Source organism: Neisseria sp. SLRRB23, assembly GCF_050896295.1.
Classification (GTDB): Bacteria; Pseudomonadota; Gammaproteobacteria; order Burkholderiales; family Neisseriaceae; genus Neisseria.
In genome coordinates this window covers 1-42137 of the sequence record NZ_JBPBFH010000021.1, presented here as the reverse complement: position 1 = coordinate 42137, position 42137 = coordinate 1, and the positions used below count along the sequence as shown (strand labels likewise).

Below are 42137 nucleotides of genomic sequence, written 5' to 3'. Positions count from 1 at the left end.
GTTGCCTCGCCTTAGCTCAAAGAGAACGATTCTCTAAGGTGCTGAAGCACCAAGTGAATCGGTTCCGTACTATTTGTACTGTCTGCGGCTTCGTCGCCTTGTCCTGATTTAAATTTAATCCACTATAATTATATAATTTCAATGCAAAATGATATTTTTTGAACAAGCGTGCCGCAAAGCCGGAAAAAATGTTCAAGCCGCATCGGCGGCAGACGGGATAAAAAATGACGTTTGACGAATGGTTGGGCTTGTCAAAACTGCCTAAAAATGAAGCAAGAATGCTGCTGCAATATGTTTCGGAATATACGCGCGTGCAGTTGTTGACGCGGGGCGGGGACGAAATGCCCGACAGCGTCCGTCAGCATGCGGACAGGCTGGCGCAACGCCGTCTGAACGGCGAGCCGGTTGCCTATATTTTAGGTGTGCGCGAATTTTATGGCAGACGCTTTACAGTCAATCCGAGCGTGTTGATTCCGCGCCCCGAAACCGAGCATCTGGTCGAAGCCGTATTGGCACACCTGCCCGAAAACGGGCGCGTGTGGGATTTGGGGACGGGCAGCGGCGCGGTTGCCGTAACCGTCGCACTCGAACGCCCGGATGCCTTCGTCCGCGCATCCGACATCAGTCTGAGCGCACTCGAAACCGCCAGGAAGAACGCGGTAGATTTGGGTGCGGCGGTCGAGTTTGCACACGGTTCCTGGTTCGACACCGATATGCCGTCTGAAAGGCAATGGGATGTCATCGTTTCCAACCCGCCTTATATCGAAAACGGCGACATTCATCTTTCTCAAGGGGATTTGCGGTTTGAGCCGAAAAACGCGCTGACCGATTTTTCAGACGGCATGAGCTGCATCAGGGCATTGGCGGAGGGTGCACCCAAGTATCTGGCAGACGGAGGGTTTCTGCTGTTGGAACACGGATTCAATCAGGGCGGTGCGGTGCGCGGCGTGTTGGCTGCCCATGGTTTTACGGAAGTGAAAACCTTGACCGACCTGGCCGGTTTGGACAGGGTTACGCTGGGGAAGTATATGAAGCATTTGAAATAATTGTTTGCAAAATTGGCGGATTTTCCGTTATTGGGTTATGATGTGTTTTGATATGTAAATTTTATTTTAATTTTTGGAGAAAAAAATAAGGAGGAACGAAGATGAATGCAGTCGTAATCGCCGTAATCGTCATGTTGGTGCTGTCGCTGTCGCGCGTGCATGTGGTATTGAGTTTGACGGTCGGTGCATTTGTCGGCGGCGTGGTGGCAGGTATGCCGCTGCAAAATATAACTGATGCGGCCGGACAGGTCAGTCAGGCGGGGATTATCCCCGTATTTAACAAAGGCTTGGAAGGCGGTGCGAAAATTGCGCTCTCTTATGCCATGCTCGGTGCGTTTGCCATGGCAATCACTCATTCGGGACTGCCCCAACAGCTTGCGGGTGCGATTATCCGCAAATTGAACCGGAGCAGTATGCCCGACAGCGTACGTTCGGGAGAAGGCGCGGTCAAATGGCTGCTGCTTTCTATTATTTTGGTGATGGGCATCATGAGCCAGAACGTCGTGCCTATCCATATTGCCTTTATTCCGATGATTGTTCCCCCGCTGCTTTTGGTGTTCAACCGCCTGAAGGTCGACCGCCGACTGGTTGCGTGCGTCATCACTTTCGGGCTGGTTACGACCTATATGTTCCTGCCTTACGGTTTCGGCGCGATTTTCTTAAATGAAATTCTGTTGGGCAACATCCATTCCGCCGCGCCGGAACTCGACGTTAAAAACATCAACGTGATGGCGGCAATGGCGATTCCTGCATTGGGTATGGTAACCGGACTCCTGCTGGCGTTTGTGCATTATCGCAAGCCCCGCCTGTATCAAAGCAATGATACCGATGCGGCAGGCAATGCCGATGCGGCAAACCAACCTCAGGCTTCTTCATACCGCAGCCTGGTTGCGGCCATCGCCATTGCCGTATGTTTTGCCATCCAGCTGATGTACGAAGATTCGCTGGTGTTGGGGGCGATGCTCGGTTTCGCCGTATTTATGATGTTGGGCGTAATCAACCGCAACAAGGCCAGCGACGTCTTTGGGGAAGGCATCAAGATGATGGCCATGGTCGGTTTTATCATGATTGCGGCACAGGGTTTTGCCGCCGTTATGAGTGCAACCGGACACATCCAGCCGCTGGTCGAAAGCAGCATGGCGATGTTCGGCGGCAACAAAGGCATGGCGGCATTGGCCATGCTGCTGGTGGGGCTTTTGGTAACCATGGGTATCGGTTCGTCCTTTTCCACTTTGCCCATTATTGCCGCGATTTATGTACCGTTGTGCATCAGTCTGGGCTTTTCGCCGCTTGCCACAGTCTCTATTGTCGGTACGGCGGGTGCGTTGGGCGATGCCGGTTCGCCCGCGTCCGATTCTACGCTGGGCCCGACCATGGGCTTGAACGTTGACGGACAACACGATCATATGCGGGATTCCGTCATCCCGACCTTTATCCACTACAACATCCCGCTGATGATTGCCGGTTGGATTGCCGCGATGGTGCTGTAAATGGATGGGCTTGAAGGGCTGGAGTGCCGTATTGTCGAATTGGAAATCCAATCCGCGCTTCAGGAAGACGTAATCGTCGGCCTGAACGCGATGGTGGCGGAATTGCGGCAGACGTTGGATTTGCAGCAGGCTCAGTTGAGGCTGTTGTACGGCAAGCTGCAAGACAAAAATTCCGACGCGCAAGAGCCGTATTCCCTGCGGGACGAAATCCCGCCGCATTATTGATGCGCCGTCGGCATCCGGATTCCCCCTAAAAGCTGTGTTTGAATATTCCGCCGATGCAAACTTAAGATATATAGTGGATTAACAAAAATCAGGACAAGGCGACGAAGCCGCAGACAGTACAAATAGTACGGAACCGATTCACTTGGTGCTTGAGCACCTTAGAGAATCGTTCTCTTTGAGCTAAGGCGAGGCAACGCTGTACTGGTTTTTGTTAATCCACTATAACTTTAATCAGTCGGACAAAATGCTTTTTATCCGATGGGAGCGTTTCCACCCGAACGGAAATAAGCGGCCTTCCCCCTACAAACAGACGAAATCAACTGGGTATTCAAACACAGCCTAAAAAAAGCCGTCCGAACCTAAAAGGAACAGACGGCCAAACACATTACGGGGAAAATATCTTACTCAATGAATCTGCGAATCAGATATTGCTAAAACAATTGCAATTATAAGGTAAGTTTATTTTTTTTTTTTTTTTTTTTTGCAAAGAAATGTAAATTTTCAGGTTGTGTTTTTGCAATCTGTGGATTTCGCCCGCCCGTCAGGGAAAAGGCGATTATTTTTTTGCTTAGGCAAACAATTATCCTGTTGAGTATATTGAAGATAAGTATGCTTATCGACACTATGTCAAAACACCGCCGATTTTTAAAACCGTTCCGCCGAATCCGTTTTTATGCCGTCTGAAACGGCGGCAGGGTTTACCGTGCCGCGCCACAAACCGGGCATTCAGGGTTGCGCGGCAGGTCGAAATATTGCCAGCCCCCTTCCAAAGCACGGTAAACCGCCAGCCTGCCGTGCGACGGTTCGCCTGTATCCAGCAGGATTTTCAGTGCCTCCGCTGCCTGCGTGCAGCCGATGATGCCGACCAGCGGCGAGAATACGCCGAAAAGGGAACAGATGCCGTCTGAAGCCGATCCGCCGTCGAACAGGCAGGCGTAACACGGCGAGTCGGGCAAGTCGGGACGGTACACGGCAAGCTGCCCTTCAAAGCGCACCGCTGCTCCTGAAACCAGCGGTGTTTTCGTTTGTACGCAGGCACGGTTGACGGCTTGTCGCGTGGCGTAGTTGTCGCAGCAGTCTAAAACGATATCGGTGGTTTGAACCAAATCGGTCAGGCGGCGGCCGTCGAGTTTTTCGTTGACGGTGCGGACATCGACGGTATGGTTGATATGGCGCAGACGGTCTGCCAAGGCTTCGGTTTTGAGTTTGCCGACGTCGCCCTCGTTAAATGCGACCTGACGTTGCAGGTTGTGCAGTTCGACCGTGTCGAAATCGGCTATGGTCAGCGTGCCGACACCCGAAGCGGCAAGGTAGGGCAGTGCGGCGGCACCCAAACCGCCGCATCCGACGACCAAAATATGCGCGTCGGAAAGCTTTTGCTGCCCTTCGATGCCGATTTCGTCCAGAAGGATGTGGCGGCTGTACCGCAGCAGGAATGCATCGTCGTTGTCGTGTTCGGTCGTGGTCATGATGATGTTCGGAAAAAAACAGTTGCGGGTGATTGTAACGCTGCCGTTGGGCGGCGTTCAACCTCAGACGGCATTTTGGGAAACGGGCGGTTAAAGTGTGAACGTTTTGGCACGGATGCGGCATTTGAGGTACATTTACAATATTTACGGCAAACGAGAGAGGAAAATCATGCAACTGCATATCCTGAACAATCCGAAGGATGCGGCATTGGCGGCAGACGCGGAATTTTTAAAACAGTCGTTGTTCAACCTTCTTCACGAGGAAGCCTCGCCGTTGGTGGTGGAAACGGTCAAGCTGCTGTCCACGTCGGACGATAGCGCGGCACTGATTGAGAAGATTTTGCCGCAACTGGACGAACAGCAAACCCACGACCTGACGCTTGCCTGCGGACTGTTCGCACAAATTTTGAACATTGCCGAAGATGTGCATCACGAACGCCGCCGTCAGGTTTATGAAGATGCGGGCAGCAGTGGTGCGGAAGGCAGCCTGGCGGAAACGGTACGCAAGCTCAGAGCCGGAAAAATCAACGGCAAAACGGTGCAGCAGCAGCTCGACAATACGGCCGTTACCGCCGTCTTGACCGCGCATCCGACCGAAGTGCAACGCCAAACCGTTTTGAGCTTCAACCGCCGTATCCGCGCCCTGTTGCCCCGTCGGGAACGCTGCGCCAACGCCGATGCGTTGACCGCGCTGCGCCGTGAAATCGACACTATCCTGCTGGGCTTGTGGCAGACCAGCGAAACGCGCCACCACAAACTCAGCGTCAACGACGAAATCAACAACGGTGTGTCCATCTTCCCGATGAGCTTTTTCGAAGCCCTGCCCAAGCTCTACCGCAATATGGAACGCGACTTTCAGACGGCATATCCCGATGTGGACGTTCCCGATATCCTGAAAATCGGCGGCTGGATTGGCGGCGACCGCGACGGCAACCCGTTCGTCTCTGCCGAAACCCTACGCTTTGCCTTCCGCCGTCATGCCGATGCCGTGTTCCGTTTTTACCGCAGCGAACTCGACAAACTTTACCGCGAGTTGCCGCTCTCCATCCGTCGCGTCAAAGTCAACGGCGATGTGATGGCGTTATCCGACGAATCTCCCGATGAAGAAATCGCCCGTACCGAAGAACCCTACCGCCGCGCCATTGCCTACATCATGGCGCGCGCCTTGGGCAAAGCACGCGCGCTTGGTTTGGGCATGGGCTGCAAATTCGGCTTTCTCGAGCCTTATGCTTCGGCACAAGAATTTCTCGATGATTTGAAAAAATTGCAACGTTCCCTTATCGACAACGGCAGCCGCCTGCTTGCCGAAGGCCGTTTGGCAGACCTCATCCGTTCCGTGTCCGTGTTCGGCTTCCACATGATGCCGCTCGACCTGCGCCAACACGCAGGCAAACACGCCGATGTGGTTGCCGAGCTTTTCCAACACGCAGGCTTGGAAGACTACAACAGCCTGAACGAAGAGCAAAAACAAGCCGTCCTGTTGCGCGAGTTGAGTCATCAACGTCCGCTGTACAGCCCGTTCATTACATACAGCGACCATACCAGCCACGAACTGGCAATTTTCAACGAAGCGCGCAAAATCAAAGACGAATTCGGCGAAGATGCCGTTACGCAAAGCATTATTTCCAACTGCGAACAACCCAGCGACTTGCTCGCCGTGGCATTGCTGCTGAAAGAAAGCGGCCTGTTGGCGGTGGAAAACGGCAAACCGCACAGCCGCATCAATATTGTGCCTCTGTTTGAAACCATCGAAGCGTTGGAAAACGCCTGTCCGGTCATGGAAACCATGTTCCGCCTCGACTGGTACGATGCCCTGCTCGAAAGCCGCGGCAATATCCAAGAAATCATGCTGGGCTATTCCGACTCCAACAAGGACGGCGGCTACGTTACCAGCTCATGGTGCCTCTATCAGGCGGAATTGGGCTTGGTCGAACTCTTCAAAAAATACGATGTCCGCATGCGCTTGTTCCACGGACGCGGCGGCAGCGTAGGTCGCGGCGGCGGCCCGTCTTACCAAGCCATTCTCGCCCAACCGGCAGGCAGCGTGGCCGGACAAATCCGCATCACCGAGCAAGGCGAAGTCATCACCGCCAAATACGCCGACCCCAGCAATGCTGTGCGCAACTTGGAAACCTTGGTTGCCGCCACTTTGGAAGCCAGTATCCTGCCGGATAAAAAAGACCCTGATGCCAAACTGATGCAGGATTTGTCGGACGTATCGTTCAAATACTACCGCGAACTGATTACCCACCCCGACTTCATCGACTACTTCCTGCAAACCAGCCCGATTCAGGAAATTGCCACCCTCAACCTCGGCAGCCGTCCCGCCAGCCGTAAAACCTTGGCGCGGATTCAGGACTTGCGCGCAATTCCGTGGGTATTCTCATGGATGCAAAACCGCCTCATGCTGCCGGCTTGGTACGGTTTCGGCAGCGCAGTGGAAACTTTGTGCGAAGGCAAACCCGAAACCCTCGCCGCCCTGCGTGAACACGCTCAAAACAACCCGTTCTTCCAAGCCATGCTCTCCAATATGGAACAAGTGATGGCGAAAACCGACATCACCTTGGCGGAAAACTACGCCGGCTTGAGCGAATCACCCGAAAAAGCCGCCGTCATCTTCGGTATGATTAAGGAAGAATACCAACGCAGCCGCAAAGCCCTGCTCGACCTGCTGCAAACCGAAGAGCTCCTGCGCGACAACCGCAGCCTCGCCCGTTCGCTTGCCTTGAGGATTCCATATTTGAACGCCCTCAACGGCCTGCAAGTCGCTATGCTCAAACGCCTGCGCAAAGAGCCCGACAATCCGCACGCGCTGCTGATGGTCCACCTGACCATCAACGGCGTGGCACAAGGTTTGCGCAATACCGGCTGACGATGCCGCATCGGGGCAAAATGCCGTCTGAACGCCTTTCAGACGGCATTTCCCTGACCGCACTTGCAGAGAAACACCGATTGTTTTAAAGTGAACGGCAGTGATATGTTGAAAGACGACCAATGAAAATTACCGTTATCGGCGCAGGTTCGTGGGGTACGGCGCTCGCCCTGCATTTTTCCCAACACGGCAACCGCGTATCCCTATGGACGCGCAACGCAGATCAAGTCCGCCAAATGAAGGAAGAACGTGAAAACAAGCACGGGCTGCCCGGTTTCCCCTTTCCTAAAACGCTGGAAGTATGTATGGATTTGGCAGACGCGCTCAAAGACAGCGGGCTGGTGTTGATTGTTACTTCTGTCGCAGGTTTGAGAAGCAGCGCGGAACTGTTGAAGCAATATAATGCAGGACATCTTCCGATTCTAGCCGCCTGCAAAGGCTTCGAGCAGGATACCGGACTGCTGACCTTCCAAGTATTGAAAGAAGTATTGCCCGACAATAAAAAAATTGGCGTACTCTCCGGCCCGAGTTTTGCACAGGAACTGGCCAAACAACTGCCCTGTGCCGTCGTCCTCGCTTCCGAAAACCAAGAATGGGTCGAGGAACTTGTCCCACAACTCAACACTTCGGTCATGCGGCTTTACGGCAGTACCGACGTTATCGGCGTGGCGGTTGGCGGCGCGGTAAAAAATGTTATGGCAATCGCTACCGGATTGTCCGACGGTCTAGAGTACGGGCTTAACGCCCGCGCCGCACTGGTTACACGCGGGCTGGCCGAAATCACCCGCCTTGCCTCCGCAATGGGCGCACAGCCCAAAACCATGATGGGGCTGGCCGGTATCGGCGATCTCATCTTGACCTGTACCGGCGCACTNTCACGCAACCGCCGAGTCGGATTGGGTTTGGCAGAAGGCAAGGAACTGCATCAGGTGCTTGTCGAAATCGGGCACGTTTCAGAAGGGGTCAGCACCATAGAAGAAGTCTTCAATACTGCCTGCAAATACCAAATCGATATGCCGATTACCCAAACCTTGCTGCAACTCATCCGCAAAGAAATGACCCCTCAGCAGGTCGTCGAAAGGCTGATGGAACGCAGCGCGCGTTTCGAATAAACAACAAACAGATGCCGTCTGAAGCCTTCAGACGGCATACGGACAGGTAAGGTTATGAAACAAAATATCGAAAAACTCGAAAGCAGCGTTTATACGATGGTACAAAAATTCGAAACCCTCATCAGCGAAAACCGCGGCCTCAAAGAAACCGTCGCCGAACTCAAACGGGCGCACGAGCGACAGGAATACGAACACAAAACCGCCGTTGACGAACTCAGCGAAGCCCTGCTCATTCAAGTCAGCAAACTCAAGGAAGACTTGCAAAACAAGATTGACAGCCTGATGGAAGAAAATTCACGATATCGCACCCTACTCGAACAGAGCAGGGCAAGAATCGAAGCACTGATTGCACAGCTTCCACAAAATCAGGAAACGCAGTGATAAGGAGTAGAGGATGAATACCGAACAAGTCCACATCGAAGTCATGCACGCCCAATTGACCGTCAACACGCCGGCAGAAGAAAAAGACACACTTTTACAGGCAGTCGAAATGCTCAACAGAAAAGCCGAGGCAATCAGAGAAGGCGGACGAGTTGCCGACAGCGAGAAAATCGTCATTATGGCCGCACTCAATGTCGTTCATGACCTGTTGAAAATTTCCCTTAACGGCGATTTGGCAATCGGCGATTTTGCGCGTAAAATAACCGACATGGACAACGCCTGCCAAAAAGCACTATCCCGCTTGGGGCAGGAATAACAGTTTTTCCCTGCGGTGTCAGCGAAGGCATATATTCCTTTGAACCAATAAGTTCGCTTAAGGTTGTCGGGAGCTGTAGTGGGCGCGAGCGTCCTTTTGCGGACGCACCCGAAACTACCCGAGGCAGCCGCCTTGTCAGCAAGGTTCAAGCGGATTCGGCCGAAACGGCTCTCGCGGGGATTCCCATATAAGGCCGCATCGCAAGATGCGGCCTTTCCTTTGGAATAAAACGCCTAGAGAAATGCAAACTGTCCGCAACCGATGGTGCAATGAGAAAACCTCGTCGTAACGCAGTAATGCGATTGACAAAATGCGCCGTCATCTTTAAAATTTACAACTTTCTATATCTATCTGGATTTCCACTATGAAAACCTTTTCAGCGAAACCCCACGAGGTGAAGCGCGAATGGTTCGTCATCGATGCTCAAGACAAAGTCTTGGGTCGCGTTGCAGCCGAAGTCGCTAGCCGTTTGCGTGGCAAACACAAACCTGAATACACCCCCCACGTCGATACCGGCGATTACATCATTGTTATCAATGCGGACAAACTGCGTGTAACCGGTGCTAAATTCGAAGATAAAAAATACTTCCGCCACTCCGGTTTCCCAGGCGGTATCTACGAACGCACCTTCCGCGAAATGCAAGAGCAATTCCCGGGCCGCGCTTTGGAACAAGCCGTAAAAGGCATGTTGCCCAAAGGTCCCTTGGGTTACGCTATGATTAAAAAACTGAAAGTGTACGCTGGTGCAGAACATGCCCATGCCGCACAACAACCCAAAGTTTTGGAATTGAAATAAGGACGCGACATGAACGGTAAATACTACTACGGCACAGGCCGCCGCAAAAGTTCAGTGGCTCGTGTATTCCTGACTAAAGGTACAGGTCAAATCATCGTAAACGGCCGCCCCGTTGACGAATTCTTCGCACGCGAAACCAGCCGAATGGTTGTTCGCCAACCCTTGGTTCTGACTGAAAACACAGAATCGTTCGACATCAAAGTCAATGTTGTCGGCGGTGGTGAAACCGGTCAATCCGGTGCTATCCGCCACGGCATTACCCGTGCCCTGATCGATTTTGATGCTGCGTTGAAACCAGCCTTGTCTCAAGCCGGTTTCGTTACTCGTGATGCACGCGAAGTTGAACGTAAAAAACCGGGTCTGCGCAAAGCACGCCGTGCAAAACAATTCTCCAAACGTTAATGTTGGAAATTCAAAAAACCCTGCTTATCGCAGGGTTTTTTATTTGTAGCAGACGGTTTCCCATTGGCAATTTAAAGATTGCAAATTGGGCAAAAATCAAAAACAGTACATGAAAAAATAGAAAAACCGCCCGAGTATGGTTTGAACAAGGGAAATCAGACCGGTCCTAACTCACTTAATCCGGGCAAGTCCGCGAAGCCGCGTTCACGTATGATTTGGCAAAAGTTGTTCAGATAACTTTTATCTGTGTCTTCAGTGCGGATGGCGGCATACAGTTTGCTTTGCAATCCGTCGTCGGTAATCTGCCGGTGAACGACATAGCCTTTTTCAAGGTAGGGCATGACTGTCCAATAGGGAAGGGCGGCGATTCCCCTCCGGCTGGCAACCAGTTGGATAATGGCAATGGTCAGTTCGCTGTGTCGGCGCGGTGGGTTGATGTTTTTCGGAATCAAGATTTTTTTGGGCAAATCCAGCATTTCATCGGGAACGGGATAGGTAATCAGGGTTTCCCCGATAAAGTCTTCCGCCGTCCAAACGTTTTTGGCGGCAAGCGGATGGTCCGGTGCGCAAATGCCGACCATTTCGTAGGCAAACAGTGGTTGGAAAGAAATACCGTTTTGTTTTTCGGCTTCGGAGACAATGGCGAGGTCGGCGCGGTGTTGCAGCAGCAGTCCGATAGGGTCTGCTTGGAATCCTGATACGATATCCAATTCGATTTGGGGCCATATCGGGCGGAATTCACCCATCGCGGGCATGAGCCAGTCGAAACAGGTATGGCATTCGACGGCAATCCGCAATTCTCCTGCCTCTCCTTCTATAATATGCGCCAAATCACGTTCTGCATCGGTAACTTGCGGCAACAGGTCGTGAGCGAGGCGTAACAGCCTTTCTCCAACCGGGGTAAAGCGCAAAGGTGTGGATTTTCGTTCGAACAACGGTGCGCCGTAGTGGTTTTCAAGCATACGGATTTGGTGGGAAAGTGCAGATTGGGTAAGGAAAACCCGTTTGGCGGCAAGGGAGACGCTGCCGGTTTCTTCAAGTGCCAGCAGGGTCTTGAGGTGGCGCAGTTCGATGATGGAATCCATGAGGTTTCAGACGGCATATTGAACAGGCGCATATTAAAATAATTCATATGCGGGTGCAAATCGGAAAAATGTGAATTCCAGACATTTTGCGATTAGAATGCTCGCTTGTTTAAAGCGATTAGGAAAAAAGATGGTATTGCGCAGGGATTTTCTGACTTGGTGTAATGAAACATTGCAGACAGCATTGTTTAAAGATTATGCCCCCAACGGTTTGCAGATTGAAGGGAAAGAGTATATCGGTAAGATTGCCACATCGGTAACTGCAAGCAAAGCGGCAATTGATTTTGCTGCGGAACAGAAGGCAGATTTGCTTTTGGTTCATCACGGCATGTTTTGGAAAAACGAGTTGCCGACCATTACCGGTTGGAAAAAAGAACGGATTGCTGCGTTATTGGACAATGATATCAATATGGCGGCTTACCATTTACCGCTGGATGCGCATCCTGAATTAGGAAATAACGCCCAACTCGCTGAAAAACTCGGTTTTACAGTCGAAAGGCGTTTTGGCGAACAAAACCTGCTTAACTCAGGAAGCCTGAAACAAGTCAAGACACTTGGTGCATTGGCTGTCCATATTGAAGCAGTTTTGCAGAGGAAGCCGGTCGTTATCGGCGATTTGAACCGTGAAATCAGAAAGGTTGCATGGTGCAGCGGGGGGGCGCAGGGGTTTTTTCAGACGGCAATAGACGAAGGTGTCGATTTATATTTGACGGGGGAAATCTCTGAAGCCCAATACCATCTTGCCAATGAAACGGGTACGGCTTTTGTTTCTGCAGGGCATCATGCGACGGAACGTTACGGCGTACAGGCATTGGCGGAGGCGGCGGTAGGAGTGTTCGGATTGGAAGTGTGTCATTTTGATGAAGGCAATCCGGCTTGATTATTGAGAAATATCATAAAACTTTACCTTATTTTAAATAATGCTTTGAGTATCACTGCAAAATGGGTAAAATTGCAATGTTTAATGGCTCGGTATTCCCAAAATATTAGGACGACTGAATAATGGATAATCAAGAAATCAATAACGGCCGCCGCCGTTTCCTGACACTTGCGACCTGCGGCGCAGGCGGAGTGGCAGCATTGGGTGTGGCAACGCCGTTTGTGGCCAGTTTTTTCCCTTCGGAAAAAGCTAAGGCTGCCGGTGCTGCCGTCGAAGTGGATGTCAGCAAAATCGAAGCAGGTCAGATGTTGACTGCTGAGTGGCAAGGCAAACCGATTTGGGTGGTCAACCGTACGGATCAACAGCTTAAAGACCTGAAAAGCCTGAACGGCGAACTTACTGATCCCAATTCCGATGTGGAACAACAGCCGGAATACGCTAAAAACGAGACACGTTCGATTAAACCGAACATTCTCGTTGCCATCGGTATCTGTACCCATTTGGGCTGTTCTCCGACCTACCGTCCCGACATTGCACCTGCCGATTTGGGTGCGGGCTGGAAGGGCGGCTTTTTCTGCCCCTGCCACGGTTCGAAATTCGACATTGCAGGCAGGGTGTATAAAGGTGTTCCTGCGCCGACCAACTTGGTCGTACCGCCTTACAAATATCTGAGCGATACTACCATCTTGGTGGGTGAAGACTGAGAATAAGGAACGATAATTATGGCAAACCAAACCAATAGCAAAGCAAAAGCATTGTTAGGCTGGATGGACGCTCGTTTCCCCCTGTCTAAGATGTGGAATGAGCATTTGGCTCAATACTACGCACCAAAGAACTTCAACTTCTGGTATTACTTCGGCTCTTTAGCCTTGCTTGTCCTTGTGATTCAAATCGTCAGCGGTATTTTCCTGACTATGAACTACAAACCGGACGGCAACCTTAACGCCTACCATCTGCCTGCTGCCTTTACTGCAGTAGAGTACATCATGCGCGACGTGTCCGGCGGTTGGATTATCCGCTACATGCACTCCACCGGCGCATCTTTCTTCTTTATCGTCGTTTATCTGCACATGTTCCGTGGTTTGATTTACGGTTCGTACAAAAAACCCCGTGAATTGGTGTGGATTTTCGGTTCTTTGATTTTCTTGGCATTGATGGCGGAAGCCTTTATGGGCTACCTGTTGCCTTGGGGTCAAATGTCCTTCTGGGGTGCGCAGGTAATTATTAACCTGTTCTCCGCCATCCCTGTTATCGGTCCTGATTTGTCCACTTGGATCCGCGGCGACTTCAACGTTTCCGATGTTACCCTGAACCGCTTCTTGGCCCTGCACGTTATCGCAGTACCGCTGGTATTGCTCGGCTTGGTTGTGGCGCACATCATCGCACTGCACGAAGTGGGTTCTAACAACCCTGACGGCGTTGAAATCAAGAAAAACAAAGACGAAAACGGTATTCCACGCGATGGTATCCCATTCCATCCTTACTACACCGTTAAAGACATCTTGGGTGTTGTTGTATTCCTGATTGTCTTCTGTTCCGTGTTGTTCTTTGCACCAGAAGGCGGCGGCTACTTCTTGGAAGCGCCAAACTTCGATGCAGCAAATGCGCTGAAAACACCTCCGCATATTGCGCCGGTATGGTACTTCACTCCGTTCTACGCCATTTTGCGTGCGATTCCCTCGTTCTTGGGAACACAGGTATGGGGTGTAATCGGTATGGGTGCGGCAGTTGTACTGATTGCCCTGTTGCCTTGGCTGGATAAAGGTGAGGTTAAATCCGTCCGCTATCGTGGCCCGATCTTTAAAACCGCATTGGTTCTGTTCATCATTGCCTTTATCGGTTTGGGTATTTTGGGTGCGATGGTGGCAACCGATACGCGTACTTTGGTTGCGCGCATCCTGTCCTTCGTTTATTTTGCATTCTTCTTGGGTATGCCGTTCTATACCAAACTGGATACCAACAAACCGGTTCCCGAACGTGTAACCATGAGCACCGCCAAACAGAAAATCATGTTTTTTGTTTATGTAGGCATTACGGCGGTTTGTGCATATCTGTTTGCAACCAACATCTGATGAGGGCAGTTAAAATGAAACAAGTTATGAAAAACTGGTTTGCTGCCTTACTGTTGGCAGTACCCATGAGTGCGGCATTTGCTTCGGGCGGTCATGCACACTATGAGAAAGTCGATATCGATTTGCGCGACCAAGTAAGCTTGCAGCGCGGCGCACAAATCTTTACCAACTACTGTCTGTCATGTCACTCGGCAAGCGGTATGCGTTTCAACCGTTTGAAAGACATCGGTTTGACTGACGAAGAAATCAAGAAAAACCTGATGTTTACCACCGATAATGTCGGCGATGTGATGCATGCTGCAATGGATCCTAAAGATGCGGCAAAATGGTTTGGTGCTGCTCCGCCCGATTTGACGTTGATTGCGCGTTCCAAAGGTGCAGACTACCTTTACGCCTATATGCGCGGATTCTATAAGGATCCTACGCGTCCGAGCGGCTGGAACAATACCGTATTTGATAAAGTCGGTATGCCTCACCCGCTGTGGGAACAACAAGGTGTTCAAGCCGTTGAGTTGGATGCCAAAGGTCAGCCGGTTATGGTAAAAGACGAACACGGCGAGATGAAGCCTAAGCTGTATTGGGAATCTACCGGTCTGCACAGCCGCCGTCTGCCGAACGGCAAAGTGATCCAAAAAGAGTACGACGCATATGTACGCGATTTGGTGAACTATCTTGTGTACATGGGCGAGCCTGCACAACTGCAACGCAAACGTATAGGCTATATCGTGATGATTTTCCTATTTGCGGTTATGCTGCCTTTGGCGTATTTCCTGAAAAAAGAATATTGGAAAGACGTACACTAAGCGTTTGGAACAAAGGGGCAAATCCTTTAGGGTTTGCCCTTTTTGCATGCTTCGGCCCTTTTGGAAAATCAGCACCCGTATGCCGTCTGAACATAGCTGCAACATTTCAGACGGCATCATTCTAAAAATGTCAGACATCGGGAACTTAATCAGGGTTTGTGGCAGATTGATATTGAATTAGGAAAAGGTCTGAAACCGCAAGCAGCATGGTAAGGCGATGTCGAACAGGTTTAAAGCCAATCCGCTATATTTTTTGGAGCTATGTCGAACAAACAGGTAGAATCGGAATAAACGGCGGTTTTGTCCGGTGTGAAAATGTTTGAATATTAGGATGATTTATGGAACTGATGACTGTGTTGCTATTGCTGGCGGCTTTGCTGTCAGGCGTGTTGTTTACATGGTTGCTGATGAAGAGCCGGTTTCAAGGTGTATTAGCCGTATTGAACGCGCAATTGGCGGAAAAGGCGGCAAGATGTGATTTTGTTGAACAGGCACACGCAGAAATTGCATCGGAATTGGCCGTTTTGGATGGGAAATACGAGCATTTGCAAGACGAAAATTATGCTTTGGGCAATCGTTTTTCCGCAGCCGAAAAGCAGATTGCTTATTTGCAGGAAAAAGAAGCGGAGTCGGCACGTCTGAAGCAGTCGTATATCGAGTTGCAGGAAAAGGCGCAGGGTTTGGCGGNTGAAAACGAACGTTTGGCAACCCAGCTCGGACAGGAACGGAAGGCGTTTGCCGACCAATATGCGCTGGAACGCCAAATCCGCCAAAGAGTCGAAACCGATTTGGAAGAAAGCCGCCAAACTCTCCGCGACGTGCAAAACGACCTTTCCGATGTGGGCAACCGTTTTGCCGCAGCCGAAAAACAGATTGCCCATTTGCAGGAAAAAGAGGCAGAAGCGGAGCGGTTGAGGCAGTCGCATATCGATTTGCAGGAAAAGGCACAGGGTTTGGCGGTTGAAAACGAACGTTTGGCAACGCAAATCGAACAGGAACGCCTTGCTTCTGAAGAGAAGCTGTCCTTACTGGGCGAGGCGCGCAAAAGCTTGAGCGATCAGTTTCAAAATCTTGCCAACACGATTTTGGAAGAAAAAAGTCGCCGTTTTACCGAGCAGAACCGAGAGCAGCTCCATCAGGTTTTGAACCCGTTGAACGAACGCATCCACGGTTTCGGCGAGTTGGTCAAGCAAACCTATGATAAAGAATCGCGCGAGCGGCTGACGTTGGAAAACGAATTGAAACGGCTTCAGGGGCTGAACGCGCAGCTGCACAGCGAGGCAAAGGCCCTGACCAATGCGCTGACCGGTACGCAGAATAAGGTTCAGGGCAATTGGGGCGAGATGATTCTGGAAACGGTTTTAGAAAATTCCGGCCTCCAGAAGGGACGGGAATATACGGTTCAGGCAGTATCTGTCCGTAAGGAGGAAGACGGCAGCACGCGCCGCCTGCAGCCGGATGTCTTGGTCAACCTGCCGGACAACAAACAGATTGTGATTGATTCCAAGGTCTCGCTGACGGCTTATGTGCGCTACACGCAGGCTTCAGATGCGGATACGGCGGCACGCGAGTTGGCGGCACACGTTGCCAGCATCCGTGCGCACATGAAAGGCTTGTCGCTGAAGGATTACACCGATTTGGAAGGTGTGAACACATTGGATTTCGTCTTTATGTTTATCCCTGTCGAACCGGCCTACCTGTTGGCGTTGCAGCATGACGCGGGATTGTTCCAAGAGTGTTTCGACAAACGGATTATGCTGGTCGGCCCCAGTACGCTGCTGGCGACTTTGCGGACGGTGGCGAATATTTGGCGCAACGAGCAGCAAAATCAAAACGCACTGGCGATTGCGGACGAAGGCGGCAAGCTATATGACAAGTTTGTCGGTTTCGCCCAAACGCTCGAAAGCGTCGGTAAAAGCATCGATCAGGCGCAAAGCAGCTTTCAGACGGCATTCAAGCAACTTGCCGAGGGGCGCGGGAATCTGGTCGGCCGCGCCGAGAAACTGCGTCTGTTGGGTGTGAAGGCAAACAAGCAGCTTGCACGCGATTTGACCGAACGTGCCAATGAAACAACGGCGTTGTCGGAATCTTTGGAATATGCGGCAGAAGATGAAGCAGTCTGACTTGTGCGGAAAAATATTGTTTCAGTAGGGGCGGGAATGCCGAAAGCGCGGCGTAACTGTACCGGTTCTGATTCGGGGTTTGTTTGAAGTACTTACCAAAGCCTTGTCCGGCGAGGTACACCGGCAAGGTGGCGGTTGTCTGAGCCTTTTGTGTTTCAGACGGCATCAGTGCAGATGATGCCGTCTGAAGACCGTAGGGAAGGCGGTTAGAAAAACGGATTGTGCCGCTTTTCGTGTCCGATGGAAGTCATACGCCCGTGTCCGGCGACAACTTGCACGGTTTCGGGGAGGGCGAATAATTTGTTGCGGATATTATTGATTAAGTCGGCGTGGTTGCCGCGCGGAAAATCGGTTCTGCCTATGGTTTCGTAAAACAGCACGTCGCCCGCAATCAGTAATTCCGCTTCGGCACAATAAAAGACGATATGTCCTGGCGTATGGCCCGGAATATGCAGCACTTGAAAGGCATAGCGTCCGACCGTGAGCGTTTCGCCTTCTTCGAGCCAACGGTTCGGCGCAAAGGCGGGCGAGACGGGAAATCCGTATTGCGCGGTGGTTTGCGGCAGCGATTGGAGCAGGAATTCATCTTCGCGGTGCGGGCCGAGGATGGGGACTTTATGCGTTTTCAACATTTCGACCACGCCGCCCGCGTGATCGAGATGGCCGTGCGTCAGCCAGATTGCCGTGAGCGTGAGTTTGCGGTTTGCCAACGCTTGCAGCAGGAACGGCACGTCGCCGCCGACATCGGTCAGGACGGCTTCGCCGCTTTCGTCGTCCCAAATCAGGGTGCAGTTTTGGCGGAAGGGGGTAACGGAGAGGATTTCGTAACGTAGGGCCATGGCGTGTTCCTAAACGGTTTTTCAGACGGCATCGGGTTTGCCGTTTGTTTTATGGCGGTTTGCCGCCTGTTTTGATATTGGGGGAATCAGGTGACTAAGAAGATAATCGGCGGCATCATACCGATTTTTACGGCGGTTTTCATCCCTGCATCGGCAGGCGCGGCGGATTTGATGCTGGCGCAGGAATACAAAGGGCAGGACATTGCCGGCTGGGCGATGAGCGAGAAACTCGACGGCGTGCGCGCGTATTGGGACGGTAAACATTTAGTCAGCCGGCAAGGATATGTATTTACACCGCCCAAAGGTTTTACCGCGCAGTTTCCGCCCTATCCTTTGGACGGCGAATTGTATAGCGGACGCGGTCAGTTTGAGCAGATTTCCGCCGCCGTGCGTTCGTCTTCCGGCGATTGGCGCGGTATCCGCCTGCACGTTTTCGATGTACCCAAGGCGCAGGGCAACCTCTACCAACGTTTGGCAGTCGCAACGCAATGGCTGAAAACGCATCCGAACGCGCAGATTACCATCATCCCGCAAATCAAAGTGCGCGACCGGCAGCACGCGATGGATTTTTTGAAACAAATTGAAGCGCAGGGTGGCGAAGGCGTGATGCTGCGCCAGCCCGAATCCCGTTACAGCGGTGGCAGGAGCAGCCAATTATTGAAGCTGAAAAGCCAATACGACGATGAATGCACGGTAACGCGGCACTATGAGGGCAAAGGGCGAAACGCCGGACGGCTGGGCGCGGTCGGCTGCAAAAACCGACACGGCGAATTCCGCATCGGCAGCGGTTTCAAAGACAAAGACCGCGACAATCCGCCCAAAATCGGCACGCTGATTACCTACCGCTACCGTGGCTTTACGCAGAAAGGTACGCCGAAATTTGCCACATTTGTGCGCGTACGTACCGACCGCTGAGCAGGACGGTTCGGACGGCAGCCGATACTTTGGTTTATAATTTTCCTTTTACCGACCGATTCCGACATATGACCAATTTAGAAACCAAACGCCTTGAAACACAGGCGATGCTTGAAAACGCCGAACTTTTGTTCGACCAAGGGCAATGCCGCGCCGCGCTGCAAAAAGTAGCGGATGAGATTACGCGCGATTTGGGCGGCAAATATCCGCTGCTGCTGCCCGTGATGGGCGGGGCGGTGGTGTTTACGGGGCAGTTGTTGCCGCTGTTGCGCTTTCCCTTAGATTTTGATTATGTTCATGTTTCCCGTTACGGCGATAAGCTGGAGGGCGGCGTGTTCAACTGGGAACGTATGCCCGATGCGGAACAAATCCGAGGCAGACATGTGGTCGTGTTGGACGATATTCTAGACGAAGGGCATACGATGTCCGCCATTCAAGCCAAACTTTTGGAAATGGGTGCGGCAAGCTGCCGTTCGGCGGTGTTCGCCAACAAGCTGATCGACAAACCCAAGCCTATCCGAGCCGATTATGTCGGACTGGATGTGCCGAACCGTTATGTTTTCGGTTACGGCATGGATGCGGCAGGCTGCTGGCGCAATCTGGGCGAGATTTACGCACTGAACGGCAAATAGGCAGGCATGCCGTCTGAATGTTTTTCAGACGGCATAACGTTTATACGGCAGGTTGGCAGAAGAATTATAAACAGGACGNATATACACCATGATAGGGCTTTTAATCATCACACACGAAACCATAGGCGAAGCCTACCGCAAGCTGGCGCATCATTTTTTTCCGGGCGGGCTGCCTGAACACGTCCGCATACTCGGCGTGCAGCCGACGGAAGGCCAAGACGACATCATCAACAACGCCATTGCCGCGCTTCAGGAATTTCCCGACAACGACGGCGTGCTGATTATGACCGATATTTTCGGTGCGACCCCCTGCAATGCAGCCCGCCGCCTTGTACGTGAAAACAAATCGGCCATTCTGACCGGCCTGAATGCGCCGATGATGATTAAGGCCGTCCAATATTCGCCGACGGCGGAAGACCTTGCCGCCTTCACCGAGAGTGTCAGGGAGGCCGCCGTCAGGGGAATTTTCGCCATCATGTCCGCACCGGACGATTTGGTGTGCCGGAAAAACCATGATGCCGCCTGAAGGAGCGGTAGGACAAGAAAACATTTTAAACGGCGTCTGCTGCCGATATACATAAAACGGGAATCGAAATGCTCAAACAATCCATCGAAATCATCAACAAACTCGGACTTCACGCCCGCGCGTCCAGCAAATTCACCCAAACCGCGTCTCAGTTTCAAAGCGAAGTCTGGGTAACGAAAAACGGCAGCCGCGTCAACGGCAAAAGCATCATGGGCTTAATGATGCTCGCCGCCGCCAAAGGTACCGTCATCGAGCTGGAAACCGACGGCTTGGACGAAGCCGCCGCCATGAAGGCATTGACCGACTTAATCAACGACTACTTCGGCGAGGGCGAATAATGAGTATCGTGCTGCACGGTGTCGCCGCGGGCAAAGGCATCGCCATCGGACAAGCCCACCTGATTACGCGCGGCACGGCTGAAGTGCCGCAATACGACGTTTCAGACGAGCTCATCGACACCGAAGCCGCCCGTTTCGATGCCGCCATCAAAGCCACGCGCAAAGAGTTGGAACAGCTGCGCAGCGCGATTCCCGAAAACGCTCCGACCGAATTGGGCGCGTTTATTTCGCTGCACCTGATGCTGCTGACCGATGTAACCTTGTCGCGCGAACCCGTCGATATTTTAAAAGAACAAAAAATCAACGCCGAATGGGCATTGAAGCAACAGAGCGACAAACTTGCCGCTCAGTTTGACGGCATAGGCGATGCCTATTTGCGCGAACGCAAGCAGGATATGCTGCAAGTCGTCCAGCGCATCCACAACAACCTGGTTGGGCAGGGCAACGATTTAAATGTTGCCGATAACCTGTTTGACGAAACCGTGCTGATTGCGCACGACCTTTCGCCTGCCGATACGGTTTTGTTCAGAGAGCAGCGGATTGCCGCTTTTGTAACCGATGTCGGCGGTCCGACCAGTCATACGGCGATTTTGGGCAGGAGCTTGGACATCCCGTCCGTCGTCGGGCTGCACAACGCGCGCAAACTGATTACCGAAGGCGAAACGGTCATCGTGGACGGCATCAACGGCGTGTTGATTATTTCGCCGGATGAGTCGGTGTTGAACGAATACCGTCGCCGTGCCCGCGAATACCGCAGCCACAAACGCGAGTTGAACAAGCTCAAAAAGACCGCCGCTGCTACCGCCGACGGGGTCTGTATCGAGCTTTTGGGCAATATAGAATCAGCCGAAGATGTCAAATTACTGCACAACCTCGGCGCAGACGGCATCGGGCTGTTCCGCAGCGAGTTTCTTTACCTGAACCGCGATACGATGCCGTCTGAAGACGAGCAGTACGAAGTGTACAGCGCGATTGTCAAAAAAATGAAAGGCAAAAGCGTTACCATCCGAATCGTTGATTTAGGCGTGGATAAAAACCCCCGCTGGTTCGGTCAAAACGCCACCCCCAACGGCAGCCTCAACCCCGCACTGGGCATGACCGGCATCCGCCTGTGCCTTGCCGAACCGGTCATGTTCCGCACCCAGATGCGCGCCATCCTCCGTGCCGCCGTCCACGGCTCCGTGCGCATGATGTGGCCGATGATTACCTCCTTGTCTGAAGTGCGCCAATGCCTGATTCATTTGGATACCGCCCAGCGGCAGCTTACTGAGCGCGGTGAAGCCTTCGGCGATGTCGGTGTCGGCTGCATGATTGAAATCCCCTCGGCCGCGTTGACCGTCGGCAGCATTTTAAAACTGGTCGATTTTATTTCCATCGGTACCAACGACCTGATTCAATATATCTTGTCCGTCGACCGCAGCGACGACAGCGTCAGCCACCTCTACCAGCCCGGACATCCTTCCGTGTTGAAAATGCTGCAACACGTCATCCGTACCGCCAACCGTATGGAAAAAGACGTGTCCGTGTGCGGCGAAATGGCGGGCGACACGGCGTTTACCCGCGTTTTATTGGGTATGGGGCTGCGCCGTTTTTCGATGAATCCCAACAACATCCTGCCCGTCAAAAACATCATCCTGAACAGCAATATCGCACAGCTCGAAAACGATATTGCCAAAATCGTCCGCTGCGAGGACGAGGAAAAGGCGGAAAAGCTGATCAAACAGATGAACAGCGCGCCGGCAGGAGAGGAAGCCGAAGCCAAAGTGCGGAAATAAATATTGTTGACAATGGAAAAAGATTGCAGTCAAATAACGCCCTTAGAAAAAATATAGCTGCTTTGGTAAAAAAATGCCGTCTGAAAGGTTTTTCAGACGGCATTTTGTTTTTAAGGAAGCATCAACGGAAACGGACGATTTCCCTGTCTTCGATATGGATGCGTACCGTATCGTTTCCCGATATTTCACCGGCGTGCGGCATATCGAGGTTCAGCCACAGGATGCCGTGTTCCGGATGGAGGACGGACAGGCTGAACGATTCGGGCAAACAGGTACGGGATAATACGCGGCACTCCATGCCGTCTTGGTCGAAACGCACCGCATGTTGCGGAATATGGCGGTCATCGTCGGTATTGGGCAGCCCCATCAGTCGGGCGACCTGCACGCAGGACGGTGTTTTGACCAATGTTTCGGGCGTGCCGTATTGTAGAATTCTCCCTTCATGCATCACGGCGATTTCGTCTGCCGTCGTACAGGCTTCTTCGGGCGAATGGGTAACCAAAACGGCAGGGATGCCGCCGTTTCGGATGCGTTCGGCAGTCATACGGCGCAGCGTGCCGCGCAAATGCGTGTCCAAACTGGAAAACGATTCGTCCAGCAACAGCAGGGAAGGGCGGACAACCAAAGCGCGCGCCAGTGCCAACCGTTGCTTCTCGCCTCCGGAAAGTTTTTCAGGCTTGCGGTGCGCCTCGTTTTCCAGTCCGACTTCGGCAAGTGCCGCCATGGCAAGGCGTTCGGCGTCGGCTTTCGGCATTTTTTGCATTTTCAAACCGAATGCCGCATTTTCCAGCGCACTCATATGGGGAAACAGCGCGTAATCTTGAAACATCAGCGAAATACGGCGTTTTTCGGGCGGCATACGGGTAATGTTTTCCCCGTTCAGCCGAATTTCGCCGCCGTCCGGACGGACAATCCCCGCAATCATATTCAGCAGGGTGGATTTTCCGCAGCCCGACCGCCCCAAAACGGCAAGTATTTTGCCGCGCCCGACAGTCAGGCAGATGTTGTCGGCGACGGTTTTATTGCCGAAGCGTTTGCAGAGTCCGTTCAGTTCAAGCATGGCGCATCCTATAAACGTATGCCGTCCAGCCACTCGGACAGCGGATGGGCGGCATCAATCAGACCGTAACGGCAAAACGCGTCCAGCGTAACCAGTTGCGCGTCGTGCATCATGTTTCCCGACAACATGGCATCCAACAGACCGCCGATGTCCATCTTTTCAAAACATGCAACCTCGCCGTCCTGATTTTCAGGCAGGAAGGTTTCGGGCAGGATGGCATCGAATACATACAGGATTTCATTGTGCACACCCCGGCTGACGGGGCGCAGGCTGTGCAGCCGAGATACCGGACGGATAAACGGGAACAGCGTTTTATCCAAACCGGCTTCTTCGCTGCTTTCGCGACACACGGCTTCAGACGGCACTTCGCCGCTGGAAACACCGCCGGCGGCAGTATTGTCGAGTTTGTCGGGATCGACTGCTTTGTGCGGACTGCGCCTGCCTATCCAGAAATGCCATCGGCCGTCCGATTCGGTCAGACCGTTGAGATGGACGGCGCGGCTGAGCAGTCCGAACGGACGGAAAGCGGCGCGTTCGAGCGTGAACAAGGGGTTGCCGCCGCCGTCGGTCAGGTCGAAACACTCGTTGCGCCAGCCGTGAAGCAGCCCCGCCTTGTTCCATGTGCGGGCGAGGTGCTGCAAGCGGCCGCCCATATCTGACCAGCCGTCCGCATTCAGAAAAATGCCGTCTGAAGACTCCGAGCAGCCTGCCTCCCAGTCTTTTTTGACGCGCTCCGCCCATTCCGGCGACAGGTTGCCCAAAGGCAGGCCGTTCAGATACAGTGTTTTCCAGCAACTTTCTGCACCGTAACTTGCTTTTGCCCACTCGAACAGGGCATCAAGGTCGTGTTTGCTGACGGATTCGGTAAAACGGACGGTCGGCATGGTTGGCTTTCTTGAACATAATGTGGAAGATTGTAGCCAAGCCGCCTGAATTTGCAACCGCAAACAGACGGCGGGCTGCCGTTCCGATATTGCGGCAGGAAGGAAGATCCGGCAAAAAACGGAGGCGGCAGGAAACAGGCAAAACAAAACCCCTCGGCATTGAACCAAGGGGTTTAATATTTGGTTGCGGGAGCAGGATTCGAACCTACGACCTTCGGGTTATGAGCCCGACGAGCTACCATGCTGCTCCATCCCGCGTCAGAAGGTAGAACTATACAGAAGGTAGTATGCGGTGTCAAGCATTCTTTCCGCGAAAAATCATGAAATCTTGTCCGAGGCCGGTTTATGCCTGATTTGAAATATTATTTTCTTTACAAAAATCCAAGCCCGTGGTTTAATTTTGGTTAACATTGAAACAGGGGTGCTGCCTGATGTTTAGGCGGCTGAGAAATACCCTTTACACCCGATCGGGATAATACCTGCGTGGGGAGTTTTCACGGATTCTGTCTTTCAGACGGCATTGGTTTTCAAATGCCGTCTGAAAACGCAAAACGCTCCTGTTTCTTTATTCTAAACGAGAAAACAGGAGCATTTTTTATGACTACGCCAAAAAAAACTGCCAAAACTTCCGGCAACGAAGCGCGCGAGCTTGCCGACTTGAGCGAAGACATCGGCATCCGCTTCAAATATCCGAACTCGGAACGCGTGTATCTGCAAGGCAGCCGCGACGACATCCGCGTGCCTTTGCGCGAAATCCGTCAGGACGACACTTACACGGCGCAAGGTACGGAAGCCAATCCGCCGATTCCCGTCTATGACACCAGCGGCGTGTACGGCGACCCGGCGGCGCACATCGACCTGAAACAAGGCTTGCCGCACATCCGCACCGCATGGCTGGATGAACGCGGCGATACCGAAATCCTGCCCAAGCTTTCTAGCGAATACGGCATCGAACGTGCGCACGACCCGCAAACCGCCCATCTGCGTTTCAACCAAATCACCCGCCCGCGCCGTGCGAAAAGCGGCAGCAACGTAACCCAGCTTCACTATGCGCGCCAAGGCATCATCACGCCCGAAATGGAGTTTGTCGCCATACGCGAGCGTATGAAACTGGACGAGCTTTTCAGACGGCCTGAATACGCCAAGCTCTTGAAACAGCACGCAGGGCAAAGTTTCGGCGCGAATATCCCGACCCGTCCCGACCAAATCACGCCCGAATTCGTGCGCCAAGAAATCGCCGCCGGACGCGCGATTATCCCTGCCAACATCAACCACCCCGAACTCGAACCGATGATTATCGGCCGCAACTTCCGCGTCAAAATCAACGGCAATTTGGGCAATTCCGCCGTAACCTCCAGCCTGACCGAAGAAGTCGAAAAAATGGTGTGGTCGCTGCGTTGGGGCGCGGACACGATTATGGATTTGTCCACCGGCGCGCACATCCATGAAACGCGCGAATGGATTATCCGCAACGCGCCCGTCCCCATCGGTACCGTGCCTATCTATCAGGCTTTGGAAAAAACTGGCGGTATTGCCGAAGATTTGACTTGGGATTTGTTCCGCGACACCTTAATCGAACAGGCGGAGCAAGGCGTGGACTATTTCACCATACACGCAGGCGTGTTGCTGCGTTATGTACCGATGACCGCCAACCGCCTTACCGGCATCGTCTCGCGCGGCGGTTCCATCATGGCGAAATGGTGTTTGGCACATCATCGGGAAAACTTCCTCTACACGCATTTCGACGAAATCTGCGAAATTATGAAGGCGTATGACGTATCGTTCAGCTTGGGCGACGGCCTGCGCCCCGGCTGCATTGCCGATGCCAACGACGAATCCCAATTCGCCGAATTGCACACCTTGGGCGAATTGACCGATAAAGCGTGGAAACACGACGTACAAGTCATGATCGAAGGCCCCGGCCATGTGCCGCTGCAACGCGTCAAAGAAAATATGACCGAAGAGCTGCAACACTGCTTTGAAGCACCGTTTTATACCCTCGGCCCGCTCGTTACCGACATCGCCCCCGGCTACGACCACATCACTTCGGGCATAGGCGCGACCAATATCGGCTGGTACGGCACGGCCATGCTCTGCTACGTTACCCCGAAAGAGCATTTGGGGCTGCCCGACAAAGAAGACGTGCGCACCGGCATCATCACCTACAAACTCGCCGCCCACGCCGCCGATCTCGCCAAAGGCTGGCCGGGTGCACAGTTGCGCGACAACGCCCTGAGCAAGGCGCGTTTCGAGTTCCGCTGGCGCGACCAATTCCGCTTAAGTCTCGACCCCGAACGCGCCGAAAGCTTCCACGACGAAACCCTGCCCGCCGAAGGCGCGAAAATCGCCCACTTCTGCTCGATGTGCGGCCCCAAATTCTGCTCGATGAAAATCACGCAGGAAGTACGCGACTACGCCGACAAGCAAAAAGCCCAACAGCAAGGCATGGAGGAAAAAGCGGTCGAGTTCGTCAAAAAAGGCGCGAAGATTTACAGTTGAAACGTCAAGCAAAAAAATGCCGTCTGAAAACCGGAAAAAGGGCTTCAGACGGCATTCTTTCGCTTGTGAAAATGATTAAACAACCGATAATTAAAGTAATTTTTAAAATTTTTATAGTGGATTAAATTTAAACCAGTACGGCGTTGCCTCGCCTTGCCGTACTATTTGTACTGTCTGTGGCTTCGTCGCCTTGTCCTGATTTTTGTTAATCCACTATATATTCACATAGATGGGGATGATGGGATTTAGGGTTCTGATTTTGTTTTTGAGAGAATGAAGGAATTTGAGATTGTGGGCGATTATCGGGAAAAATAGAATCTTTCCGCCGTCATTCCCGCGCAGGCGGGAATCCAGACCGGTCGGCACGGAAACTTATATGTCATCATTCCACCCATCCCGCGCCACCCTCAACGGTTCAAATCCACACAAAAAAACACATCCCGTCATTCCCACGAAAGTGGGAATCTAAGACTCGGGGTTGGAGAAACCGTTTTATCCGATAAGTTTCCGCACCGACAAAACTAGATTCCCGCCTGCGCGGGAATGACGGCATATCGGCAGGCGCAGGATAAATGCGTAAGGTGCTGTATATGGCTACCGTGGTAGCGACACGTTTTGAACCGCTTATTCGGGATTTCTACCAACGCCTGCTGTCCAAGGGTAAGCCGTATAAGGTTGCCGTTACGGCATGTATGCGCAAACTGCTGACGATATTGAATGTCCGGATGAGTGATTATTTTGTCGAAAACGATACCGCCGAAAACGGTATCCGGACGGCTTGATTTGAGTTTTGGTATTTTTGCCCGACGGGGTGAAAAATACAGTTGCTACGGCTCGATGAATCGTCAGAAATACTCGAACCGTCATTCCCGCGCAGGCGGGAATCCAGACTGGTCGGCACGGAAACTTATCGGAAAAAAAGGTTTCTCCGGCCCCGAGTCCTGGATTCCCACCTTCGTGGGAATGACGGCGGTAGATTTGGCGGATGCGGCGGATTTGGCAGGCCTCAACCCATCCTACAACCCACTCTGCCCGCTTTTTACGAATCCGCCGCCATCCAGGAAAACGCAAAAAATGCCGTCCGAAAACCTTTCGGACGGTATTTTCGCGGGCAAATCAGTAGAAGACTTCGCGCCAGCTTAAGCGTTTCATACCGCACGTCGGACCGGGCAGGTTTCGGGTTTCGGAAGGGCGGTGTGAAATGAAACGCGGCGGACGGCACGGATGCCGTCTGAAAGCGGCGGGCCGGCCCGGCAGCGTCAACCCAAGGCGAAAAGTTCCCTGCCGTGGATTTTGAGCCACTGTTTCGCTTCGGGCGTGTAGGGGGCGAAGCGGCGGGTCAGCGCCCAGAATGCACGGCTGTGGTCGGCGTGGGTGAGGTGGCAGAGTTCGTGTATGCAGACATAGTCGGCAACGTATTCGGGTGCACCGACTAGCCGCCAGTTGAGGCGTATGCCTGTGGTTTTGCGGCACACGCCCCAGAAGGTTTTGGCAGAGGTCAGCGAGGCGGCGGCGGGGAACAGTTGTGTGGTGCGGGCGTGGTGTTCGAGGCGGGGAAGCAGGTAGCTTTGGGCCTGCCGTTTCAGAAAGGTTGCCAACAGTGCCGCCTGTTTGTCGTGCGTGTCTTCGGGGACGAGGATTTCAGACGGCATCAGCAGGATTTGCGTGTCTTGATGGGCGGTAAGGGCAAGCTGCCTGCCGTGGAACCAGATATGTTCGGGCAGCCGGTTTGCCGTATTGTGCGGCGGTGTTTTCGCCAGTGTTCGCCGCAGGACGGCTTCGTTTTCGTACAGCCANCGGTTTAGAGCGGAGACGGAGAAGCAGGGTGGGACGCTAATGCTGACGGTATGTGTGCCGATAGGGCGGATAATCAGGTTTTTCTTGGCACGGCGTTTGACTTCTATGGTCAGTTCTATGCCGTCTGAAAGGGTGTGGATCAGGGAGGTCATACGGTTTCAGACGGCATTTTGGCGGCAAACGGGCCTGCGCCGGAAATGAGCGGCTGCTGCGTTTCGATGAGGCGTTCGCATTTTTCCATCAATTCGGCTTCGCTGCCGCTTGCGTGCGGGACGGGCGGACAGATGACGACGGTGATTTCGCCCGGATATTTCAGAAAGGAGTTTTTCGGCCAAAATTCGCCGCTGTTGAGGGCGACGGGGACGATGTCCATCTCAAACATTTTCGCCATACGCGCACCGCCGAGCTTGTATTTGCCGCGCTTTCCGGGCGCAAGGCGCGTGCCTTCGGGGAAGATGGTGATCCAATAGCCTTCGTTTTTGCGCGCCAAGCCCTGCTTCATCAGCCGTTCGTTGGCCTCGCGGCGGTTGTTGCGGTCTATGCCTATGGTTTTGACCAATTTCAAGCCCCAGCCGAAAAAGGGGATTTTGAACAGCTCGCGTTTGGCAACGAACACCTGCGGCGGAAAAATCTCTTGGAGCGCGAGCGTTTCCCAGCCGCTTTGGTGTTTGGCGCAGATGACGGAGGGGCGGTCGGGGATGTGTTCCGCGCCGATGATGCGGTATTTGAGCCCGACGATGTGTTTGAGCGACCAGTTGAGGATGCCGACCCAGACCCGCGCCATCTTGTGCGCCCCGTCCCGGAAAGGCGAGGCGAGCAGCATAAAGGGAAAGAGGAAAATCAGGCTGGAACAGAGTATCAGCCAGTAAATCAGGTTGCGGATGATAAGCATGGTTTTGCCTTGTCGGAATGCCGTATGTTCAGTCGGCTTGCGGTGCGGCGTTTTCCTGCATGATGTATTGTGAGAAATCGAGCAGGGTATCGAAAACCTGTGTGTGTTCGGGCAATTCGTGTCCGTGTTGGGAGAGCGTTTTTTTGCCTTTTCCGGTCAGAACCAGCGCGGGTTTTCCGCCGACGGCATCGATTGCCTGCAAATCGCGCAGGCTGTCGCCGACCAGCCAAGTTTCCGAAGCTTGGGCGTTGAAGCGTTCGAGGATGTCTTCAATCATGCCCGGTTTGGGCTTGCGGCAGCCGCAGCCGTCGGCGCCGGTATGCGGGCAGAACCAGATGCCGTCGATTTCCCCGCCCGCCTGACGGATGAGGCGGTGCATTTTGGCATGCATTTCGGTGAGGTCTTGAACGGTAAAATATTTGCGGCCGATGCCGGATTGGTTGGTGGCGACGGCAACGGTGCAGCCTGCCTGCGTCAGGAATGCCACCGCATCCATGCTGCCTTCGATAGGTATCCACTCGTCAACGGATTTGACGAAGTCGTCGCGGTCCCGGTTGATGACGCCGTCGCGGTCGAGAATGATGAGTTTCATCACGGTTCCTTTGGGTTGGGCAGGTTCGGGGATGGCATTATACTGAAATATCGGTGGAAATGCGCCTGTGCTGCATTATAATGCACGCTTTCGATAATAATTCGCAACGGCGGCTCAGGTATGCCGTTTTAAGGAGTGGGGCGGGATGGTTGCCTATGCTTTCCTATTTTTGTTTGTAACGGCGGCGTTGGTGCTGATTATCAGGTCGCACTACCGCTGGACATATTTTTTCGCATCCGCGCTGTTTGTCTTTTTGGCGGGCGGTATGCTGATGTTGACGGCTCAGTGGCAGCGCGCCTTGAATTTCGCTTCGGTCTGGTTTGTGGTGCTGATACTGTTCCACAGGCTGAAAATCCATTATTACAAACAGCCGCTGTTGATTTCCGACTTTTTGCTGATTGCCGACTGGCGGAATTGGGAAACGCTGTTCCATTATAAGGAAGCGGTTATCGGTATGGCGGGGCTGCTGGCTTTGGCGGCATATGCGGTTTTCGGCTGGAGCGGTGCGGATACTTTGGGTGTGCCGTGGCGGTGGGCAGGCGCGGTTTTGTTTGCGGCGGCGTTCGTGTTGATGCGGCATTTTTCCAAACATCCGGGCGCGGTAAAGACGTGGCTGGACTCGCTGCCGGACGACGGGCGCGATGTGTTTTTGAATCTGCCGATGTCCTGTCGGGCGGTGTTTTTCCAAGTACCCGTGTTCGAGGGCGACGGGAAAGCGTTTGCCAGGCAGATGCCGTCTGAAACCCGGCCGTGCGGCATGTCTGATGAAAAACCCGATATTGTCGTTACCCTGATGGAATCGACGCTCGATCCGCACTGTTTCGACTTTGCCGCCGCCAAGATTCCCGATTTGAAAATGTTCGGACGGCAGGAAGATACCGTATTTTCCTCACCTTTGCGCGTGCATACTTTCGGCGGCGCAACGTGGAAGTCCGAATTTGCGTTTTTGGCGGGTGTTCCGTCCACAGATTTCGGCGCGTTGGCAAGCGGCGTGTTTTACTCGGTCGTACCGCATTTGCAGACCGGTTTTGTCCGCAACCTGCGCGAGCACGGTTATTTTTGCGTGGCGCTCTCTCCGTTTACCAAGGGCAACTACAATGCCAAGGCAGCATATGACTATTTCGGCTTTAATCTGATGTTCCAGCCGCAAGATTTGGGCTATCCCGCGCCGATGGGCAAAAACCTGTGGCACATTTCCAGTGAGGAAATGATGCAGTATGCGCGGATGATTCTCGAAAAACGCCATCCCGATTTGGAAAATGTGCGGCAGCCGATGTTCGTATATGTGCTGACCATGAAGGAACACGGGCCGTATCGGACGGATACCGACAATGTGTTTGATTTGGATGCGCCTGATTTGAATGCGAAAACCGTATCCGCACTTAATGACTACATCGGGCGCATTGTCGATTTGGACAAAGCGGTGGAAAGTTTCGACCGTTATCTGCACGAACGCGGCAAACCCTTTGTTTTCGGTTATTTCGGCGATCATCAGGTACCGTTTGAGGGCGTGTCCGTCAGGAAGAAATGGGATTATGCGCAGCCGGATTATGTAACGCAGTTTGCCGTCAGGAGCAATATTGCCGGCGGATTCGTACAGCGGCAGGATTTCCTCGACCTTGCCTTTGCAGGCGGTGTGCTGATGGAGGTGGCGGGTTTGGAAGCCAAAGACGGCTTCATGCGTGCGAATATGGCGATGCGCGGTTTGTGCGGCGGAGGGTTGGAAGACTGCCCGAACCGGGAGTTGGTCGGAAATTACCGCAACTATCTGTACGACGTTTTGAAAATTGCCCGTTAGCTTTTTGCCGCACGGCTGCAACGGTTGCGAAAATGCCGTCTGAACAGGGCTTCAGACGGCATTTTGCCTTTATCCTTTAAATACGGGGACGAGTTCCATTTGGCTCAATACCTGTGCGGCGATGTTGACGATGCCGAAAAGGAAGACCCAAACCATCAGCCACAAGCCGCCGTAAACTTTATAGGTTTTGCCTGCGCCGAATTTTTGGCGCGAACGGTAGAGCAGCATGGCGGGGATGATGCCTGTCCAGACGGTTGCCGCCAGGCCGACGTAGCCGATGGCGGTAACGAAGCCGGTGGGGAAGAGCAGGCAGGAAATTAGAGGCGGTAGGAAGGTCAGCGCGGCGGTTTTGGTGCGGCCGGACACGCTGTCGTTCCATTTGAAGATGTCGGCGATGTAGTCGAACAGACCTAAGGTTACGCCTAAAAACGAGGTGGCGATCGCCATATAGGAAAACAGGGACAATATTTTGTCCATATTGCCGGTTTGGGCGAATTTGGACAGGGTTTCAATCAGGACCGAGACTTGCCCTTCGGCGGCGATGACGGGGGCGAACTCGTTGCGCGGCAGGTTGCCTTGGATGGCAATTTGCCAGAGGACGTAAATCACCAGTGCGACCAGTGTGCCCGTCCAGATGGATTTCGCCACTTTGGGCGCGTCGCCTTTAAAGTATTTGAGCAGGCTGGAGACGTTGCCGTGGAAGCCGAAGGAAGCGAGGCAGACGGGCAGGGCGGTGGCGACATAAATCCAGTAGCTGGTGCCGACGGGGGCTTGGGTGTCGAACAGGACGGGTATTTTGGCATCGGCAATCAGGCCGCCGGTTGCCCAAATAAAGGTTAATACCATGCCGCCGATGAGGACGCTGGTGAAGCGGTCGACCAAGCGTGCGGATGCCCATACGCAAAAGGCGAGGATGCCGAAGAAGACGAGTTGTCCGACGGTGAGTGAAACATCGCCGCCTACCGCGCTGCCGAGCCCTTTGGCGGTCAGGTCGCCGCCGACGAAGATGTAGGCGTAGGTAAGCAGGTATAAAACGAAAGCGACGGCGATGCCGTTGATGATGTTCCAGCTCCGTCCGAGCAGGTCTTTGACCATGGTGTCGAAACTTGCGCCGTGCGGATAGTGGGTGTTGACTTCCAAAATCATCAGGCCGCTGGAAAGCATGGAAAACCAGGTGTACAGCAACACGGCCAGCGAGCCGGTAAACCATACGCCGGATGTGGCGGTCGGGTTGGCAAGCATGCCTGCGCCGATAACCGTACCGGCGATAATCATCGCGCCGCCGAACAGGGAAGGGGTTTTGGTTGACATTGTTTATCTTTCTTCTAGAAATGCGTGGCCGCCATTATGCCGTAAAGTGTGGGGGGCTGTAAGGTGTTTGCAGTCATGCCGTCTGAAAGTCTGTTCAGACGGCATGACGTTCCATAGTATAATCTTTTTCCTTTTGGGCAACGGTGGACGCCGCCGTGTTTTTGAATGATGGGAGGCAGGATGTCTGACAGAAAATATAATGTGGACGCAGAGGAAATCGCCAAATTCAGCCGGATTGCCGACAAATGGTGGGACAAGTCGGGCGAGTTCAAAACCTTGCACGACATCAATCCGCTGCGGCTGGATTATATCGACGGACACGCGGATTTGTGCGGCAAACGGGTTTTGGATGTGGGCTGCGGCGGCGGGATTTTGGCGGAAAGTATGGCGCGGCGCGGCGCGGCGTTTGTAAAGGGCATCGACATGGCGGAGCAGTCGTTGGAAACCGCCCGCCTGCACGCGGCTTTGAACAATGTCGCCGATATCGAATACGAATGTATCCGCGTGGAAGACCTTGCCGAGGCGGAACTGCACTCGTTCGATGTGGTAACGTGCATGGAAATGATGGAACACGTCCCCGATCCCGCCGCCATCGTGCGTGCTTGTGCCAAGCTGGTCAAACCGGACGGCATGGTGTTTTTTTCTACCATCAATAAAAACCCGAAATCGTACCTGCATCTGATTGTGGCGGCGGAATATCTGTTGAAGTTTGTCCCCAAAGGCACGCACGACTGGAAAAAATTCATCGCGCCTGCCGAGCTGGCGCGGATGTGCCGTCAGGCGGGCTTGGATGTGGCGGATACGAAGGGTATGACTTACCATGTTTTGTCGCAAACTTATGCCTTGTGCGATTCGACCGATGTGAATTATATGTTTGCCTGCCGTCCGGCGTTCTGACGGCGGGTTTGCCCGTTTTTGAGCAAGTGAGTTGATATGTCTGTCTATACCAGTGTTTCCGATGATGAAATGCGCGGCTTCCTGAGCGGTTACGATTTGGGGGAATTTGTTTCCCTGCAGGGTATCGCGCAGGGGATTACCAACAGCAATTATTTTCTGACGACGACTTCGGGACGTTATGTGCTGACCGTGTTTGAAGTGTTGAAACAGGAAGAGTTGCCGTTTTTTCTGGAGCTTAACCGGCATTTGAGTATGAAGGGCGTGGCGGTTGCCGCGCCGGTTGTGCGCAAAGACGGCCGGCTCGATTCCGTTTTGGCGGGCAAGCCTGCCTGCCTGGTTGCCTGCCTGAAAGGTTCGGACACCGCGCTGCCGACGGCGGAACAGTGTTTCCATACCGGCGCGATGTTGGCGAAAATGCACCTTGCCGCCGCCGATTTCCCTTTGGAAATGGAAAACCCGCGTTACGATGCGTGGTGGACGGAGGCGTGCGCCCGGCTGCTGCCCGTCCTGTCGCAAGACGATGCTGCGCTGCTGTGTTCCGAAATCGACGCGCTGAAGGACAATCTCGGCAATCATCTGCCTTCGGGCATCATCCACGCCGATTTGTTTAAAGACAATGTGTTGCTTGACGGCGGTCAGGTGTCGGGCTTTATTGATTTTTATTATGCCTGCCGGGGCAATTTTATGTATGACTTGGCGATTGCGGTCAACGATTGGGCAAGGACGGCGGACAATAAGTTGGATGAGTCGTTGAAAAAGGCGTTTATCGGCGGTTATGAGGGCGTGCGCCCCTTGAGTGCCGAAGAAAAGGCGTATTTCCCGACCGCCCAACGTGCCGGCTGCATCCGTTTTTGGGTGTCGCGCCTGTTGGATTTTCATTTTCCGCAGGAGGGCGAGATGACGTTTATCAAAGACCCGAACGCATTCCGCAACCTGCTGTTGAGTTTGGGTTGATACCGTCTGCCGGGTAGGAATCCGATGCCGTCTGAAAGGGTTTCAGACGGCATTTTGTTTCGGGTTTGAATATGTTTTCCGGTTAGGTGTACCGGTTTCGGCTGCTTTGTTACGCACCCGCGCCGGTGTTTGCCTCTGAATTCCGGCGGTTGGCGGCGGTTTGACTGCGGACGGATAAAATTGTGCAGTCATTTTTGATTGGCTTTGGGTACAATCCAGCCATTATGTTTTGAAATGGGAAAACGGATGGATATGCGGCGTTGGGCGGTTGTCGGATTGGTTACGCTGCCGCCCCTGTGTTTTTTGACCGCGATGGTGCTTGCGCCTTTGTGGGCGATGGCGGCATATGACGGTTTTGCATGGGGCGCGGTGCTGTCGGATGCTTATATGCTCGAACGTCTGGCATGGACGGTATTTCAGGCGGCGGCAACCTGTATCTTGGTGCTTCCCTTGGGCGTACCTGTCGCGTGGGTGCTGGCGCGGCTGGCGTTCCCGGGGCGGGCTTTGGTGCTGCGCCTGCTGATGCTGCCGTTTGTGATGCCCACGTTGGTGGCGGGCGTGGGCGTGCTGGCTCTGTTCGGGGCGGACGGGCTGTTGTGGCGCGGCCGGCAGGATACGCCGTATCTGTTGTTGTACGGCAATGTGTTTTTCAACCTTCCCGTGCTGGTCAGGGCGGCATATCAGGGGTTTGTGCAAGTGCCTGCGGCACGGCTTCAGACGGCACGGACATTGGGCGCGGGGGCGTGGCGGCGGTTTTGGGACATTGAAATGCCCGTTTTGCGCCCGTGGCTTGCCGGCGGCGTGTGCCTTGTCTTCCTGTATTGTTTTTCCGGGTTCGGGCTGGCATTGCTGTTGGGCGGCAGCCGTTATGCCACGGTCGAAGTGGAAATTTACCAGTTGGTCATGTTCGAACTCGATATGGCGGAGGCTTCGGCGCTGGTGTGGCTGGTGTTGGGGGTAACGGCGGCGGCAGGGTTGCTGTATGCGTGGTTCGGCAGGCGCGCGGTTTCGGATAAGGCGGTTGCCCCCGTGATGCCGTCGCCGCCGCAATCGGTGGGGGAATATGTGCTGCTGGCGTTTGCGGCGGCGGTGTTGTCCGTGTGCTGCCTGTTTCCTTTGTCGGCAATCGTGGTGAAAGCGTGGTCGGCCGGCGAATCGTGGCGCGTGTTAATGGAAAGTGAAACGTGGCAGGCGGTGTGGAATACTTTGCGCTTCTCGGCGGCGGCGGTGTTTGCGGCGGCGGTTTTGGGTGTCATGTATGCGGCGGCGGCGCGGCGGTCGGCGTGGATGCGCGGGCTGATGTTTTTGCCGTTTATGGTGTCGCCGGTTTGTGTTTCGGCGGGTGTGCTGCTGCTTTATCCGGGGTGGACGGCTTCGTTGCCGCTGCTGCTGGCGATGTATGCGCTGTTGGCTTATCCGTTTGTGGCAAAAGATGTTTTGTCGGCTTGGGATGCACTGCCGCCGGATTACGGCAGGGCGGCGGCGGGGTTGGGCGCGGATGGTTTTCAGACGGCATACCGCATCACGCTCCCACTTTTGAAACCGGCGTTGCGGCGCGGCCTGACTTTGGCGGCGGCAACCTGCGTGGGCGAATTTGCGGCGACATTGTTCCTGTCACGTCCGGAATGGCAGACGTTGACGACTTTGATTTATGCCTATTTGGGGCGTGCGGGTGAGGATAATTATGCGCGGGCAATGGTGTTGACATTGCTGTTGTCGGCATTTGCGGTGTGCATTTTCCTGCTGTTGGACAACGGCGAAGGCGGAAAACAGACGGAAACGTTATAATGTGAACCCTTTTTCAGAGGACGGCAAAATGAGCGAGTTGAGCGAAATCCTTTCCTATAATCAGAAGTTTGTCGAGTCGGGCGAATATGAGAAATATTTTACCGACAAATACCCCGGCAGGGAGTTGGCGATTTTGTCCTGCATGGATGCGCGGATTATCGAGCTGCNGCCCAATGCTTTGGGGTTGAGGAACGGCGATGCCAAACTGATTAAAAATGCAGGTGCGCTGGTTGCGCATCCGTGGGGTTCGGTCATGAGGAGCCTGCTGGTTGCCGTGTTTGAACTGAAAGTCAAAGAAATCATGGTCATCTCCCATCACGATTGCGGTATGCAGGGATTGAATGCGGCCGGCTTTCTCAGTAAGGTGCATGAAAGCAATATTCCCGACGACCGTATCGAAACCTTGCGTTATGCAGGTGTCGACCTCGACGGCTGGCTGACCGGTTTCGACAACGTCGAAGACAGCGTGCGCCATACGGTCGAACTCATCCGCCGCCATCCGCTGATGCCGCGCCATATTGCCGTTCACGGATTGGTCATCCATCCCGTTACCGGCAAACTGACCCTGATTGTGGACGGCAGTGTTTCAGACGGCATAGACTTATTGGAAGGAATGGAAACATCATGAAGAAAATCGGACTGTTTGGCGGCACTTTCGACCCGATACACAACGGGCATCTTCATATTGCCCGCGCCTTTGCCGATGAAATCGGGTTGGACACGGTTGTTTTCCTGCCGGCAGGCGGCCCGTATCACAAAGACGCCGCCTCCGCTTCCGCCGCCGACCGCCTTGCCATGGTCGAACTGGCGACGGCAGAAGATGCGCGTTTTGCCGTCAGCGACTGCGACATCATCCGTCACGGCGAGACTTACACTTTCGACACCGTCCAAATTTTCCGCCAGCAGTTCCCTTCGGCACAACTCTGGTGGCTGATGGGCAGCGACAGCCTGATGAAGCTGCACACATGGAAAAAATGGCAGATGCTCGTGCGCGAAACCAATATCGCCGTCGCCATGAGGCAGGGTGGCAGCCTGCACCAAATGCCGGGCGAACTGCACGCATGGCTGGGCAAGTCCCTTCAGAACGGCAGCGTCCGCATCTTGTCCGCCCCGATGCATAATGTGTCGTCAACGGAAATCCGCCGCGCCGGTGTTTCAGACGGCATCCCACCTGCCGCCGCCCGTTATATCCGAGAACACCGGCTGTACGAAAAATTATGATAAATAATACTCACTAGAAATATGAACAGCAAAACTAAGCTTCGAGTTGATAAAATAATCGAACTGAAGCATCATATTGAGAATTGGGAAATTCAAACAAGCGAAGAGATCGAAAAGCTTCTTGTTGATTTTGAGAAACAGCCTAGGCAAGAAATGTCTTCTTATTATACGGAGCTTTTTAGAGATGTTCAATTTGCGGGTGTTTTGGTGCAAATAGCAAATAAGTATGCGGAAAACAGTAAAATCAATCGCTGTATAGTATCTGCTCTTGGAATGATGATGTGGAGGTATAAGCTTCCTGAGAGTGAGGAAATATATCGCCTTATGTTAGCGAATATTCAAAGAAAGGGAGTAGCTCTTTTTGTAGCATTTCATCTCCCTAAGATGAAAATGTTTGAGGAATTCCCGAATAAATGGGCCTATTTTATGAGTATACCTAAACTCTCTCCTAAAAAGACTTCTGCGGAATACTTTACTAACTTGGTCGAAGAATACATTTACTTTGTACCTATGATGTATAAGTCAGAATTGATTCAATACTTCAGTTTGAAATATAGTGAAACAAAAAGTGAATATCTAAAAGATAGATATAAAAAAATACTAATAATCCTGCGGGATTAGTACTTAATTGAGTAATTTTTGAGGAAAAACATCAACCCGAAAAGTCAAATCAGTAAGGAACGGCTATAATGCCGTCTGAAAACATCCCGTTAGGAAAACAATGAACGAGCAAGAACTGCAAGACCTGCAAAAAATGGTCGGGGTCGCCGTCAACGCCCTCGAAGACATCAAAGCCAAAGATATTTCCGTTCTCGAAACGCAAGACAAAACTTCGCTGTTTGCCAGAATGATTATCGCCAGCGGCGACAGTACGCGCCAAGTCAAAGCCCTTGCCAACAACGTTGCCGTCGATTTGAAAGAAGCCGGTTTTGAAATCCTCAGTACCGAAGGCGACAGTGGCGAATGGACGTTGGTTGATGCAGGAGACCTCGTCGTCCACGTCATGCTCCCTGCCGTGCGCGACTTCTACGACATAGACACCCTCTGGGGCGGTGAGAAACCGAGTTTCCACGCCGGAATGCAGAAGCCGTGGCACGCGGCAGACTGATTCCCGATGCCGTCTGAATGTTCAGACGGCATTTTCCTGTAAGGGAGAAAGCATTGAACATTACCGTTTTGGCAGTCGGCACCAAAATGCCGCGCTGGGTTGATGAGGCCGTCGCCGAATACGCCAAACGCTTCGGACGCGACGTCGCCTACGCACTCAAAGAAATCAAACCCGAAAAACGTGGCGCGGGCGTGAATGCCGCCCAAGGTATGGCGGCGGAAGAAAAACGCATCCTTGAAGCCGTTCCGCAAGGCGCGTTTCTCGTCGTTCTTGACGAACGCGGCAAAGCACCGACCTCCGTCGAGCTTGCGGAACACCTCAAAAGCTGGCAGCAAAACGGCGAACACGTCTGCTTCGTCATCGGCGGTGCGGACGGCATGACCGACCGCCTCAAACAACAAGCCCGCATGATGATGCGCCTGTCCAGCCTCACCCTGCCGCACGGGATGGTACGCGTCCTTCTGACCGAACAACTCTACCGCGCCGTCTCCATCCTGCACAACCATCCTTATCATCGGGAATAAGAAGGCTTTTGTCTGTACCCCTAATCGGTTAAAATCATCCCCGTTATTTCTGAACACACAGCAAAGGAATCCGCTATGGCACGCATGGTATTCTGCGTTAAGCTCAACAAAGAAGCTGAAGGCATGAAATTCCCACCGCTTCCCAACGAATTGGGCAAGCGCATTTTTGAAAACGTATCGCAAGAAGCATGGATGGCGTGGACGCGCCACCAAACCATGCTGATTAACGAAAACCGCTTAAGCCTTGCCGATCCGCGCGCGCGCGAATACCTGGCTCAGCAGATGGAGCAGTATTTCTTCGGCGACGGCGCGGATGCCGTTCAGGGATACGTTCCGCAATAACGGTTTTCCGTTTTGAACACAGGCTGTCCGAACCTGTTTCAGACAGCCTTTAAAATACTTGGAACAACCTTATCTTGACGCAACCGAACAAGTTTTGACGTTGAACAATGTTAAAATCCCCCGTTATTTCCAACCGCGCTTTCAGGAGCAGATGATATGCAACACGACGTTTACGACTACACCGCGCATACGGTTTCTAAAAACACCGTCCTGCAGAAAACCTACCGCCTGCTCGGATTTTCATTTATTCCGGCAGCCGCAGGCGCGGCACTTGCCGCCAATGCCGGTTTCAATTTTTACGCCGCCTTCGGTTCGCGCTGGATAGGGTTTGCCGTCGTGCTGGCGTTTTTCTACGGCATGATCCACGTCATTGAGAAAAACCGTTACAGCAATACCGGCGTTACCCTGCTGATGGTATTCACATTCGGCATGGGCGTATTATCGGCCCCGTGCTGCAATACGCGCTCCATATTGCCGACGGTGCGAAAATCGTTGGCATTGCCGCCGCGATGACCGCCGCCGTCTTTTTAACGATGTCCGCCTTGGCACGCCGAACCCGGCTCGATATGAACGCACTCGGATGCTTCCTGACCGTAGGGGCGGTCATTCTGATGGTCGCCGTGGTTGCCAATCTGTTTTTGGGTATTCCCGCACTTGCCCTGACCATTTCCGCCGGTTTTGTCTTGTTCGGTTCCTTAATGATTATGTGGCAGGTACGCACCGTCATCGACGGCGGCGAAGACAGTTACATCAGCGCGGCACTGACACTGTTTATCTCGCTTTACAACATCTTCAGCAGCCTGCTCAACATCCTGCTGTCCTTAAACGGCGATGACTGATGTAGGCGAAACACCATGCAAACCATGCCGTCTGAAAGCACTTATTTCAGACGGCATTTTGTTTTAGGCATACAATACGGATACACATTCATCAATATACGGTCGACCATGCTGTCGGAAGGAATCATATGTCACCGAATACACCGCGCCGCGCCGTTTATGCCGGCAGTTTCGATCCGCCCACATTGGGGCATCTGTGGATGATACGGCAGGCGCAATCTATGTTTGACGAACTCATCGTCGCCATCGGCATTAATCCCGACAAACGCAGCACCTACACGATAGCCGAAAGGCGGGATATGCTGCACGATATTACTAAAATGTTTCCCAACGTTAGAACCGATGTATTTGAAAACCGGTTTTTGGTGCATTACGCCCGTGAGGTAGATGCAGGATTCATCGTACGCGGCATCCGTTCCGCCTCCGATTATGAATACGAACGTTCCATGCGCCATATCAACAGCGACCTCGCCCCCGAAATATCCACCGTATTCCTTATGCCGCCGCGCGAAATTGCCGAAGTGTCGTCCACTATGGTTAAAGGCTTGGTCGGGCCGGAAGGCTGGACGGAAACCGTCAAAAGATATGTGCCGCCGGCCGTGTACCAAAAAATGATTGCAGAACATCACAACAATGCCTGACAGAAAGCTTCTGTCAAATATATTCAGGTTCAAATATGTGGGAAATCTTATTCAGACACCAAGATTTTGTCGCCATCAATAAACCTCAAGGCATATCCGTCCACCGTTCCGACGGCGAAGTCAGTCTGACGGCAACACTTGCGGCACAGTTGGGCGTAGAAAAGGTATGGTTACTGCACAGGTTGGACAAGCAGACCGGAGGCATATTGCTGTTTGCCCTTAATTCCCAAAGTGCCGCTGTTCTTGCCGCACAATTTGCCGAAAGGAAAATGAAGAAAACCTATTTAGCTTTGTCCGACCGCAAACCGTCCAAAAAACAAGGATGGATAAAAGGCGGCATGGAAAAATCCAGACGCGGAATGTGGAAGCTGACGCGCAATATGGAAAATATTGCCGTTACCCGTTTTTTCAGTATACGTATCAGTGAAAAAATGCGGCTGTTCATTCTTGAGCCTCATACCGGTAAGACACATCAGCTGAGAGTGGCAATGAAAAGTCTGGGTAGTCCTATTTTGGGGGACCGCTTATATGGAGGGACAGAATCCGAAACTACGTTCCTGTATGCATGGAAAATACAATTTACCTATCAACAACAAGAAATCGAAATTACTGCACCTTTGAAAAATGCATGGCAGGCCGAAAATATCTCTCATGCACTGGAAGAATTTTATATGGCAAAAGCAGGTTAATAAATATAAATTAATTTATAAACAATATGATAAATATTTTTATAAAAATTTTTCAAGAAAACGGTTGACCGCAAATCTCTTCAAGCGTATAGTTCGCTTCTTCGCTGCTGACGAAACGGCGGTGATGAAGTAGTTCAAACGCTCTTTAACAAAACAGATTACCGATAAGTGTGAGTGCCTTGAGCCTCACACTGTTTGAAAGAC

General features: G+C 53.0%; 42 protein-coding genes, 1 tRNA gene, 1 other RNA gene, 3 pseudogenes and 1 riboswitch. Of the genes and pseudogenes, 36 read left to right on the top strand and 11 right to left on the bottom strand.

Annotated features, from left to right (window positions below; genetic code table 11):
* Positions 1-64: 64 nt before the first annotated feature.
* Positions 65-127, bottom strand: a pseudogene (locus ACRPFF_RS07110) (transposase); the annotation flags it as partial.
* A gap of 97 nt (positions 128-224) precedes the next feature.
* Here ACRPFF_RS07110 and prmC point away from each other — a divergent pair.
* The 3 genes from prmC to ACRPFF_RS07095 all read left to right on the top strand — a co-directional run bounded on the left by prmC (position 225) and on the right by ACRPFF_RS07095 (position 2761).
* Positions 225-1046, top strand: a complete 822-nt coding sequence (prmC, locus tag ACRPFF_RS07105; protein ID WP_314169439.1) for a peptide chain release factor N(5)-glutamine methyltransferase — start codon at positions 225-227, stop codon at positions 1044-1046.
* A gap of 101 nt (positions 1047-1147) precedes the next feature.
* A complete protein-coding gene (locus tag ACRPFF_RS07100) occupies positions 1148-2536 on the top strand; it encodes a Na+/H+ antiporter family protein (protein ID WP_432674219.1) in 1389 nt (462 codons plus the stop codon).
* The gene (locus ACRPFF_RS07095; protein ID WP_101133707.1) at positions 2537-2761 is read left to right on the top strand and encodes a SlyX family protein; all 225 of its coding nucleotides are present in this window, start codon (positions 2537-2539) and stop codon (positions 2759-2761) included.
* 698 nt (positions 2762-3459) lie between these two features.
* Here ACRPFF_RS07095 and ACRPFF_RS07090 read toward each other — a convergent pair.
* On the bottom strand, positions 3460-4230 hold the full coding sequence (locus ACRPFF_RS07090; RefSeq protein ID WP_432674218.1) for a HesA/MoeB/ThiF family protein: 771 nt from the start codon (positions 4228-4230) through the stop codon (positions 3460-3462).
* 169 nt (positions 4231-4399) lie between these two features.
* On the opposite strand from ACRPFF_RS07090, the gene ppc reads away from it, so the two are divergent.
* The 7 genes from ppc to rpsI all read left to right on the top strand — a co-directional run bounded on the left by ppc (position 4400) and on the right by rpsI (position 10109).
* A complete protein-coding gene (ppc, locus tag ACRPFF_RS07085) occupies positions 4400-7102 on the top strand; it encodes a phosphoenolpyruvate carboxylase (RefSeq protein ID WP_432674217.1) in 2703 nt (900 codons plus the stop codon).
* A 122-nt stretch (positions 7103-7224) separates the two neighbouring features.
* Positions 7225-8214, top strand: a complete 990-nt coding sequence (locus tag ACRPFF_RS07080; protein ID WP_432674216.1) for an NAD(P)H-dependent glycerol-3-phosphate dehydrogenase — start codon at positions 7225-7227, stop codon at positions 8212-8214.
* A 54-nt stretch (positions 8215-8268) separates the two neighbouring features.
* Positions 8269-8595 carry a hypothetical protein gene (locus ACRPFF_RS07075; protein ID WP_432674215.1) on the top strand — a complete coding sequence of 109 codons (327 nt, stop codon included), beginning with the start codon at positions 8269-8271 and terminating at the stop codon, positions 8593-8595.
* A gap of 13 nt (positions 8596-8608) precedes the next feature.
* Positions 8609-8911, top strand: coding sequence for a cell division protein ZapA (locus tag ACRPFF_RS07070; protein WP_411712655.1), 303 nt, complete (start codon positions 8609-8611; stop codon positions 8909-8911).
* A gap of 4 nt (positions 8912-8915) precedes the next feature.
* Positions 8916-9095, top strand: a non-coding RNA gene (ssrS, locus tag ACRPFF_RS07065) — 6S RNA.
* A 180-nt stretch (positions 9096-9275) separates the two neighbouring features.
* The gene (rplM, locus tag ACRPFF_RS07060) at positions 9276-9707 is read left to right on the top strand and encodes a 50S ribosomal protein L13 (protein ID WP_002215010.1); all 432 of its coding nucleotides are present in this window, start codon (positions 9276-9278) and stop codon (positions 9705-9707) included.
* 9 nt (positions 9708-9716) lie between these two features.
* Positions 9717-10109, top strand: a complete 393-nt coding sequence (gene rpsI, locus ACRPFF_RS07055) for a 30S ribosomal protein S9 (RefSeq protein ID WP_003677242.1) — start codon at positions 9717-9719, stop codon at positions 10107-10109.
* Between the two features lie 155 nt (positions 10110-10264).
* Here rpsI and ACRPFF_RS07050 read toward each other — a convergent pair whose 3' ends face one another.
* Positions 10265-11194 (bottom strand): LysR family transcriptional regulator, encoded by a 930-nt coding sequence (locus ACRPFF_RS07050; RefSeq protein WP_432674214.1) that lies wholly within the window; start codon positions 11192-11194, stop codon positions 10265-10267.
* 130 nt (positions 11195-11324) lie between these two features.
* Here ACRPFF_RS07050 and ACRPFF_RS07045 point away from each other — a divergent pair, with 130 nt between their 5' ends.
* From ACRPFF_RS07045 to rmuC, 5 genes are all read left to right on the top strand, one after another.
* Positions 11325-12074 (top strand): Nif3-like dinuclear metal center hexameric protein, encoded by a 750-nt coding sequence (locus ACRPFF_RS07045; protein WP_411712654.1) that lies wholly within the window; start codon positions 11325-11327, stop codon positions 12072-12074.
* A 122-nt stretch (positions 12075-12196) separates the two neighbouring features.
* Positions 12197-12778: a ubiquinol-cytochrome c reductase iron-sulfur subunit gene (gene petA, locus ACRPFF_RS07040; RefSeq protein WP_003752780.1), complete on the top strand. Its 582-nt coding sequence runs from the start codon at positions 12197-12199 to the stop codon at positions 12776-12778.
* 18 nt (positions 12779-12796) lie between these two features.
* Positions 12797-14146 carry a cytochrome b gene (locus ACRPFF_RS07035; RefSeq protein ID WP_432674213.1) on the top strand — a complete coding sequence of 450 codons (1350 nt, stop codon included), beginning with the start codon at positions 12797-12799 and terminating at the stop codon, positions 14144-14146.
* A 14-nt stretch (positions 14147-14160) separates the two neighbouring features.
* Entirely contained in the window at positions 14161-14949 is a 789-nt protein-coding gene (locus ACRPFF_RS07030; protein WP_025457453.1) for a cytochrome c1, read from the top strand.
* A 338-nt stretch (positions 14950-15287) separates the two neighbouring features.
* Entirely contained in the window at positions 15288-17072 is a 1785-nt protein-coding gene (gene rmuC / locus ACRPFF_RS07025; protein ID WP_432674212.1) for a DNA recombination protein RmuC, read from the top strand.
* Positions 17073-17278: 206 nt separating this feature from the next.
* On the opposite strand, the gene ACRPFF_RS07020 is transcribed toward rmuC, so the two are convergent.
* Complete coding sequence (locus ACRPFF_RS07020) at positions 17279-17911, bottom strand: MBL fold metallo-hydrolase (RefSeq protein ID WP_432674211.1); 633 nt, start codon at positions 17909-17911, stop codon at positions 17279-17281.
* Between the two features lie 90 nt (positions 17912-18001).
* Between ACRPFF_RS07020 and ACRPFF_RS07015 the strand changes: the two genes are divergently transcribed.
* The 5 genes from ACRPFF_RS07015 to ptsP all read left to right on the top strand — a co-directional run bounded on the left by ACRPFF_RS07015 (position 18002) and on the right by ptsP (position 22097).
* Positions 18002-18826: a DNA ligase gene (locus tag ACRPFF_RS07015; protein ID WP_432674210.1), complete on the top strand. Its 825-nt coding sequence runs from the start codon at positions 18002-18004 to the stop codon at positions 18824-18826.
* Positions 18827-18894: 68 nt separating this feature from the next.
* Positions 18895-19458: a hypoxanthine-guanine phosphoribosyltransferase gene (locus tag ACRPFF_RS07010; RefSeq protein WP_432674209.1), complete on the top strand. Its 564-nt coding sequence runs from the start codon at positions 18895-18897 to the stop codon at positions 19456-19458.
* Between the two features lie 88 nt (positions 19459-19546).
* On the top strand, positions 19547-19984 hold the full coding sequence (locus ACRPFF_RS07005) for a PTS sugar transporter subunit IIA (RefSeq protein WP_432674208.1): 438 nt from the start codon (positions 19547-19549) through the stop codon (positions 19982-19984).
* Between the two features lie 68 nt (positions 19985-20052).
* Complete coding sequence (locus ACRPFF_RS07000; RefSeq protein ID WP_003677272.1) at positions 20053-20322, top strand: HPr family phosphocarrier protein; 270 nt, start codon at positions 20053-20055, stop codon at positions 20320-20322.
* Positions 20322-22097 carry a phosphoenolpyruvate--protein phosphotransferase gene (ptsP, locus tag ACRPFF_RS06995; RefSeq protein WP_432674207.1) on the top strand — a complete coding sequence of 592 codons (1776 nt, stop codon included), beginning with the start codon at positions 20322-20324 and terminating at the stop codon, positions 22095-22097. The genes ACRPFF_RS07000 and ptsP overlap by 1 nt, the downstream gene beginning before the upstream one ends.
* A 121-nt stretch (positions 22098-22218) precedes the next feature.
* Here ptsP and ACRPFF_RS06990 read toward each other — a convergent pair whose 3' ends face one another.
* The 3 genes from ACRPFF_RS06990 to ACRPFF_RS06980 form a co-directional block, all read right to left on the bottom strand.
* The gene (locus tag ACRPFF_RS06990) at positions 22219-23157 is read right to left on the bottom strand and encodes an ABC transporter ATP-binding protein (protein WP_432674206.1); all 939 of its coding nucleotides are present in this window, start codon (positions 23155-23157) and stop codon (positions 22219-22221) included.
* 8 nt (positions 23158-23165) lie between these two features.
* Positions 23166-24041, bottom strand: a complete 876-nt coding sequence (locus ACRPFF_RS06985) for an NUDIX domain-containing protein (RefSeq protein ID WP_432674205.1) — start codon at positions 24039-24041, stop codon at positions 23166-23168.
* A 181-nt stretch (positions 24042-24222) separates the two neighbouring features.
* A tRNA-Met gene (locus ACRPFF_RS06980) sits at positions 24223-24299 on the bottom strand.
* Positions 24300-24448: 149 nt separating this feature from the next.
* Positions 24449-24548, top strand: a riboswitch (TPP riboswitch).
* Between the two features lie 90 nt (positions 24549-24638).
* Here ACRPFF_RS06980 and thiC point away from each other — a divergent pair.
* The 3 genes and pseudogenes from thiC (at position 24639) to ACRPFF_RS06965 (ending at position 27683) form a co-directional block, all read left to right on the top strand.
* A complete protein-coding gene (thiC, locus tag ACRPFF_RS06975) occupies positions 24639-26540 on the top strand; it encodes a phosphomethylpyrimidine synthase ThiC (protein WP_432674204.1) in 1902 nt (633 codons plus the stop codon).
* A 572-nt stretch (positions 26541-27112) separates the two neighbouring features.
* Positions 27113-27322 (top strand): annotated as a pseudogene (locus ACRPFF_RS06970) (IS110 family transposase); the annotation flags it as partial.
* A 55-nt stretch (positions 27323-27377) separates the two neighbouring features.
* Positions 27378-27683, top strand: coding sequence for a hypothetical protein (locus ACRPFF_RS06965; RefSeq protein WP_432674203.1), 306 nt, complete (start codon positions 27378-27380; stop codon positions 27681-27683).
* 116 nt (positions 27684-27799) lie between these two features.
* Here the strand turns inward: ACRPFF_RS06965 and ACRPFF_RS06960 are convergent, their stop codons facing one another.
* From ACRPFF_RS06960 to gmhB, 3 genes are read right to left on the bottom strand one after another with little or no spacing between them, the layout of a single operon-like run.
* Positions 27800-28489 (bottom strand): M48 family metallopeptidase, encoded by a 690-nt coding sequence (locus ACRPFF_RS06960; RefSeq protein ID WP_432674202.1) that lies wholly within the window; start codon positions 28487-28489, stop codon positions 27800-27802.
* Positions 28486-29229, bottom strand: a complete 744-nt coding sequence (locus tag ACRPFF_RS06955; RefSeq protein WP_432674201.1) for a lysophospholipid acyltransferase family protein — start codon at positions 29227-29229, stop codon at positions 28486-28488. Before ACRPFF_RS06955 ends, ACRPFF_RS06960 begins: the two co-directional genes overlap by 4 nt.
* 28 nt (positions 29230-29257) lie before the next feature.
* Positions 29258-29821: a D-glycero-beta-D-manno-heptose 1,7-bisphosphate 7-phosphatase gene (gmhB, locus tag ACRPFF_RS06950; protein WP_432674200.1), complete on the bottom strand. Its 564-nt coding sequence runs from the start codon at positions 29819-29821 to the stop codon at positions 29258-29260.
* A gap of 145 nt (positions 29822-29966) precedes the next feature.
* On the opposite strand from gmhB, the gene ACRPFF_RS06945 reads away from it, so the two are divergent.
* Entirely contained in the window at positions 29967-31619 is a 1653-nt protein-coding gene (locus tag ACRPFF_RS06945; RefSeq protein WP_432674199.1) for an LTA synthase family protein, read from the top strand.
* 69 nt (positions 31620-31688) lie between these two features.
* On the opposite strand, the gene ACRPFF_RS06940 is transcribed toward ACRPFF_RS06945, so the two are convergent.
* On the bottom strand, positions 31689-32930 hold the full coding sequence (locus ACRPFF_RS06940; protein ID WP_432674198.1) for an aromatic amino acid transporter: 1242 nt from the start codon (positions 32928-32930) through the stop codon (positions 31689-31691).
* A 168-nt stretch (positions 32931-33098) separates the two neighbouring features.
* On the opposite strand from ACRPFF_RS06940, the gene ubiG reads away from it, so the two are divergent.
* The 12 genes and pseudogenes from ubiG to ACRPFF_RS06880 all read left to right on the top strand — a co-directional run bounded on the left by ubiG (position 33099) and on the right by ACRPFF_RS06880 (position 41933).
* Positions 33099-33827 carry a bifunctional 2-polyprenyl-6-hydroxyphenol methylase/3-demethylubiquinol 3-O-methyltransferase UbiG gene (gene ubiG, locus ACRPFF_RS06935; protein ID WP_432674221.1) on the top strand — a complete coding sequence of 243 codons (729 nt, stop codon included), beginning with the start codon at positions 33099-33101 and terminating at the stop codon, positions 33825-33827.
* A gap of 36 nt (positions 33828-33863) precedes the next feature.
* On the top strand, positions 33864-34781 hold the full coding sequence (gene thrB / locus ACRPFF_RS06930; protein ID WP_432674197.1) for a homoserine kinase: 918 nt from the start codon (positions 33864-33866) through the stop codon (positions 34779-34781).
* A 246-nt stretch (positions 34782-35027) separates the two neighbouring features.
* Positions 35028-36569, top strand: coding sequence for an ABC transporter permease (locus ACRPFF_RS06925; RefSeq protein ID WP_432674196.1), 1542 nt, complete (start codon positions 35028-35030; stop codon positions 36567-36569).
* 28 nt (positions 36570-36597) lie between these two features.
* Entirely contained in the window at positions 36598-37197 is a 600-nt protein-coding gene (locus ACRPFF_RS06920; protein ID WP_432674220.1) for a beta-class carbonic anhydrase, read from the top strand.
* Complete coding sequence (nadD, locus tag ACRPFF_RS06915) at positions 37194-37790, top strand: nicotinate-nucleotide adenylyltransferase (RefSeq protein ID WP_432674195.1); 597 nt, start codon at positions 37194-37196, stop codon at positions 37788-37790. Before ACRPFF_RS06920 ends, nadD begins: the two co-directional genes overlap by 4 nt.
* Positions 37791-37811: 21 nt before the next feature.
* The gene (locus ACRPFF_RS06910; protein WP_432674194.1) at positions 37812-38411 is read left to right on the top strand and encodes a hypothetical protein; all 600 of its coding nucleotides are present in this window, start codon (positions 37812-37814) and stop codon (positions 38409-38411) included.
* 100 nt (positions 38412-38511) lie between these two features.
* Complete coding sequence (gene rsfS, locus ACRPFF_RS06905; protein ID WP_002214954.1) at positions 38512-38898, top strand: ribosome silencing factor; 387 nt, start codon at positions 38512-38514, stop codon at positions 38896-38898.
* A 53-nt stretch (positions 38899-38951) separates the two neighbouring features.
* On the top strand, positions 38952-39422 hold the full coding sequence (gene rlmH / locus ACRPFF_RS06900) for a 23S rRNA (pseudouridine(1915)-N(3))-methyltransferase RlmH (protein WP_039854488.1): 471 nt from the start codon (positions 38952-38954) through the stop codon (positions 39420-39422).
* 75 nt (positions 39423-39497) lie between these two features.
* Positions 39498-39764 (top strand): oxidative damage protection protein, encoded by a 267-nt coding sequence (locus tag ACRPFF_RS06895; protein WP_002223157.1) that lies wholly within the window; start codon positions 39498-39500, stop codon positions 39762-39764.
* A gap of 156 nt (positions 39765-39920) precedes the next feature.
* Positions 39921-40603, top strand: a pseudogene (locus ACRPFF_RS06890) (Bax inhibitor-1 family protein).
* A 128-nt stretch (positions 40604-40731) separates the two neighbouring features.
* Positions 40732-41244, top strand: coding sequence for a pantetheine-phosphate adenylyltransferase (gene coaD, locus ACRPFF_RS06885; protein WP_002248376.1), 513 nt, complete (start codon positions 40732-40734; stop codon positions 41242-41244).
* A 35-nt stretch (positions 41245-41279) separates the two neighbouring features.
* Positions 41280-41933, top strand: coding sequence for a TIGR01621 family pseudouridine synthase (locus tag ACRPFF_RS06880; RefSeq protein ID WP_118793045.1), 654 nt, complete (start codon positions 41280-41282; stop codon positions 41931-41933).
* Positions 41934-42137 lie beyond the last annotated feature (204 nt).

What these genes read in the sequence shown, in the direction of transcription:
- prmC (WP_314169439.1), top strand. Translation starts at nt 225, where the DNA reads ATGACGTTTGACGAATGGTTGGGCTTGTCAAAACTGCCTAAAAATGAA.
- ACRPFF_RS07100 (WP_432674219.1), top strand. Translation starts at nt 1,148, where the DNA reads ATGAATGCAGTCGTAATCGCCGTAATCGTCATGTTGGTGCTGTCGCTG.
- ACRPFF_RS07095 (WP_101133707.1), top strand. Translation starts at nt 2,537, where the DNA reads ATGGATGGGCTTGAAGGGCTGGAGTGCCGTATTGTCGAATTGGAAATC.
- ACRPFF_RS07090 (WP_432674218.1), bottom strand. Translation starts at nt 4,230, where the DNA reads ATGACCACGACCGAACACGACAACGACGATGCATTCCTGCTGCGGTAC.
- ppc (WP_432674217.1), top strand. Translation starts at nt 4,400, where the DNA reads ATGCAACTGCATATCCTGAACAATCCGAAGGATGCGGCATTGGCGGCA.
- ACRPFF_RS07075 (WP_432674215.1), top strand. Translation starts at nt 8,269, where the DNA reads ATGAAACAAAATATCGAAAAACTCGAAAGCAGCGTTTATACGATGGTA.
- ACRPFF_RS07070 (WP_411712655.1), top strand. Translation starts at nt 8,609, where the DNA reads ATGAATACCGAACAAGTCCACATCGAAGTCATGCACGCCCAATTGACC.
- rplM (WP_002215010.1), top strand. Translation starts at nt 9,276, where the DNA reads ATGAAAACCTTTTCAGCGAAACCCCACGAGGTGAAGCGCGAATGGTTC.
- rpsI (WP_003677242.1), top strand. Translation starts at nt 9,717, where the DNA reads ATGAACGGTAAATACTACTACGGCACAGGCCGCCGCAAAAGTTCAGTG.
- ACRPFF_RS07050 (WP_432674214.1), bottom strand. Translation starts at nt 11,194, where the DNA reads ATGGATTCCATCATCGAACTGCGCCACCTCAAGACCCTGCTGGCACTT.
- ACRPFF_RS07045 (WP_411712654.1), top strand. Translation starts at nt 11,325, where the DNA reads ATGGTATTGCGCAGGGATTTTCTGACTTGGTGTAATGAAACATTGCAG.
- petA (WP_003752780.1), top strand. Translation starts at nt 12,197, where the DNA reads ATGGATAATCAAGAAATCAATAACGGCCGCCGCCGTTTCCTGACACTT.
- ACRPFF_RS07035 (WP_432674213.1), top strand. Translation starts at nt 12,797, where the DNA reads ATGGCAAACCAAACCAATAGCAAAGCAAAAGCATTGTTAGGCTGGATG.
- ACRPFF_RS07030 (WP_025457453.1), top strand. Translation starts at nt 14,161, where the DNA reads ATGAAACAAGTTATGAAAAACTGGTTTGCTGCCTTACTGTTGGCAGTA.
- ACRPFF_RS07020 (WP_432674211.1), bottom strand. Translation starts at nt 17,911, where the DNA reads ATGGCCCTACGTTACGAAATCCTCTCCGTTACCCCCTTCCGCCAAAAC.
- ACRPFF_RS07010 (WP_432674209.1), top strand. Translation starts at nt 18,895, where the DNA reads ATGACCAATTTAGAAACCAAACGCCTTGAAACACAGGCGATGCTTGAA.
- ACRPFF_RS07005 (WP_432674208.1), top strand. Translation starts at nt 19,547, where the DNA reads ATGATAGGGCTTTTAATCATCACACACGAAACCATAGGCGAAGCCTAC.
- ACRPFF_RS07000 (WP_003677272.1), top strand. Translation starts at nt 20,053, where the DNA reads ATGCTCAAACAATCCATCGAAATCATCAACAAACTCGGACTTCACGCC.
- ptsP (WP_432674207.1), top strand. Translation starts at nt 20,322, where the DNA reads ATGAGTATCGTGCTGCACGGTGTCGCCGCGGGCAAAGGCATCGCCATC.
- ACRPFF_RS06990 (WP_432674206.1), bottom strand. Translation starts at nt 23,157, where the DNA reads ATGCTTGAACTGAACGGACTCTGCAAACGCTTCGGCAATAAAACCGTC.
- ACRPFF_RS06985 (WP_432674205.1), bottom strand. Translation starts at nt 24,041, where the DNA reads ATGCCGACCGTCCGTTTTACCGAATCCGTCAGCAAACACGACCTTGAT.
- thiC (WP_432674204.1), top strand. Translation starts at nt 24,639, where the DNA reads ATGACTACGCCAAAAAAAACTGCCAAAACTTCCGGCAACGAAGCGCGC.
- ACRPFF_RS06965 (WP_432674203.1), top strand. Translation starts at nt 27,378, where the DNA reads ATGAATCGTCAGAAATACTCGAACCGTCATTCCCGCGCAGGCGGGAAT.
- ACRPFF_RS06955 (WP_432674201.1), bottom strand. Translation starts at nt 29,229, where the DNA reads ATGCTTATCATCCGCAACCTGATTTACTGGCTGATACTCTGTTCCAGC.
- gmhB (WP_432674200.1), bottom strand. Translation starts at nt 29,821, where the DNA reads ATGAAACTCATCATTCTCGACCGCGACGGCGTCATCAACCGGGACCGC.
- ACRPFF_RS06945 (WP_432674199.1), top strand. Translation starts at nt 29,967, where the DNA reads ATGGTTGCCTATGCTTTCCTATTTTTGTTTGTAACGGCGGCGTTGGTG.
- ACRPFF_RS06940 (WP_432674198.1), bottom strand. Translation starts at nt 32,930, where the DNA reads ATGTCAACCAAAACCCCTTCCCTGTTCGGCGGCGCGATGATTATCGCC.
- ubiG (WP_432674221.1), top strand. Translation starts at nt 33,099, where the DNA reads ATGGGAGGCAGGATGTCTGACAGAAAATATAATGTGGACGCAGAGGAA.
- thrB (WP_432674197.1), top strand. Translation starts at nt 33,864, where the DNA reads ATGTCTGTCTATACCAGTGTTTCCGATGATGAAATGCGCGGCTTCCTG.
- ACRPFF_RS06925 (WP_432674196.1), top strand. Translation starts at nt 35,028, where the DNA reads ATGGATATGCGGCGTTGGGCGGTTGTCGGATTGGTTACGCTGCCGCCC.
- nadD (WP_432674195.1), top strand. Translation starts at nt 37,194, where the DNA reads ATGAAGAAAATCGGACTGTTTGGCGGCACTTTCGACCCGATACACAAC.
- ACRPFF_RS06910 (WP_432674194.1), top strand. Translation starts at nt 37,812, where the DNA reads ATGAACAGCAAAACTAAGCTTCGAGTTGATAAAATAATCGAACTGAAG.
- rsfS (WP_002214954.1), top strand. Translation starts at nt 38,512, where the DNA reads ATGAACGAGCAAGAACTGCAAGACCTGCAAAAAATGGTCGGGGTCGCC.
- ACRPFF_RS06895 (WP_002223157.1), top strand. Translation starts at nt 39,498, where the DNA reads ATGGCACGCATGGTATTCTGCGTTAAGCTCAACAAAGAAGCTGAAGGC.
- coaD (WP_002248376.1), top strand. Translation starts at nt 40,732, where the DNA reads ATGTCACCGAATACACCGCGCCGCGCCGTTTATGCCGGCAGTTTCGAT.
- ACRPFF_RS06880 (WP_118793045.1), top strand. Translation starts at nt 41,280, where the DNA reads ATGTGGGAAATCTTATTCAGACACCAAGATTTTGTCGCCATCAATAAA.